General features: G+C 66.7%; 46 protein-coding genes and 1 tRNA gene (1 of these 47 running past the window's edge). 18 read left to right on the top strand and 29 right to left on the bottom strand.

Annotated elements, in window-relative coordinates; genetic code table 11:
• Positions 1-959, top strand: the 3' portion of a protein-coding gene (locus U1703_RS15320; RefSeq protein WP_320450725.1) for a DHA2 family efflux MFS transporter permease subunit. The gene continues 601 nt to the left of window position 1, outside the view; 959 of the gene's 1560 nt are visible here — the last part of the coding sequence; its start codon lies beyond the left edge, outside the window; it ends in the stop codon at positions 957-959.
• A 168-nt stretch (positions 960-1127) separates the two neighbouring features.
• Complete coding sequence (locus tag U1703_RS15315) at positions 1128-1922, top strand: ThuA domain-containing protein (protein WP_332786372.1); 795 nt, start codon at positions 1128-1130, stop codon at positions 1920-1922.
• On the opposite strand, the gene U1703_RS15310 is transcribed toward U1703_RS15315, so the two are convergent.
• From U1703_RS15310 to rpsB, 14 genes are all read right to left on the bottom strand, one after another.
• Positions 1923-3326 (bottom strand): L-serine ammonia-lyase, encoded by a 1404-nt coding sequence (locus tag U1703_RS15310; protein ID WP_443025819.1) that lies wholly within the window; start codon positions 3324-3326, stop codon positions 1923-1925.
• Between the two features lie 85 nt (positions 3327-3411).
• Positions 3412-3723 (bottom strand): PilZ domain-containing protein, encoded by a 312-nt coding sequence (locus tag U1703_RS15305; protein ID WP_320450723.1) that lies wholly within the window; start codon positions 3721-3723, stop codon positions 3412-3414.
• A 137-nt stretch (positions 3724-3860) separates the two neighbouring features.
• A complete protein-coding gene (rpmE, locus tag U1703_RS15300) occupies positions 3861-4091 on the bottom strand; it encodes a 50S ribosomal protein L31 (protein WP_058717894.1) in 231 nt (76 codons plus the stop codon).
• Between the two features lie 101 nt (positions 4092-4192).
• On the bottom strand, positions 4193-4645 hold the full coding sequence (gene fabZ, locus U1703_RS15295) for a 3-hydroxyacyl-ACP dehydratase FabZ (RefSeq protein ID WP_320451253.1): 453 nt from the start codon (positions 4643-4645) through the stop codon (positions 4193-4195).
• A gap of 31 nt (positions 4646-4676) precedes the next feature.
• Positions 4677-5348: an OmpH family outer membrane protein gene (locus tag U1703_RS15290; protein ID WP_320450722.1), complete on the bottom strand. Its 672-nt coding sequence runs from the start codon at positions 5346-5348 to the stop codon at positions 4677-4679.
• Entirely contained in the window at positions 5348-8083 is a 2736-nt protein-coding gene (gene bamA, locus U1703_RS15285; RefSeq protein WP_414711990.1) for an outer membrane protein assembly factor BamA, read from the bottom strand. The genes U1703_RS15290 and bamA overlap by 1 nt, the downstream gene beginning before the upstream one ends.
• Positions 8084-8153: 70 nt before the next feature.
• Positions 8154-9290, bottom strand: a complete 1137-nt coding sequence (rseP, locus tag U1703_RS15280) for an RIP metalloprotease RseP (RefSeq protein WP_332786371.1) — start codon at positions 9288-9290, stop codon at positions 8154-8156.
• On the bottom strand, positions 9287-10444 hold the full coding sequence (gene dxr, locus U1703_RS15275) for a 1-deoxy-D-xylulose-5-phosphate reductoisomerase (RefSeq protein ID WP_332786370.1): 1158 nt from the start codon (positions 10442-10444) through the stop codon (positions 9287-9289). The genes rseP and dxr overlap by 4 nt, the downstream gene beginning before the upstream one ends.
• Positions 10444-11211 (bottom strand): phosphatidate cytidylyltransferase, encoded by a 768-nt coding sequence (locus tag U1703_RS15270; RefSeq protein WP_332786406.1) that lies wholly within the window; start codon positions 11209-11211, stop codon positions 10444-10446. The genes dxr and U1703_RS15270 overlap by 1 nt, the downstream gene beginning before the upstream one ends.
• A 53-nt stretch (positions 11212-11264) precedes the next feature.
• Positions 11265-11981 carry an isoprenyl transferase gene (locus tag U1703_RS15265; protein ID WP_332786405.1) on the bottom strand — a complete coding sequence of 239 codons (717 nt, stop codon included), beginning with the start codon at positions 11979-11981 and terminating at the stop codon, positions 11265-11267.
• Between the two features lie 41 nt (positions 11982-12022).
• A complete protein-coding gene (frr, locus tag U1703_RS15260; protein ID WP_307097991.1) occupies positions 12023-12580 on the bottom strand; it encodes a ribosome recycling factor in 558 nt (185 codons plus the stop codon).
• A 3-nt stretch (positions 12581-12583) separates the two neighbouring features.
• Positions 12584-13309, bottom strand: coding sequence for a UMP kinase (pyrH, locus tag U1703_RS15255; RefSeq protein ID WP_320450719.1), 726 nt, complete (start codon positions 13307-13309; stop codon positions 12584-12586).
• 454 nt (positions 13310-13763) lie between these two features.
• Positions 13764-14699: a translation elongation factor Ts gene (gene tsf, locus U1703_RS15250; RefSeq protein WP_320450718.1), complete on the bottom strand. Its 936-nt coding sequence runs from the start codon at positions 14697-14699 to the stop codon at positions 13764-13766.
• A 160-nt stretch (positions 14700-14859) separates the two neighbouring features.
• A complete protein-coding gene (gene rpsB / locus U1703_RS15245) occupies positions 14860-15669 on the bottom strand; it encodes a 30S ribosomal protein S2 (protein ID WP_320450717.1) in 810 nt (269 codons plus the stop codon).
• 166 nt (positions 15670-15835) lie between these two features.
• On the opposite strand from rpsB, the gene U1703_RS15240 reads away from it, so the two are divergent.
• Positions 15836-16276: a hypothetical protein gene (locus U1703_RS15240; RefSeq protein ID WP_332786369.1), complete on the top strand. Its 441-nt coding sequence runs from the start codon at positions 15836-15838 to the stop codon at positions 16274-16276.
• Here the strand turns inward: U1703_RS15240 and pssA are convergent.
• Both pssA and U1703_RS15230 read right to left on the bottom strand, forming a co-directional pair.
• A complete protein-coding gene (gene pssA / locus U1703_RS15235; RefSeq protein ID WP_332786368.1) occupies positions 16212-17036 on the bottom strand; it encodes a CDP-diacylglycerol--serine O-phosphatidyltransferase in 825 nt (274 codons plus the stop codon). The two genes, U1703_RS15240 and pssA, sit on opposite strands and share 65 nt — an antisense overlap.
• Positions 17037-17047: 11 nt before the next feature.
• Positions 17048-17770 carry a phosphatidylserine decarboxylase gene (locus U1703_RS15230; RefSeq protein ID WP_320450714.1) on the bottom strand — a complete coding sequence of 241 codons (723 nt, stop codon included), beginning with the start codon at positions 17768-17770 and terminating at the stop codon, positions 17048-17050.
• Positions 17771-17923: 153 nt separating this feature from the next.
• Between U1703_RS15230 and U1703_RS15225 the strand changes: the two genes are divergently transcribed.
• Positions 17924-19144: an NADP-dependent isocitrate dehydrogenase gene (locus U1703_RS15225; RefSeq protein ID WP_332786367.1), complete on the top strand. Its 1221-nt coding sequence runs from the start codon at positions 17924-17926 to the stop codon at positions 19142-19144.
• 106 nt (positions 19145-19250) lie between these two features.
• On the opposite strand, the gene U1703_RS15220 is transcribed toward U1703_RS15225, so the two are convergent.
• Positions 19251-19700 (bottom strand): c-type cytochrome, encoded by a 450-nt coding sequence (locus U1703_RS15220; protein WP_332786366.1) that lies wholly within the window; start codon positions 19698-19700, stop codon positions 19251-19253.
• Positions 19701-19813: 113 nt separating this feature from the next.
• On the opposite strand from U1703_RS15220, the gene U1703_RS15215 reads away from it, so the two are divergent.
• Entirely contained in the window at positions 19814-21586 is a 1773-nt protein-coding gene (locus U1703_RS15215; RefSeq protein ID WP_332786365.1) for a cation:proton antiporter domain-containing protein, read from the top strand.
• A gap of 47 nt (positions 21587-21633) precedes the next feature.
• Here the strand turns inward: U1703_RS15215 and U1703_RS15210 are convergent, their stop codons facing one another.
• The 5 genes from U1703_RS15210 to U1703_RS15190 form a co-directional block, all read right to left on the bottom strand.
• Positions 21634-24306 (bottom strand): valine--tRNA ligase, encoded by a 2673-nt coding sequence (locus tag U1703_RS15210; protein WP_332786364.1) that lies wholly within the window; start codon positions 24304-24306, stop codon positions 21634-21636.
• A 42-nt stretch (positions 24307-24348) separates the two neighbouring features.
• Positions 24349-25971 carry a histidine kinase famiy protein gene (locus U1703_RS15205; RefSeq protein WP_332786363.1) on the bottom strand — a complete coding sequence of 541 codons (1623 nt, stop codon included), beginning with the start codon at positions 25969-25971 and terminating at the stop codon, positions 24349-24351.
• Between the two features lie 72 nt (positions 25972-26043).
• Positions 26044-26640: a DUF2497 domain-containing protein gene (locus U1703_RS15200; protein WP_320450708.1), complete on the bottom strand. Its 597-nt coding sequence runs from the start codon at positions 26638-26640 to the stop codon at positions 26044-26046.
• 42 nt (positions 26641-26682) lie between these two features.
• A complete protein-coding gene (locus U1703_RS15195; RefSeq protein WP_320450707.1) occupies positions 26683-28203 on the bottom strand; it encodes a TolC family outer membrane protein in 1521 nt (506 codons plus the stop codon).
• A 6-nt stretch (positions 28204-28209) separates the two neighbouring features.
• The gene (locus U1703_RS15190) at positions 28210-28878 is read right to left on the bottom strand and encodes a protein-L-isoaspartate O-methyltransferase family protein (protein ID WP_332786362.1); all 669 of its coding nucleotides are present in this window, start codon (positions 28876-28878) and stop codon (positions 28210-28212) included.
• A gap of 424 nt (positions 28879-29302) precedes the next feature.
• Here U1703_RS15190 and U1703_RS15185 point away from each other — a divergent pair.
• The 5 genes from U1703_RS15185 (at position 29303) to U1703_RS15165 (ending at position 36001) form a co-directional block, all read left to right on the top strand.
• Positions 29303-29376, top strand: a tRNA-Cys gene (locus U1703_RS15185).
• A 180-nt stretch (positions 29377-29556) separates the two neighbouring features.
• Positions 29557-31470: a M61 family metallopeptidase gene (locus tag U1703_RS15180; protein ID WP_332786361.1), complete on the top strand. Its 1914-nt coding sequence runs from the start codon at positions 29557-29559 to the stop codon at positions 31468-31470.
• A gap of 145 nt (positions 31471-31615) precedes the next feature.
• Positions 31616-32176: a PAS domain-containing protein gene (locus U1703_RS15175; protein WP_332786360.1), complete on the top strand. Its 561-nt coding sequence runs from the start codon at positions 31616-31618 to the stop codon at positions 32174-32176.
• 110 nt (positions 32177-32286) lie between these two features.
• A complete protein-coding gene (locus tag U1703_RS15170) occupies positions 32287-35622 on the top strand; it encodes a CheR family methyltransferase (protein WP_443025820.1) in 3336 nt (1111 codons plus the stop codon).
• The gene (locus tag U1703_RS15165) at positions 35615-36001 is read left to right on the top strand and encodes a response regulator (RefSeq protein WP_320450702.1); all 387 of its coding nucleotides are present in this window, start codon (positions 35615-35617) and stop codon (positions 35999-36001) included. Before U1703_RS15170 ends, U1703_RS15165 begins: the two co-directional genes overlap by 8 nt.
• Positions 36002-36046: 45 nt before the next feature.
• Here U1703_RS15165 and U1703_RS15160 read toward each other — a convergent pair whose 3' ends face one another.
• Genes U1703_RS15160 through U1703_RS15140 form a run of 5 tightly spaced genes read right to left on the bottom strand, consistent with a single transcriptional unit; the run spans position 36047 to position 42477 of the window.
• Positions 36047-37327 (bottom strand): TolC family outer membrane protein, encoded by a 1281-nt coding sequence (locus U1703_RS15160; RefSeq protein WP_332786358.1) that lies wholly within the window; start codon positions 37325-37327, stop codon positions 36047-36049.
• A complete protein-coding gene (locus U1703_RS15155; protein WP_332786357.1) occupies positions 37320-39749 on the bottom strand; it encodes an ABC transporter permease in 2430 nt (809 codons plus the stop codon). Before U1703_RS15155 ends, U1703_RS15160 begins: the two co-directional genes overlap by 8 nt.
• Positions 39750-39773: 24 nt before the next feature.
• On the bottom strand, positions 39774-40541 hold the full coding sequence (locus U1703_RS15150; RefSeq protein WP_332786356.1) for a GIN domain-containing protein: 768 nt from the start codon (positions 40539-40541) through the stop codon (positions 39774-39776).
• Positions 40542-40554: 13 nt separating this feature from the next.
• Positions 40555-41232: an ABC transporter ATP-binding protein gene (locus U1703_RS15145; protein ID WP_332786355.1), complete on the bottom strand. Its 678-nt coding sequence runs from the start codon at positions 41230-41232 to the stop codon at positions 40555-40557.
• Positions 41233-41244: 12 nt separating this feature from the next.
• A complete protein-coding gene (locus tag U1703_RS15140; protein ID WP_332786354.1) occupies positions 41245-42477 on the bottom strand; it encodes an efflux RND transporter periplasmic adaptor subunit in 1233 nt (410 codons plus the stop codon).
• Between the two features lie 102 nt (positions 42478-42579).
• Between U1703_RS15140 and U1703_RS15135 the strand changes: the two genes are divergently transcribed.
• A complete protein-coding gene (locus tag U1703_RS15135) occupies positions 42580-43914 on the top strand; it encodes a sigma-54-dependent transcriptional regulator (RefSeq protein WP_332786353.1) in 1335 nt (444 codons plus the stop codon).
• A complete protein-coding gene (locus U1703_RS15130; protein WP_332786352.1) occupies positions 43904-45058 on the top strand; it encodes a sensor histidine kinase in 1155 nt (384 codons plus the stop codon). The genes U1703_RS15135 and U1703_RS15130 overlap by 11 nt, the downstream gene beginning before the upstream one ends.
• Positions 45059-45132: 74 nt before the next feature.
• Here the strand turns inward: U1703_RS15130 and glpK are convergent, their stop codons facing one another.
• The gene (gene glpK / locus U1703_RS15125; RefSeq protein ID WP_332786351.1) at positions 45133-46635 is read right to left on the bottom strand and encodes a glycerol kinase GlpK; all 1503 of its coding nucleotides are present in this window, start codon (positions 46633-46635) and stop codon (positions 45133-45135) included.
• 121 nt (positions 46636-46756) lie between these two features.
• Between glpK and U1703_RS15120 the strand changes: the two genes are divergently transcribed.
• The 3 genes from U1703_RS15120 (at position 46757) to U1703_RS15110 (ending at position 52021) form a co-directional block, all read left to right on the top strand.
• Positions 46757-48265: a glycerol-3-phosphate dehydrogenase gene (locus U1703_RS15120; RefSeq protein WP_332786350.1), complete on the top strand. Its 1509-nt coding sequence runs from the start codon at positions 46757-46759 to the stop codon at positions 48263-48265.
• Between the two features lie 121 nt (positions 48266-48386).
• Positions 48387-49139: a FadR/GntR family transcriptional regulator gene (locus tag U1703_RS15115; protein ID WP_320451249.1), complete on the top strand. Its 753-nt coding sequence runs from the start codon at positions 48387-48389 to the stop codon at positions 49137-49139.
• Positions 49140-49324: 185 nt separating this feature from the next.
• Entirely contained in the window at positions 49325-52021 is a 2697-nt protein-coding gene (locus tag U1703_RS15110) for a TonB-dependent receptor (RefSeq protein WP_332786349.1), read from the top strand.
• Here U1703_RS15110 and U1703_RS15105 read toward each other — a convergent pair.
• On the bottom strand, positions 51999-52727 hold the full coding sequence (locus U1703_RS15105) for an acid phosphatase (protein WP_332786348.1): 729 nt from the start codon (positions 52725-52727) through the stop codon (positions 51999-52001). The genes U1703_RS15110 and U1703_RS15105 overlap by 23 nt on opposite strands.
• 255 nt (positions 52728-52982) lie before the next feature.
• Between U1703_RS15105 and U1703_RS15100 the strand changes: the two genes are divergently transcribed.
• The 3 genes from U1703_RS15100 (at position 52983) to U1703_RS15090 (ending at position 57367) form a co-directional block, all read left to right on the top strand.
• The gene (locus U1703_RS15100) at positions 52983-55706 is read left to right on the top strand and encodes a TonB-dependent receptor (RefSeq protein WP_332786404.1); all 2724 of its coding nucleotides are present in this window, start codon (positions 52983-52985) and stop codon (positions 55704-55706) included.
• A 145-nt stretch (positions 55707-55851) separates the two neighbouring features.
• Positions 55852-56358 carry a sigma-70 family RNA polymerase sigma factor gene (locus tag U1703_RS15095; RefSeq protein ID WP_332786347.1) on the top strand — a complete coding sequence of 169 codons (507 nt, stop codon included), beginning with the start codon at positions 55852-55854 and terminating at the stop codon, positions 56356-56358.
• Complete coding sequence (locus tag U1703_RS15090) at positions 56351-57367, top strand: FecR family protein (RefSeq protein ID WP_332786346.1); 1017 nt, start codon at positions 56351-56353, stop codon at positions 57365-57367. Before U1703_RS15095 ends, U1703_RS15090 begins: the two co-directional genes overlap by 8 nt.
• Positions 57368-57671 lie beyond the last annotated feature (304 nt).

The raw sequence follows: 57671 nt of genomic DNA, 5'->3' as shown, positions 1-57671 counted from the left end.
GCCGCGAGACACCGACCCGCAACCTGCCGATCGACAAGGTCGGCCTGATCATGCTGGTCGTCTGGGTCGGCGCGCTCCAGATGATGCTGGACCTGGGCAAGAACGACGACTGGTTCCATTCGCCGCGGATCGTGGTGATGACCGTGGTGGCGATCGTCGGCTTCGTCGCCTGGCTGATCTGGGAGCTGACCGACGCCAATCCGGCGGTCGACCTGTCGCTGTTCAAGGGGCGCAATTTCAGCATTGGCACGCTCGCCTTCTGCCTCGGCTATGCAGTGTTCTTCGCCAACACGCTGCTGCTGCCGCTCTGGCTCCAGACCCAGCTGGGCTATACCGCGACCTGGGCGGGGCTCGTCGCGGCGCCCAGTGGCGCGGTGGCGGTCGTGCTCACCCCCATCGTCGCGCGCCTGTCGGGCAAGGTCGATGCCCGGATCATGGCGACCATCGCCTTCGTCGCATTCGGCGTATCCTATTGGATGCGATCGGGGCTCAACACCCAGGCGAGCTTCAGCGACTTCGTCCTGCCCCTGATGGTGCAGGGGATCGCGATGAGCACCTTCTTCCTCGCCATGCTGACCATCGCGCTGGACGGCGTGCCACAGGCGCGTATCCCCTCGGCCACGGGCATCTCCAACTTCGCGCGCATCACGGCAGGCAGTTTCGCCGCTTCGCTGACCACGACCATGTGGGACCGGCGCGAAGCGATGCACCAGGCTCATTTGTCCGAAGCGATCGGCCAGGGCCCGGTGTGGCAGATGGCGAAGACCGGCCTGAACCATCTGGGCCTGACCGACACCCAGGCCGCCGCCGCCGTCACCCGGCAAATGGTGGGTCAGGCCTATCTGCTGGCCTCGACCGACATCTTCTACGTGTCGGCCGGGCTGTGCGTCGTACTGGCCGCTCTGACCTGGTTCACCCGGCGTCCCAAGCCGCATGACGGCCCGATCGCAGCGGATTGATGCAAATTTCCTCCCCTGCAAGGGGGGAGGTGGCAGGGCAAGGCCCTGACGGAGGGGGGCTTCCACGAGGAATGTCCTACGCGGAAAGCCCCCTCCACCACGCTGCGCATGGTCCCCCTCCCCGTACCGGGGAGGATTTGCTACGCTCCCCGAAAAGGGAGAGCGATGATGCTGAAAACGCTGATGATGATGGCGCTCGTCCCGGTGGCGCAGGCGCCGTCCGATCCGCATCTGCCGGCCAAGGTGGTCGATACCGTCGCCCCCACCCTGCCCGCTGGCCTGAGGCACGGCGTCCTGATCGTCTCGAAGACCAATGGCTGGCGGCATTTCGAACATATCCCGCATTCCAACGCGGTGCTGGCCGACATCGCCACGGGTCTTAAGCGTCCCAGCTTCACGACGGAGAATGCCGCCGTCTTCAACGACGACCAGCTTTCGCATTTCTCGGTCGTCGTACTGAATAGCGCCAGCGGCGAGTTCATGACCCCGGATCAGCAGGCCGCGCTGGCCCGCTTCGTCGCGCGCGGCGGCGGCATCGTCGCGCTGCATGCGGCGGGCGATAACAGCCACACCGCGCCCTGGTATGTCGACACCATCATCGGCACGACCTTTACCGGCCACCCCAATGGTGCCGACCATATCCAGCCCGCCCGCGTCGAGATCGTCCAGCCGCGCCATCCCATCATGGCGGGCGTTAAAACACCCTGGACACCGCGCGACGAGTGGTACAGCTTCGATGGCAACCCGGCCGCCAAGGGGATGACCGTCCTCGCCCAGTTGGACGAGGCGAGCTATCGTCCCGGCGACAGCCTACGCATGGGCACCCACCCGATCATGTGGATCAACCCGCGCGCCAAGGGCCATGTCTTCTATTCGGCACTGGGGCACGAGCCGCAGCTTTATGACGATCCCGATTATCGCCGCATCCTGACCAACGCGATCCGCTGGGCCGCGGCGCGGTGATCAGCACTCGACGACGTTGACCGCTAGGCCGCCGAGGCTGGTTTCCTTATATTGGGATTTCATGTCCTCGCCGGTCTGGCGCATCGTCTCGATCACCTGGTCCAGGCTGACGATGTGCTTGCCGTCGCCGTGCAGCGCCAGATAGGCGGCGTTGATCGCCTTGATCGCGCCCATCGTGTTGCGTTCGATACACGGGATCTGGACCAGCCCGCCGATCGGGTCGCAGGTCAGGCCCAGATTATGCTCCATGCCGATCTCGGCCGCATTCTCGACCTGGGCCGCGCTGCCGCCCAAGGCCGCCGCCAGCCCCGCCGCCGCCATCGAACAGGCGACGCCGACCTCGCCTTGGCAGCCCATTTCGGCCGCCGAGATCGACGCGCGCTTTTTGTAGAGCATCCCCACCGCCGCGGCGGTCAGCAGCAGCGTGCGGACCCCGTCGCGCGTCGCGCCGTGGACGAAGGCTTCGTAATAACGCAGCACCGCCGGGATGACGCCCGCCGCCCCGTTGGTCGGCGCGGTGACGACCCGCCCACCGGCCGCATTCTCTTCATTGACCGCCAGCGCCCACAGGCTGACCCATTCGAAGACCAGGCTGGGGTCGGTGCGCGGGCCTCGGTCGAGCAGCTTCTGCTTGATCGCCTGCGCCCGCCGCTGAACCTTCAGCCCGCCCGGAAGGATGCCCGAGGCCGCACAGCCGCGTTCGATCGCCGCGCACATGGCATCGCGCACCCGGTCGAGGAAACCATCGGTTTCGCTGTCTTCGCGCCACGCCGCCTCGTTGGCGCGGACGATCTGGGCGATCGACAGTCCGGTTTCCTCGGTCCGCTCGAGCAGTTCGGCACCGGAGGCGAAGGGATGCGCCAGCCGCCTGTTGGTCCGCGTCGGCTCGGCCCCCTCCATCCGGATCGCGCCGCCGCCGATCGAATAGAAACGGCGGATGACCGCGCTGCCGTCCGCCAGGAAAGCCGTGAAGACCATGCCGTTGGGGTGCGCGGGCAGGAAACCCGGCCGGAACAGCAAATCCGCCTCATGATCGAAGGGGATGGCGTGGCGTCCGTCCAGCGTGATCCGCCCGGTGCCGGTGATATCGGCCAGAAGCGCCTCGATCGTATCGGGGTCGACCGTCTCGGGTGTCTCCCCCGCCAGGCCGAGCAGGACCGCGCGGTCGCTATGATGCCCGCGCCCGGTCAGCGACAGCGAGCCGAACAATTCGGCCTGCACCCGCACCGGCATCAGCCCGGTGTCGAGCATTTCGGTCGCAAAGGCCTTGGCCGCGCGCATCGGGCCGACGGTGTGCGAGCTGGACGGGCCGATGCCGATCGTGAACAGCTCGGTGACGCTGACGGCGGCGACACTGTCCTCGCCACGGGGCAGCGTGATCGCGGGAGTGACTGGCAGGGTCAAGATAGTTCCGATTGTTACGACTTTGCCACTGCGTAGCGCAACGATCGGGAACTGACCAGCCCGGCCTTGTGCCGGGGCCGGCGAATCAGGTCAGCGGTGCCAGGATCTCGAACGCCTCGGGCGCCAGCGGCGTCTGGAACTGGCAGCCCGCCGCGAAGTCCGTTGCCCAGACGACGTCGGCGGCGACCTCCCCCACCTGCGGCAGGCGCAACAGGATCCGCGATCCCCGGCTGAGCGACGTATAGGTCTGGAGCCTCGCCCCCTGAACCGAAATGTCCAGCACCCGGCATAGCGCGCGGGCAAGCCCGCCACGGTCCAGGTCGGCATCCAGGACCGTTGTCGCACGCGGCGAGCGGCGGGTATCCGGATGGGCGGGTTCAAATTCAGCGGCGAACATGCGGCAATGCTACGCGTCGCTGGTTAATAGAGCGCAAACCGCGTTCCGAAAATTTTCGCCACCCCCGAACGCAAGAGGTCCGGCACTCCCCGAGGGAAGCACCGGACCCATGTCAACGCGCCGATAGGGCGAATCGATTACTTGCGGAGCGTCAGACCACCGCCGAAACGCTTGTTGAAGCGCGCGACCTGACCGCCGGTGTCCAGCAGCGAGCCACGGCCGCCGGTCCAGGCCGGGTGCGCCAGCGGATCGATGTCCAGCTGCATCGTGTCGCCTTCCTTGCCCCAGGTGGAGCGGGTTTCGAACACGGTGCCGTCGGTCATCTGGACCTTAATCATGTGATAGTCGGGGTGCGTATCGGTCTTCATGATAGTGCTCCGGAACATGGCTGGTTCCGACCAGCCTGGAAACAGGAAGCGCGGCCCATAGCGGACCGCGCCCCCTTAGTCAAAATCGCGGCTCGGCCGGATCAGGCGGCCTTGGGCGGATCGGCGATCATCGCGGTGAAGTTCGCCTCGGCGACGGTCACCCCGTCGATCTTGGCGACACCGGCGAACTTACAGACGCTCGAGCGCTTCTGCACGAACGTCACCTCCAGGTGGAGGAGAACACCGGGTTCCACGGGCTTGCGGAACTTGGCCCCGTCGATCGCCATGAAATAGACGAGCTTGCCCGACCCCGCGAGGCCCAGGCTTTCCACCGCCAGGACACCGGCGGCCTGCGCCAGCGCCTCGACGATCAGCACGCCCGGCATGATCGGACGGCCCGGGAAATGGCCCTGGAAGAAGCCCTCGTTGATCGTCACCGCCTTTACCGCGCGGATCGACGTGTCGAGGACGATCTCCTCGACACGATCGACCAGCAGCATCGGGTAACGGTGCGGCAGGGCCGCCATGACCCGCCCGATATCGAGCGGGCCCATGGTGGTCTTTTCCGACTCGCTCACGGACGAATTACCGGCCGCTGCTCTGGCGACGCGCCGGGGCGGTCGCGGCGGGGGCGGCGGCAGGCGCGGCACCTGCGGCGGCACCCTGCTGGCCCTGCTGGCCGGGCTGCCAGTTGGCGGGCGGCGTGATGCTGACGGTCGGGACCAGCTTGTCGAGCTCGGCCGTCACGGCCGAGGTGATGTCGGCGGTCGGCTGCATGAACAGCACCGCCTGCGGGCTGACCAGCAGGCTGACATTCTTGGCGCGAACGGCGTTCTGCACCGCTTCGCCCAGACGGGCCTGGATCTGCTCGATGGCGTAACCCTGCGCGCGCGCAGCGGGCTGGGTCAGGCGGGCGAGTTCCTGCTCACCGGCCTGCTGACGGGTCTGGATCGACTGGGCCTGGGTACGCAGCGCCGCTTCGTTGGCATTGGGGGCCGAACGGGCGGTCTGGAACGCCTGGACCAGCGGCTCCAGCTCGCGGCCGATCGCGGCGCGGCGGGCTTCGGCCTGATCGAGCTGGGCCTTGTAGGTCGTCTCGATCTGCTGGCGGGCGGCGGTCCAGGCGCGCGAACCGGCGATCGCACCCTGCGGGTCGGCGACGGCCACGCCGTTCACCTGCGCGCTGGCGCTGGTCGCGACGGTCGCGGCGGGCGCGACGAGGGCCGCCGCGAGGAGGAGCTTGGAAATCGTCTTCATCAGAACTGCGTCCCTACGTTGAAAGTGATGAGCTTGGGGTCGTCGCCCGGCTGCGTGACCAATGCCTTGGCAAGGTCGATGCGCAGCGGTCCGAACGGTGAATTCCAGTTCACACCGACACCGATCGAAACACGCGGCCGCCACGTGCCGCCATAGAATTGCTCGACCGCATAGCTGGTATTCTGGGCCACCGTGTTCGCGCTGGTGCCCGAACAGGCGCCGCCCGACGTCGCCGAGAAGCCGACGGCGCAGGTCGTGAACTGACCCGCATTGTCCGCCCCGGTCGGCACGACATACAGCTGGCGACCCTGGCCATCCACGGCCAGCGCAGGCGCCAGCGTCGGCGAGCCGTCCTTGTTGAACAGCAGGTTGCCGCTGGCATCGCGCGCCTGCGGGAAGTTGAGCGACGGCAGCGGACGGGTGATACCCCACAGGCTGCCCGCCTGGACGTAGATGCTGGGGCGCAGGCCCATTTCACGCGCGCCCGAACCCAATGGCAGTTCCAGCTCGGCGCGGGCGAGATAGTAAGCGCGGCCACCCAGCGCGTCGTCGACGATCTGGTCGCGATCGGTCTGGCGCGACTGGCTGCCGTCCGCACCGATGACGTAAGGGATACGCAGCACGCGCGGGCCGACGCCGCGAATGTCGAAGCCGCGGAACTGCGGCTCGCCCAGATAGAAGCGGTCGACGATGCGGACCGGATCGATGCCCGGACCACGGCTGCTCTCCAACGAGTGAATATAGCCGCCCTCGCCCTGCAGCGAGAACACGAAGCCCTTACCGAGCCCCTTGAACTTGGCCGCCTGTGCACGGGTGCGGATATATTTCACGTCACCGCCCAGACCCGCAAAGTCCTGGCTGAACGAGAATTGCTGGCCCGCCGTCGGACGCAGGCGGCTGTTGAGGCTGTCGAAGATCAGCGAGTAGCCGACCGACGAGGTCCAGCGATTGCCGATCGAGTCGCACAGATAGCGGCCCGCCTGCTGGAAGTTGCAGGTGCCGTCCGCGTTGAAGAAGGACGACGCCAGGCCGACCTCGTCATAGGTCAGGCCATAGCGGCCCGACAGCGACCAATATTCGGTCAGCGGCACGCCCGCGCGAACCTGGAAGCCGGTCGACACCTGGCTGTAGGTCGTCTGGCGGGTGGTGCCCAGATAGTTGAACGAGTTGAAGTCGCGGCGGAACACGTCGACGCCCAGCGCGATATTCTTGTCAAACACGTAAGGCTCGGTAAAGCCGAGTTCGATCGACTTCGAATAGGCCGAATAGTTCACGCCGGCGCGCAGTTCCTGGCCCTTGCCGCGGAAGTTGCGCTGGGTGATATTCGCCTGAATGATAAAGCGTTCCAGCGACGAGTAACCCGCCGACAGCTGCAGCGAGCCGGTCGATTGTTCCTCGACATTGGTTTCCAGCACGATGCGGTCGGGCGTCGAACCGGGGTTCTGCTTGATCTCCAGCTTTTCCTGAAAATAGCCGAGCGAGTTGATGCGATCCTGGCTGCGGCGGACCTGGAAGCTGTTGAAGGCATCGCCTTCGGCCACGCGGATTTCGCGGCGGACGACCTTGTCCTGCGTCTGCGTATTGCCGTTGATGTCGATCCGCTCGACATAGGTGCGCTTGGCTTCGGCGATGTTGAACGTGATCGACATCGTCAGCGCTTCCTTGTCGCGCTGGAAATCGGGTTCGACGTTCGTGAAGGCATAGCCGAACAGGCCCGCCGTCTGGCTGAGGCTGTCGATCGAGTCCTCGACCTGCTTGGCGTTGTACCAGTCGCCCTTCTTCATGGGCAGCGACTGGGCCAGCTTGGCATTGTCGAAGTCGCGGATCTGGCTGTCGACCTTGACGTCACCGAACTTGTAGCGGGGGCCTTCCTCCACCACGTAGGTGATGATGAAGTCCTTCTTGTCCGGCGTCAGCTCGGCGACCGCGCTGGTCACGCGGAAATCGGCATAGCCGTTCGTCAGGTAGAACAGACGCAGCTTCTGCTGATCGGCGGCCAGGCGATCCTGGTCGTAGCTGGTGGCCGACGACAGGAAGCGGAACCAGCGCGACTGCTTGGTGTACATCGCACCGCGCAATTCGTCGTCGGAGAATTTCTCGTTGCCCAGGATGTTGATCTGGCGAACCTTGGACTTCGGGCCCTCGCTGATCTCGAACACCACGTCGACGCGGTTTTGGTCGAGATTGACCATCTTGGGTTCGACAACCGCGCCGAAACGGCCCTGCCGGCGATACAGCTCGACGATGCGCGCGACGTCCTGGCGAACCGCGGTCCGGGTGAAGATCTGCCGCGGCGCGAGCTTGATCTCCTTCTTGATCTTGTCTTCCTTCAGGCGCTTGTTGCCCTCAAGGATGACCCGGTTGATGATCGGGTTCTCGCGCACGCGCAGCACGATGTCGCCGCTCTCGACGCCGGTGATCGAGAAGTCCGCGAACAGCTCCGACGCCTGAAGATCCTTCAGCGCCTGGTCCAGCGTTTCCGGCGTGTAGGGAATGCCGACCCGCAGCTTGGTATAGGAGAGCACCGTCTCGGGCTCGATACGCTGGGCGCCCTCGACGCGCAGCGTCTTGATCGTGCGGACCGGCGCAGGCGCCACCGCCTGGACCGGCGCGGCGCCTGCCGCGGGTGCGCCCGGCCCCGTACCCGGCGCAGTCTGCGCCATGACGGGAACACCCGACAGCATCGTGCCCGCCAGCAACATGGCGCCTGCGCGCACCGTCTTCATACCCGTCATCGCTGTCACAAAACCCACCCCAGAAAAGTCGAACCGACCCCTGTCGTCCTCGCGCCCTGCCCCATCGGCGTCACCCGATCAAGCCAGCGATATTTTTCCATAGCCCGAAATTGCCGAGATCGTTGAACGTTACGAACAGCATCAGGGCCAGGATCGCGACCAGACCGCCACGAAACGCCCACTCCTGAGCCGCCGGCTCCAGGGGGCGTCGTCGCACCGCTTCGATCGCATAGAAGAAAAGATGACCGCCATCCAGCATCGGCACTGGCAACAGGTTGATGAACCCCAGATTGATGGACACCAGCGCGATGAAGAAAACAAAGGCGTCGAGGCCCAGCGAGATCTGCTCGCCCGACACCTTGGCGATCGAAAGCGGCCCGCCCAGTTCCTTGGCGGAGCGTCGCCCGGTGATGACCTGGCCCAGCGTCTCGACCATCATGCGGACGATCTCGCCGGTTCGTTGCACCGCCACGACGGGCGCGCGGAGCAGGCTGACCGGCCGCATGTCGACCGTGCCCGCACCGCGCAGGCCCAGGCGGCCGACCCGGTATTCGTTGCCGAACCGGTCGCGCTGCACATCGGTGCCGATGGTGGCATCGGTCGTGAACGCCCGACCGTCGCGTGTCGCTTCGATCGTCACCCGCTCGCCAGCGCGGATCTGCACATAGCGGGCGATGTCGGCGAAATCGGTGACGGCGCGTCCGTCGATCGCTGTCACCCGGTCACCGGCGCGCAGGCTCGACGCGGCGGCCGCGCTGCCCGGCGCCACCTGTCCGACGACCGGCGGCACCACCATCTCGCCATAAGCATAGGCGAAGCCCGCCAGGATCAGGATGGCGGCGACAAAATTGATCGCCGGGCCCGCCGCGACGATGATCGCGCGCTGCCACACGGGCTTGGCCTGGAACGTCCGCGCGCGCTCCTCGGGCGGCAGCGAGAGCCAGGCGGCATCCGCCTGGCTGGCCGGGTTCATGTCGCCCGCGAACTTCACATAGCCGCCCAGCGGCAGCCAGCCGATCTTCCACCGAGTATCGCGCTTGTCGGTAAAGCCGAAAATCTCGCGTCCGAACCCGATCGCGAAAGTATCGGCTTTCACGCCGAACAGCCGCCCGGCGAGGTAATGCCCCATCTCGTGCACGAACACGAGCGGGCCGATGGCAAGAACAAAGGCCAGGATGGTCAACAACAGGCCGGGGGCTTGGCTCAAACGATGCAATCCTCAACACGCTCGGCCGCCAGTTCCCGCGTGCGCGCATCGACGGCGATCACCGCGTCGAGCGTTTCCGGCGGGGCCGGGTCGTAGCGATGGAGAATATCCTCGACGATTGCGGCAATTTCGAGGAAGCCGATACGCCGCGCCAGAAACGCCGCGACGGCGACTTCATTTGCGGCGTTCAGGATGGCCGGAGCCGCACCGCCTGCCTCCAGCGCCGCACGCGCCAGCCGCAGTGCGGGAAAGCGCACCGGGTCGGGCGCGGCAAAGTCCATCCGCCCCAGCGCGACCAGGTCCAGCGGCGCCATCGGCGTCGGCATCCGGTCGGGCCAGGCCAGGCAATGCGCGATTGGCACCCGCATATCGGACGGCCCCAGCTGGGCCAGCATCGACCCGTCGATATAATCGACGGCCGAATGGATCACCGATTGCGGATGAAGCACGATCTCGATCCGGTCGGCGGGCACGGGGAACAGCCGCGCCGCCTCGATCAGTTCGAGGCCCTTGTTCATCATCGTGGCGGAGTCGACCGAGATTTTCGCGCCCATCGACCAGTTGGGGTGCGCCACCGCCTGTTCGGGGGTGACGCGGCGCATGTCCTCTGTCGTCCACTCGCGGAACGGGCCGCCGCTGGCGGTCAGGACGATCCGGCGCACCCGCTCGGGCCGCTGGAAATCGAAACACTGATAGATGGCGTTGTGCTCGCTATCGGCAGGAAGCAGCGTCGCCCCCGCCTTCGCCGCTGCCGCCAGCACCACCTCGCCCGCCGAGACGAGCGGCTCCTTATTGGCCAGCACCACCGTGCCGCCATTGGCGATCGCGGCCATGGCGGGCTCCAGCCCGGCGCAACCCACGATCGCGCCCATCGTCCAGTCGGCGGGCATGGCCGCCGCCTCGATGATCGCGGCACGGCCGCCCGCCACCTGGGTGTCGGTCCCGGCCAGCGCCTTGCGCAGTGCGGGCAGGCAGCTTTCGTCGGCCACCACTGCCCATTCGGCGCGAGTCCGCCGGGCCGCCGCCGCCAGCTTGCCGACGTCGCAATTCGCGGTCAGCGCACGGATACGGTAGCGCTCGGGCTCCCGCTCGATCAGGTCCAGCGTCGAGGTGCCGACCGAACCGGTCGCACCGAGAATCGTCACGCTACGCATCAGAACAGGTCCGGCAACAGGATCAGAAGGGCGGCGATGGGCGCGACCGGCACGATGCCGTCCAGCCGGTCCATCACGCCGCCATGGCCGGGCAGGACGTTACCGCTGTCCTTGACGCCCGCGCGCCGCTTCAGCGCGCTCTCGAACAGGTCACCGCCTTGCGCCAGCACCGCCAGGAACGGCGTGGCGACCACAAGATGCAGCGGCAGGCCATGCGCCCAGCGCATGATGAGCGCGAGCAGCGTCGCCGCCCCCACCCCGCCGATCAGGCCCGACCACGTCTTGGCCGGGCTGATCGAAGGCGCGAGCTTGGGGCCGCCGAACTGGCGCCCGACGAAGAACGCGCCGCTGTCACAGGCCCAGACCAGCGCCATCGCCCAGAGCGACAGGGCCAGGCCATCGTCATGCAGGCGAATCGCCAGCAGCGAAAAGACCGGCAGGCCGACATAAAGCGCACCGACGCCGAATTCCGGGCGGCGCGACACGATGGTCAGGAAGAAGAATGTGGCCGCGATCAGGCCCAGCGCAAAAAAGCCGGGTCCGGCGGCAAGACCGGGCGCCATGATCGCCAGCGGCACCGAGAGCGCGAACTGCGCCAGCCGCTTGCGCGAACGGTCGACCTTCAACAGGTCCGACCATTCGGCCATCATGAACAGCCCGACGACGACCGCGAGCAACCAGAATGCCAGGCCACCCAGCGCCAGACACAGGCTGGCGACCGCGATCATGACGATGCTGGCCAGCACCCGCTTGGTCAGGTTGGACATGCTCTTGACCGGGGCCGCATCGGGCGTCCCGGTCGGCGGGATTTCAGGATCGGTCACAGGCCGCCGAAACGCCGGTGTCGTCGGCCGAACTCGGCCACCGCATCGGCAAGCGCGGCTTCGTCGAAATCGGGCCAAAGCGTATCGACGAATAGCAATTCGGCATAGGCCGCCTGCCACAACAGGAAATTCGACAGGCGCTGTTCACCCGACGTGCGGATGACCAGGTCGAGCGGCGGCAGGCCGTTCGTCTGCAATTCGCCCTCGATCGCCTCGGGCGTGATCGCATGCGCATCGATTTCGCCGCCCGCGACCTTCAGTGCCAACCGCTTGGCGGCCTCGACCAACTCGGCCTGTGCGCCGTAATTCAGCGCGATTGCCAGGATCGGGCCGGTATTGGCCGACGTCCGCGCGACCGCGTCGTCGATCATCGCGACCAGATCGGTCGGAAAACGATGATAGTCACCGATTACCCGCAGCCGGACATTGTCCGACACCAGTTCGGCCAGGTCCTTGCGCAGGAAGATGCGCAACAGACCCATCAGGTCGCTGATCTCTGTTTCGGGCCGCCGCCAGTTTTCCGAGGAAAAGGCGTAGAGCGTCAGCGCCTCGATCCCCTGCGCCCGTGCCGCGCGCGCGATACGGCGCACGGCATCCACCCCGGCCTTGTGACCGGCGAAGCGGGGCAGCAGACGGCGTTTGGCCCAGCGGCCATTGCCGTCCATGATGATCGCGACGTGACGCGGGACCGCACCCGTATCGGGCACGGCCACCAGCGACCCCAGAGCCGTCTGGGCCGAGGCGGCCGGAGGACTCACTTGCCCAGGATTTCCTTTTCCTTGGCCGCCGCTGCCGCATCCAGCTCGGCGACGGTGGCGTCGGTCAGCTTCTGGACCTCGGTCTCGTGACGCTTGCGCTCGTCCTCGCCGAACACGCCCTTCTTCTCGTCGGTCTTCAGGCTGTCCATGCCGTCGCGACGCACGTTGCGCACCGCGATGCGCGCGCCCTCGGCATATTTGTTGGCCAGCTTGGCGAGTTCCTTGCGGCGCTCCTCGGTCAAGTCGGGGATCGGCAGGCGCAGCGTCTGGCCGTCATTGATCGGGTTCAGGCCCAGACCCGCCGAGCGGATCGCCTTTTCCACCGACGAGACGTTCGACTTGTCCCACACCTGGACCGACAACATACGCGGCTCCGGCGCCGAGACGGTGGCGACCTGGTTCAGCGGCATGTGGCTGCCATAGACCTCGACCGTCACCGGATCGAGCAGCGCGGTCGACGCGCGACCGGTGCGCAGGCCGTTCAGGTCGTGCTTCAGCGATTCGACCGCGCCCTGCATGCGGCGCTCGAGGTCGGACTTGTCATAGGCTGGCATGATTTAAGCTCCTGTATTCTGGACGATCGTCGACACACCCTGGCCCGACAGCACGGCACCGAAATTGCCATGTTCGCGGATGTTGAAGACGACGATCGGGATGTTGTTGTCGCGGCACAGCGCGATGGCCGAGGCGTCCATGACCTTCAGGTCGTCGGACAGGACCGTGGAATAGCTGACCGTGTCGTAGCGGGTGGCGGTCGCGACCTTCTTGGGGTCGGCATCGTACACGCCGTCGACGCTCGTGCCCTTGAACAGCGCGTCGCACTTCATCTCGGCGGCGCGCAGCGCGGCACCGCTGTCGGTGGTGAAGAAGGGCGAGCCGACACCGGCGGCGAAGATCACCACGCGGCCCTTTTCCAGATGCCGCATCGCGCGGCGTCGGACAAAGGGCTCGCACACGCTCGACATCGGGATCGCCGACTGGACGCGGGTGTCGACGCCGATCTGCTCCAGGGCATTCTGGACGGCCAGCGCGTTCATGACGGTCGCCAGCATGCCCATATAATCGGCGGTCGCCCGCTCGATCCCCTTGGCCGCCGCCGACAGTCCGCGGAAGATATTGCCGCCGCCGACGACGATGCACAGCTCATAGCCCTGGGCACGGACATCGGCGATCTCCTGCGCCACGCGCGCGGTGATGTCGGGCGAGATGGCCAGGCCACCCTCCCCCATAAGGACCTCACCCGACAGTTTCAGAAGGATACGTTTGAAAGGCGGGGTGGTCATCGTTTCTCGTGTCTTGGCCATGAAAGTGGCGCGGACCTTAGGCGGCGACCGGGCGGCGGGCAACCATGGAGCGGTGGGTCGCGGGGATTTTCGTGGGACGGTTCCCAGTCCACGCGGCCCGGGCGGTCCGATCGCTGCTCAGGACAAGCGGCGCAATCAAACGCCGTTCTTTCCTGCGCTTGCTCGGAAAGAGGGACCGTCGCGCGTGCCATGACGGAGGGGCCAGGCGGGCCCCCTCGACCATGTCCTGCGGCCGCGCGCGCCTCCCCAAGCCCAGCTTGGGGAGGATCGGACAGGCCACTTTACGCCCGTTCACCCTTCCGCATCGCTCGGGGCGGACGAAGGTGAGAAATCAGGTCACACCCCGGAGGCACCGGAAACAAAAAAGGAGCGGCCACCCTGCGGCAGCCGCTCCCCTTTCACCTGACCGTCCCATCACGGGACGATGCCGGAATTACGCCTTTTGCGGAACGCCCGAAGCGGCAGCGACTTCGGCGGCGAAGTCCGACGCTTCCTTCTCGATGCCCTCGCCCAGCTGGAAGCGGACATAGTCCACCAGCTTGATCTCGGCACCGGCGTCCTTGGCGGCCTTGGCCACCACGTCGCTGATCTTGGTCTTGCCGTCCATCACGAACAGTTGGCTGACCAGCGCGTGCTCCTTGCGGTACTTGGCGATGCCGCCTTCGACCATCTTGGCGATGATGTCGGCGGGCTTGCCCGATTCGGCGGCCTTTTCGGTCGCAATCGCGCGCTCACGCTCGATCTCGGCCTCGTCCAGATCGGCCTCGTTCAGCGCCTTCGGGAAGGCGGCGGCGACGTGCATGGCCAGGTCGCGACCCAGCTTCTGCAGAACCTCGTCCGAGGCATCCGATTCCAGCGCGACGAGCACGCCGATCTTGCCCAGGCCCGGCGCCTGCTGGTTGTGGACGTAGGACACGACCGCGCCCTTCGACACTTCGAGGCGCTTGGCGCGACGCAGCGACTGGTTCTCACCGATCGTGGCGACGTTGTTGGTCAGCACTTCGGCGACGGTGCCGCCCTGCGGCATCGCTTCGGCCTTCAGCGCTTCCACGTCGTCGCTGGTCTTCAGCGCGATCGCGGTCACGTCCTTCACGAACGCCTGGAACTGGTCGTTCTTGGCGACGAAGTCGGTTTCCGAATTCACTTCGACGGCAGCGCCGACGGTGCCGTTGGTGGCGACGCCGACCAGGCCTTCGGCTGCGGTACGGCTCGACTTCTTCTGCGCGGCCGCCAGGCCCTTCGTGCGCAGCCAATCCAGCGCGGCGTCCATGTCGCCAGCGGCTTCGTTGAGCGCCTTCTTGCAGTCCATCATGCCCGCGCCGCTCTTTTCGCGCAGGTCCTTGACCATCGCTGCGGTGATATCGGCCATTGTCTCAATCCTCTGTCTGAAAAGGGGGATGCGGGTAGGGCCGCCCCATCGGAGGCGGCCCTTAGCACGGCTTGCATGTCAAGCCGATGTCATCGGCCGGAGGCAGTGCCCGCCCGGCCGATGATCGCCCCGCCCGCATCGCGGGGCATGTTCCACGCGATTACGCGTCGATCTGGCGCTCGGCCTCGACGGCCTGCTCACCGGCCTCGGTCGGGGCGACGGTCAGCGCTTCCTCGACGGGCGGCTCGGCCATCGCACCGAAGTCGGTGCCGCTGCGGCGCTGCTGCTCGTTGTTGCCACGGGTCGCGGCGATCGCCACGGCTTCGCAGTACAGACGGATCGCGCGGCTGGCGTCGTCATTCGCCGGAACCGGGAAGGCGATGCCGTCGGGCGAGACGTTCGAGTCGAGGATGGCGACGACGGGGATGCCCAGCGTGTTGGCTTCCTTGATCGCCAGCTCTTCCTTGTTGGCGTCGATCACGAACATGACGTCCGGGATGCCGCCCATGTCGCGGATGCCGCCCAGCGACAGCTCGAGCTTGTCGCGCTCGCGGGTCAGGTTCAGCACTTCCTTCTTGGTCAGGCCGTGCGTGTCGCCCGACAGCTGCTCCTCGAGGGTCTTGAGGCGCTTGATCGAGTTCGAGATCGTCTTCCAGTTGGTGAGCATGCCGCCCAGCCAGCGATGGTTGACGAAGTGCTGGCCGGCACGACGCGCGGCGTCGGCGACGGGCTCCTGCGCCTGACGCTTGGTGCCGACGAACAGGACCTTGCCACCGCCAGCGACGGTCGAGCTGATGAATTCCAGAGCGCGCGCGAACAACGGCACGGTCTGCGACAGGTCGAGGATGTGGACGCCGTTGCGGTCGCCAAAGATGTAGGGCTTCATCTTCGGGTTCCAGCGGTGGGTCTGGTGACCGAAGTGCGCGCCGGTTTCGACCAGCTGCTGCATGGTGACGACAGGTGCCGCCATAATGTAATTCCTTCCGGTTAGTCCTCTGGGAAGCGGATGACGCGGCGGGCAAAGCCCATGCGCACCAGAATATGATGCTTCCCATGCGGTGTTGAGGGGCGCGCCCTTAGCCCAGCCGGCGACCCAGTGCAAGCAGGCATTGATGTTCACATCTGTTCCAACGCCCTTGACGACGGAACATGATTGGAACATAGAGGGATCACAACAAGGAACGCCGGTTGATCGTCGCATAACGGCATCGCAACATCCTGAAATTGGCACGACTGGTCGTGCTGTCGCGATGGCGATGACGGAACTGGATGGAAAATCGGATGGTTACGGTCGGGTTAATATGCCCGGCCAGATGGTTAGGCAGGAGGCGGAGATCATGATGATCGTGGTCAGTGTTCTGGTTTTCACGGGTGCCCTGGTCGCGGCGATCGCGACCATTGTGATGATGATCGCGCCGCAATGGCGTCGAATTCTGCATCTGGCCACCGGCCATGTCGAACCGGCCTTCACGCCGCTGGCGACCTTGGTCGTCGCCGAACGGCGTATCGCGGTCAGGCGCTGGGCGGCGGGCTTGCCAGCCCTTTCGCCGCTGTCGCGGCGCCGCGTGGCCGCTTGAGCCTGGCATAGGCGAGCATCGTGAACGGGATGCTCGCCAGATAGACGAGGCATAGCGCGGTCAGCGCATGCCAGGGCGCGGAGATCAGGGCGACGCCGACGACAACGATGATCGCCAGTGCTTCGAACCGCACATGCCGGCGCAGCCGGAACGAGGTCCAGGACAGGGTCGCAACGCTCGACACCATCAGCAGCGCGACGAAGGCGACCCAGGGTGCGACTAGATAGGGCGATGCGAAAAGCGGCTCACCCGTCCAGAACCAGAGATATAGCGGCAGCATGGCAAGTCCCGCTCCGGCAGGAGCCGGAACGCCGGTAAAGAACCCCGCGGTCTTGCGCGGCTGATCGGTGACATCGAGTTGCGAATTGAACCGTGCCAGCCGCATCGCGCAGAAGACCGCTTGCAGCACCGCGCAGATCCACCCGATGCGCGGCAGGTTTTCCAGCGACCAGAGATAGAGGATCAATGCGGGCGCAACACCGAACGAAATGGCGTCCGAAAGCGAATCGAGTTCCGCCCCGAACCGGCTTTCGCCACGCAGCAGCCGCGCAATGCGCCCGTCCAGACCGTCGAGCACCGCAGCGACCATGATCATGATGACGGCGGCTTCCCAGGACCCGGCAATGGCGAACTTTACCCCCGTCAGCCCGGAGACGAGCGCCAATGCGGTGACCGCATTGGGCGCGATCGCGCGCAGGGGAAGACCGCGGGGCGGCTCGCCATCGGCACGACGCCGCGCGAAACGGGGGGACAGGGCCATGGGATCGCGGCTTATTGCGCGATGCCGGTCATCGGCTTGCCGCCGACACGACCCAGCACCGTCTCGCCCGCGACCGAACGCTGGCCAAGGCAGACCTGCGGCATGACATCATCGGGCAGATACACGTCGACGCGGCTGCCGAAGCGGATCAGGCCGACCCGCTGCCCGGCGGCGACCATGTCCCCGGGCTTCACGAAACCGACGATGCGACGCGCGACGAGTCCTGCGATCTGGGTGAAGCCGATCTTGCGGCCATCGCGTCCCTCGACCACGAAATGCTGGCGCTCATTCTCGTCCGACGCCTTGTCGAGGTCGGCATTCAGGAACTTGCCCGAGATATAGACGACCTGGCGGATGACGCCTGCCACCGGCGTACGATTGATGTGAACGTCGAACACCGACATGAAGATCGACACGCGGACGAGCGGCGCATCGCCCAGTTCTCCGACCAGCTCGCGCGGGATCGGAACGCGCTGGATCATGGTGACCAGGCCGTCGGCGGGCGCGACGATCAGGTCGTCACCCTGCGGCGTGGTGCGGATGGGATCGCGGAAGAAGGCGGCGATCCAGATGCACAGGCCGACGAACGGCCAGAACAGCACCTTGGTGATAAGCGTCGCGAGCAGGGTCAGGCCCGCCCCGATCAGCACATATTTGCGCCCTTCAGGATGGACGGCGGGAAAGCGCCACTTGACGGTGGTGGTCGCGACGGGGGGCTTTTCGAGCGAAGGCATCGGACCTGTCTACCTGTCCACCGGCCATCGCACAATCTTTTCGGTTCGTCCCGGCCCTTTCGCGATCATCAGGCATGGCCCAAGCGGTGGTTGATCCGCCGCGCCCCCTCCCCTAGACGCAGGCCAAACCTGCCTAATCTGAAGGATGCGCATATGGCGAAGATCAAGGTGAACACCCCCGTCGTGGAGATCGACGGCGACGAAATGACCCGGATCATCTGGGAATGGATTCGCGAGCGCCTGATCAAGCCGTATCTCGACATCGAGCTGGCCTATTACGACCTGTCGGTCGAAAATCGCGACGCGACCAGCGATCAGGTGACGATCGACAGCGCCCACGCCACCCAGAAGTATGGCGTCGCGATCAAGTGCGCGACCATCACCCCCGACGAGCAGCGCGTCGAGGAATTCGGCCTGAAGAAGATGTGGAAGTCGCCCAACGGCACGATCCGCAACATCCTGGGCGGCGTCGTATTCCGCGAGCCGATCGTGATCAAGAACGTGCCCCGCCTCGTCCCCGGCTGGACCCACCCGATCGTCGTCGGCCGCCATGCATTCGGCGACCAGTACAAGGCGACCGACTTCAAGGTGCCGGGCAAGGGCAAGCTGACCCTGAAGTGGGAAGGCGAGAATGGCGAGTCGATCGAGGAGGAGGTGTTCAACTTCCCCGCGGCGGGCGTCGCCATGGGCATGTACAATCTTGACGATTCGATCCGCGACTTCGCGCGCGCTTCGATGAACTATGGCCTGAACCGTGGCTGGCCGGTCTATCTGTCGACCAAGAACACCATCCTGAAGGCCTATGACGGTCGCTTCAAGGACATCTTCCAGGAAGTGTTCGACGCCGAATTCGCCGACCAGTTCAAGGCCGCGGGCATCGAATATCAGCACCGCCTGATCGACGACATGGTCGCCTCGGCGCTGAAGTGGCATGGCGAGTTCGTCTGGGCCTGCAAGAACTATGACGGCGACGTGCAGTCGGACACCGTGGCGCAGGGCTTCGGCTCGCTGGGCCTGATGACCTCGGTCCTGATGACCCCGGACGGCAAGACGATCGAGGCGGAAGCGGCGCACGGCACCGTAACCCGCCACTATCGCCAGCACCAGCAGGGCAAGGCGACCTCGACCAACCCGATCGCGTCGATCTTCGCCTGGACCGGCGGCCTGAAGTATCGCGGCAAGTTCGACAACACGCCCGACGTCGTGCGCTTTGCCGAGACGCTGGAAAAGGTCTGCATCCAGACCGTCGAGAACGGCCAGATGACCAAGGATCTCGCGATCCTGATCGGCCCGGACCAGCCCTGGATGACCACCGAGCAGTTCTTCGAGGCGATCCGCGTCAACCTCGAAACCGCAATGGGCAACTGGCAGTAATTTCTACAGCCTGATGCGAGGAAAGGGTCCGGAGGCATTGCTTCCGGGCCCTTTTTCTTTGTCTAGCTGAAACGCAGGCCCCGTCCTCACCGATTGGCGGAGAAGGCTATTCCCGCCCTTCCCGCTCCAGATAGGCGATCACGTCCGCCCGTGCGAGCGGGTCGGCCAGTCCGGGAAACGTCATCTTCGTGCCCGGTGCGAAGCGTTGCGGCGAGGTCAGCCAGTGGTCCATCGTCGCCCGGTCCCACCGCCCGCCGACGCGTTCCAGCGCCGCGGTATAGCCATAGCGAGCACTGCCGCCCGCGACCGGCTTCCCCATGATGCCGTGCAGGTTGGGGCCCGCCCGGTCGAGTTCCCCCTTGCCGATGGTGTGGCATGCCAGGCACTGGCCGAAGGTGTTTGCACCCGCATCCGCGTCGGCCACCCGCATCAGCGCATCGAGCGAGGGATTGGGGCCCGCCGCCTTCAACCGTTCGGCCCGGTCACCGTCTCCACAGGCGGTGAGCACGACACATAACGAGAGCGCAAGCGCGGTGCTGAGACGAGACAATTTCATCGCATCGCCCTAACGCCGCCGCCGCGCCCCACCCCATTGGACGAATCGCCCCATGTCCGTTTCGTCCGATTAACGACCTGACAAGCGCGCCAAAGCCGGGCTAGTCTGTCGCCATGGCACTTCGGTTAGACAATCAGGGCTTTTCCGACGCCCTTGTGATCCTCGGGTCGGCGGGGATCGTCATTCCGGCCTTTGCGCGCTTCCGCGTCAGCCCGGTGATCGGGTTCATCCTGGTCGGCCTTCTGGTCGGGCCTGCGGGGCTGGGATCGCTCGTGCCCCATGCGCCCTGGCTCTATTACCTGACCATCTCCAACCCGGAATCGATCGAACCCTTTGCAGAGTTCGGTATCATATTATTGCTGTTTTCCATCGGCTTGGAGCTATCTTTTCGCAGGCTTTGGGCGATGCGCAGGCTGGTCTTCGGCACCGGCGCGGCGGAATTGATCGGCTCGGCGGTATTGATCGGCACCGCGCTTCACCTGTTGGGGCAAGGCTGGGCAGGCGCGATCGGACTGGGCCTTGCATTGACCCTGTCCTCGACCGCGCTGGTGCTGCCGCTCGTCGGCACGACCAGTCCGGTCGGACGCGGGGCGTTCGCGATGCTGTTGTTCGAGGACCTCGCGCTGGTCCCGATCATCTTCGCACTGGGCGCCATGGCACCGACCGCCAGCGACGAGGGCTGGGTCGGCATAGCGGGCGTGGCCCTGCGCGGCGGCCTGACCGTGGTCGTCATGTATCTGGGCGGCAAGTTCGTCCTGCCCCGCCTGTTCGCCCAGGCCGCCCGCACCAAGAGCCCCGAGCTGTTCCTTGCCGCCTCGCTGCTGGTGGTCATCGTCGCCAGCGTCGCGACCACCGCCGCCGGGCTGTCGCCGATCGTCGGCGCGCTGCTGGCCGGGCTGCTGATCGCTGAAACCGAATATCATTCGGAAGTCGAGGTGATGACCGCACCCTTCAAGGGCCTCGCGCTCGGCGTGTTCCTGATCACCGTGGGCATGAGCCTGGACCTGCGGCTGATCGCCAAGAACTGGGACATGCTGCTGCTGGCGGTGGTCGGCGTGGTCGCGGTGAAGGCGATCGTCACCTATCTGCTGCTGCGCGTCGCCCATGCCCGCCGCGGGGTAGCGGCGGAAACCGGACTGTTGATGGGCAGTCCGTCTGAAACGACGCTGATCGTCCTCGGAACGGCGGCGCAGGCGCAACTGATCCTGCCCTCGACCGCCAGCTTCTGGCAGACGGTGACGGCGATCGGCCTGACCATCACGCCGCTGCTCGCCAAGGCTGGCCGGGTCATGTCGCGCCGGATCGAGGCGAAGTCCGGCGACCTGCCGCCCGAGCCCGAGACGGATGGCGACACCGGGCGCACCGTGGTGATCGGCTTTGGCCGCGTCGGCAAAATGATCGCCGACATGCTGACCATCCATGGCCAGCGCTATGTCGCGGTGGAGGCCGATATCGATTCGGTCAGCGAGGCGCGGCGGGCGGGCTATCCGGTCCTGTTCGGTGACGTCTCGCGGGCTGAACTGGTCGACCGGCTGAACCTGCCCGCAGCACGCGCGCTGATCCTGACGATGGATGATCCAGTGCTGACCGTAAGACTGGCGCGCCGCATCCGCGACGCAGCGCCGGACCTGCCGATCATCGCGCGTGCCCGCGACATGGCCCATGCGACGGAACTGTACCGGGCTGGCGTCAGCGAGGCGGTGCCCGAGACGCTGGAGAGTTCGCTACAGCTGTCGGAGGCGGTGCTGGTCGATCTGGGCGTCGCGATGGGGCCGGTGATCGCGTCGATCCACGAGAAGCGCGATGAACTGCGCCAAGTCATTCGGCGCGAGGCAAAATTGCAGCGCGAGCCCAGGATACGACGGCTCAAGCGGTTGGGGGAATAGGGGTAGCCTCTTTTCCTCCCCATCTTGCGATGGGGAGGAACTGGGGGTCAGCCCAAGCGACCGAATGCGGCGTGAAGGCGCGCCGCTTCGGCCATCTTGTCGGCATGGTCGGCGCGGGCCTTTTCCACCGCTTCCGGCTTGGCGCGTTCGACGAAGCTGGCATTGCCCAGCCGCCCGCCCAGCGCGTCGCGCTCCTTCTCGACCGCCGCAATCGCCTTGGTCAGGCGCTGACGTTCGGCGTCGAGGTCGATCACGCCTTCCAGCGGCAGGACGAAGGTCGCTTCGTCTACCACCACCTGCGCGGCACCGCCCGAGGCTTCACCGACGGCGGCCTCTACCCGAGCGAGACGCGCCAGTGCCGAGGCCTGACGCACCAGCCGTTCCTGGGTGTCGGCATGGGCTTCGCGCACGTGCATCGGCAGTCGCGCGCCCGGCGGCACGTTGAGCTCGGTGCGCGCGGCGCGGATTTCGCTGACCAGACGGATCAGCCAGTCGATCTCGCGCTCCGCCTCCGGGTCGAGCGCACGGGCGTCGGCCATCGGCCAGTGCGCCACGATCAGGTCATGATCGCGCGCACCCATCGCGTGCCACAGTTCCTCGGTGATGAAGGGCATGAACGGGTGGAGCAGGACCAGGATCTGGTCGAGCACCCAGCCCGCGACCGCGCGCGTCTCTTCGCCACCCGCTTCGCCGCCCTGGAGGACCGGCTTGATCAGTTCGAGATACCAGTCGCAGAAACGGCTCCAGACGAACTGGTAGATCGCGTTCGCCGCGCCATCGAAACGGTAATCGGCCAGCGCCAGGTCGACCGCCTGCACCGTCTTCACCGTCTCGGCGATGATCCACTTGTTGACCGCGAGGGTTGCGTTCGGGGCTTCCAGCGTCGCGGATGCGCCGATGCCGTTCGCCTGGGCGAAGCGCGCTGCGTTCCAGAGCTTGGTCGCGAAATTGCGATAGCCCTCGACACGGCGTTCATCCATCTTGATGTCGCGGCCTTGGCTCTCCATCGCGGCCATGAAGAAGCGCAGCGCGTCGGCGCCATACTGGTCGATCAGACCCAGCGGATCGACCGTATTGCCCTTCGACTTCGACATTTTCGAGCCATCGGCGGCGCGGACAAGACCGTGGAGATACAATGTCTTGAAGGGCACATCTTCCATGAAATGCATGCCCTGCATCATCATCCGCGCATCCCAGAAGAACAGGATGTCGAAGCCGGAAATGAGCACGTCATTGGGGTAGCGCCCGGCCAGCGTCTTGTCGCCATTGTCGGGCCAGCCGAGCGTCGCGAACGGCCAGAGTGCGGAGGAGAACCAAGTGTCGAGCACGTCCGGGTCGCGGGTCAGGGTGACGCCCTCGCCCGCTTGCGCCTGTGCTTCCTCCTCGCTTTCGGCGACGAACACGCGACCATCCTCGGCGAACCACGCCGGGATCTGGTGGCCCCACCAGAGCTGGCGGCTGACGCACCAGGGCTGGATGTTTTCCATCCAGTTGAAGAAGGTCTTCTCCCATGCCTGCGGCACGATCTTGATGTCGCCCGAGCGCACTGCCTGAATCGCAGGCTGGGCCAGCGTCTTGGCGTCGACATACCATTGGTCGGTCAGCCAGGGCTCGATCACCACGCCGGAGCGATCGCCGAACGGCGTCTGGATCGTGCGCGGCTCGGCGTCGTGTTCTTCGCCGTCCTTGTCGACGTGCGGGATCAGCACGCCATCGTCCTTCAGCCGCGCGACCACCGCCTTGCGCGCGTCGGCGCTCGACAGGCCCAGGAAGGCGTCGGGGATCAGCCCGTCGGCGGTCTGAACGATGCACGCCTTGGCATCGAGCATGTTGAGCATGTCACGCGCTTCGATCCCGGCGCGGCGGCCGACCTCGAAATCGTTGAAGTCGTGGCCGGGCGTGATCTTGACCGCGCCCGAACCCAGTTCAGGGTCGGCATGTTCGTCGGCGACGATCGGGATCAGGCGGCCGGTAATGGGCAGCCGCACCTGCTTGCCGATCAGCGCGGTATAGCGCGCGTCGTCCGGATGGACCGCAACCGCCATGTCGGCGAGCATCGTCTCGGGCCGGGTCGTCGCGACCTCGATAAAGCCCGATCCGTCTGCCAGCGGATAGCGCAGGCGCCAGAAGCTGCCCTTCACTTCACGCGTCTCGACCTCGAGGTCGCTGATCGCGGTGCCCAGCCCGGCATCCCAGTTGACCAGGCGCTTGTCGCGGTAGAGCAGGCCTTGGGCGTACAGGTCGACAAAGACCTTCAGCACCGCCTTGCTGAAACCCTCGTCCATGGTGAACCGCTCGTTCGCCCAGTCCATCGAGCAGCCCAGGCGGCGCAGCTGGCCGGTGATCTGGCCGCCGCTTTCCGCCTTCCACGTCCAGACCTTTTCCAGGAACTGGTCGCGGGTGAAGTCGGTGCGCTTCTGCCCCTTCGCGTTCATCTGGCGCTCGACGACCATCTGGGTCGCGATGCCTGCATGGTCGGTGCCGACGACCCACAGCGCATCCTTGCCCTTCAGGCGGGCATGGCGGACCAGGATGTCCTGCAACGTGTTGTCCAGCGCATGGCCGATATGCAGGTTGCCGGTGACGTTGGGCGGCGGGTTGACGATCGTCCAGGGTTCGGCATTCGGGCGGTCGGGGCGGAACAGGCCCTTTCCCTCCCAATGGCCATACCAGCGGGCTTCGATTGCGGCGGGGTCGAACGTCTTGGGCAGCTCAGTCATGCCGCTGCCTTAATCACCCGCGTCGCCGGACGCCAGATGCTATCAGGTGCGGGCCCCGGGCCGATCGAGCACCGCGCGAATACGTTCGTTCAGATCGGCGCGGCGATAGGGCTTGCGGATCAACTCGTACGAGCGTGCGCCCTCGTCGATCGCCTCGTCGGCAAAGCCGGTGGTCAGCAACACCGACAGATTCGGATAGTCGCGCCGCACGACCTGCGCCAGGGCGACGCCGTTCATGCCGCCGGGCATCAGGATATCGGTGAAGAGCAGCGCGAAATCGCTGTCCTTGGCCAGACGGTCGAGCGCCTCGCGCGCGCTGCGCGTCAGGACGACATCATAGCCCAGATCCTCGAGCATCGATTTGCCCAGATCGCCGACATCTTCCTGATCCTCGACCATCAGTACCCGCTCGACCCCGCCGCTGCGTGCAGGGAGAACCGGGGCACTGCGGCGCTCGGTAACGCCTGCGGCGCGGGGGAAGTACAACGCGATGGCCGCGCCGTCGACGTCCTGCTCGACCGCCGCCAAGCCGCCCGACTGGCGCATGAAGCCATAGACCATGGCGAGGCCCAAGCCCGCCCCCTTCCCCATTTCCTTCGTCGTGAAAAAGGGGTCGAAGACCTTGTCGGCAATTTGCGGATGGATGCCGGGGCCGTTGTCAGCCACGCGCACGACGACATATTCACCGGGCTCCAGACTGGCGGGCCCCTCGGCACTGTCGGCGTTGTGGATTATGTTGCGGGTGGACAATGTGATCTCACCCTGCCGCCCGTCTCGCGCCAGCGCCTCGCGCGCATTGGTGACGATGTTGAGCAATGCCATCTCGGCCTGGACTGGGTCGATCCGGCAGTTCCAGAGATTTTCCTCCAGCCGCTGGCGAAGCGCGATACCGTCGCCCGCCGTACGGTTCAGGATCGGGCGGAAATCCTCGATCAGCTGGTTGAAGTTGAGCAACCGGTCGCGCAGTTCCTGCTTGCGCGCAAAGGCGAGCAACTGCTGGGTCAGCGTGGCACCGCGGGCCGCCGCCGCGCCGATCGCCTCGACCGCGCGGCGTCCGCTTCGGTCGGCCTGGTCGACCCGCGCCTCCAGGATATCAGCATAGCCGATGATGACCTGGAGCAGATTGTTGAAATCATGGGCGATGCCGCCGGTCAGCTTGCCGACCGCCTCCATCTTCTGCGCCTCGTGCAGCGCATCCTCGGCCTCGCGGCGGCGCGAAATGTCGAGCTGGCTGCTGAAGAAATAGACGAGCTCGCCCACATCGTCATAGACCGGCGAGACGAACAGGGCGTTCCAGAAGGTCGAGCCGTTCTTGCGATAGTTGAGCAGTTCGACCGCGATCTCGTCGCGCCGCGCGATCGCCGCCCGCACCTGCGCCACCACGTCGCGATCGGTTTCGGGGCCCTGGAGAAAACGGCAATTGGTGCCGAGGATCTCCTCCTCGGAATAGCCGGTCATGAAGCTGAAGGCTTCGTTGCAGAAGACGATCGGGTTGTCGGGCTGCCGGGGATCGGTCACGATCATCGGCATCCGCGTCGTCTTTACGGCCGCGAAAAATATGTCCGACTGACCCGAATGCGGCTGGCGCGCATCGGCGATCGGGGGCGACGACACGTGCGAACGCGTCGATTTCGGCAGATCGGGCGTCTCGGGTGTCGGGTTCATGGTCAACGAACCCGGACGCGTGCCGCCGGTTCCGCTCGCATCGCGATGCGGGTGGAAAAGCCGGCGGACAGATTAGCGACCTTCGCGGGTGATCCGGGCGATCTCACGCGCGACCATCGCCTCGACCATCTCGGGCAGATGGGTGTCGAGCCAGTCGCGCAGCATGGGGCGGAGCATGTCGCGCACCAGCCCTTCGAGAGTGCCGTCGCTGGTGGGTTCGGGCTTGACCATCATACGGCTGAGCGCCTCCAGGGAACCACGGCTGGCCTCGGCCGCACGCGGGGACACGATCGCCTCCTCGGCCTCGTCGTCATCGCCCATGGCGGCATGGTCGAACGACGGAGCGGGCGGCGCGGCGGGGGCCGGTGCGGGAGTGGGCGCGGGCCGGGCGACATGCGCCACCGGCTCGGGTGCCGGCGCAGGCACGGGATCGACCACGGCGCGCATCGCCGATTCGGCGGCACGCGCGGCAGCAGCCTCGACCTTCATGCGCAGCGGCATCGGATCGCTGAGTTCCAGCACCTCGGCCGAATCGTCGTCCATCACGGGCGACGGCACCGGACGCGGCTGGCGACGCTGCCGCGCGGGCACCTCGCCCTCTTCGGCAATGATCCTTTTGATCGAGGAGAGAATCTCCTCCATCGACGGCTCGGCGCTGATTTCACCCATGACCGCAATCCCCATTGAAGCCCCCCAAGGCCCCCGTCGGCCTTATTGCCGACTTGGTGCCGTTGCACCTGTGGTTAATGCGGGGCTCCTGTCAACAGGAGCGTTCACATCGGCGTCGAGCGGACGGGTGATCGCCGCCGTCTGCGCCGGGGTTCCGGCGGTGGTGCTGGCGACCGGCGCGGGCTCTCCGTCGCCGCCCCAATCGCTGATCCTGTTGCGAACGCGCTTGTAGTTGGCGACCGGATCATAGAGCGAACCGCCGTCCAGGCCCAGGTCGCGCGCCTCGGCATTGCCCATCGCCGCGATCAGCGCGAAACCCGCGACATATGCGTCGCGCCTCGCGGTCACCAGCGTCACCTGGCTGTTCAGCAATTCCTGCTCGGCGTTCAGGATGTCGAGCACGGTGCGGGTGCCGACGCTGTTCTCGGCCCGCACGCCCTCCAGCGACAGCGAGTTGGCGCGCACCGCCGATTCGGCCGACAGGATCACCTCCTGCGAGGATTGCCACACCGCATAGGCGGAGCGGACCTGCGCCACCACCTGTCGCTCGGTCGCGGTGGCGTTCTCGAGCGCCTGGCCACGCAAGGCCTCCGCCTGACGCACCTGCGCCGCCGGACGACCGCCCTGGAACAGCGGCATCGACACCTGCACGCCGACCGTCGCGTTGACACCCGATGCGGGCACGTTGGGGACGTTCAGCGACCCCAGATAATTGAAATAGTTGCCGCTCGACACCGCCGCCAGGCGGGGCAGCCGGTTGGCGCGCGCGACGTTGATGTCATAGCGGGTCGCGTCCGCCGAGCGGCGCGCGGCGATCAGCTGCGGATTCTGGTCCAGCGCGACGCCGACCGCCGCATTGGGCGAGGCGGGCAGCGTCGGCAGCGCGGGCGGCTGCTCCAGGCCCACAGGCGCAATGCCGACGATGTTGATGTAGTTCTCGCGGCTGGAGATCAGATTGGCCTGCGCCGACTGAAGCTGCGCGCGCGCCTGGGCCAGACGCGCCTCGGACTGGGCGACGTCGGTCCGGGTCAGGTCGCCGACCTGGAACCGATCGCGCGAGGCGCGCAGGTTCGTGTCCAGCACGTTGACGTTGCGCGTGTTGAGATTGACGATCGCCTCGTCACGGATGACGTTCATATAGGCGGCGACGACGTTGGTGAAGAGATTGGCCTCCACCCCGCGAAGCTGCGCGCGGCCCGCATCGACCCGCGTCTCGGCGGCGCGCACCGCATTCTTGACTGCCCCGCCCTGATAGAGCGGCACCGACAACTGCACCTGGCCCGTGCCGACGCGTTCCGGGTTGAGGAAGTTGTTGTTCGCCACGACGATATTGTCGATGATCTGGCCGGTGGACTGCAACGACGGCAGCCCGTTGGAACGCGCGATCGGGACATTCTCGTCGGTCGCGCGCTGGGCGGCGCGCTGACCGGTGATCGTCGGGTTGGACTGGTACGCCCGCACCATGGCTTCTCGCAGCGTCTCGGCCGAAGCCGTGCCGGCGAGCAGAAGGGCCGCGCCGATCGCGACGCCGGAAGTCAGGCCAGAAGTCAGGTGCAGGCGCATGGTCCCTCAGAATTGAAAGGCGCGAGGACGGGCAAAGCCCGGCAGGATGGCGCATTCAGCATCGGCAAAGGCGCGCACGCCGTGGCCGCCCTCGGTCCGGCGACCGCTCGCCAGACGGGTGACGCCGTTCTCGACCAGACCAGTCACGATGCGGCCACCGACCTTGACCTGCTCGACCAGGGCGGCGGGCAGTTCCTCGACCGCGCCGTCGATGATCAGCACGTCATAGGGCGCACCGGCGGGATGCCCCGCGTTCAGCGGTGCCTCGACCACTTCGATCTTGCCCTCGCCCGACAGCGCGGTGCGGGCGGCGGCGGCGAATTCGGCCTGCTCCTCGACCGCGACGACGTTGGCGACGATGTCGACCAGCAGCGCGGCGGTGTAGCCGGTGGCCGCACCGATCAGCAGGACACGGTCACCCGCCTCCAGATAGGCCTCGGTTAGCAGGCGGCCGGTCGCCATCGGCAGGTTGATCGCACGGCCATGGCCCAGGTCCAGCGTGCCGTCCCGGTACGCCACGGCGCGCAGTGCCTCGGGCGTGAAGACTTCGCGCGGCACCCGCGCCATCGCGGCGACGACGCGCTGGTCGTTGACCGCAGTCGTACGCAGCTGGCTGACCACCATGGCGTGGCGCATTGCGTCGAAATTCGAGGAGTCATTGCTGGTCGTCATCATGGCCCATCCCTGTCGCACAACCGTTTTAGTTGCGCAATACACTAAATTGGTTCCCGCCGCTTCTATCGCGGCCAGCCCCCAACGCCAAGCGGAGTGGACGACAGGTAACGCCAACGAGCACTGGACCACCAAGTGAGCGCGGTTATCCTGCGGAGCACGCACGAAGGGGCACCGATGGGAACATGATCAGACCATCAGCCATGCCGGCCGCATCGATGCGACTTATGCCGGGACGGAGGCGCAATATGTCGAGCGTCGATAGGAGTATATCGTCAGCCGCCGATTGCTTTTGCCGAACGTCATCCGCCGAAATGCTGGGCGGCAAGCCTGACGCAAAAATTCCGGGTACTTTTTCAAACCGACTGCGCACTCCCTGTTGACACCACGATGAAAACCGCAGAAATGCCCGCCTCCCACACATCGAGGCGCGATGGCGGAGTGGTGACGCAGAGGACTGCAAATCCTTGCACCCGGGTTCGATTCCCGGTCGCGCCTCCAGATTTTCTGGATATATTAGGGCCATAGGCCACCTCACGCCAGCCGGGACCGGCTGCTGCAATGTGCCAGCTCGTGATTCGCGTGCCCCTCCCCGTCGTCAGCGACCGACACGAAAAGCGGTGGACCATGCCGTTGCTCCATGCCTAAGTCCGCCTATCCATGGGCGTGAAGGGATCGGGAATGCGGGTTCTGGCGATGATGACGGCGTTGGCGATGGCTGGCACGGCGATGCAGCCCGTGCTGGCGCAAGGCACCTTGTCCGCGCCCCGCACGACGGCACGCGCGCCCCGCGACGCGACACCCTCGGCGGTCGAATACGACATCGCTTTCCCCCGCGCAGAGCATCACGAGGCACAGGTCAGCGTGACCTATCGCGACCTGCCCGCCGGTCCGGTCCGTTTCCAGATGGCACGCTCGTCGCCCGGCCGTTATGCGCTGCACGAGTTCGCCAAGAACGTTTATTCGGTCTCCGCCGTTGACGGTGCCGGCCGTCCGCTGGCGGTCCAGCGCACCGACCCCTATGGCTGGACGGTGCCCGCGCATCAGGGCATCGTGACCGTCCGCTACACCTTGTTCGGCGATCGGGGTGACGGCACCTATGCGCAGATCGACCCCACCCATGCGCGGCTGAACATCCCGGCGACCTTCCTCTGGGCCGTGGGCCAGGATGCCCGGCCGGTGCGGGTGCGGTTCCACCCCGCGCCGGGCTGGAAGATCGCGACCCAGCTTGCGCCGACCGCGGAGGCGGACGTCTTCACCGCGCGCGACCTGCAATATTTCATGGACAGCCCGGTCGAGCTGTCCGCCTGGGACGCGCGCAGCTGGACGGTGACCAGCGGGCCGAAGTCCTACGGCATCCGTCTGACCGTCCATCATGACGGCAGCGCCGCCGATCTCGATCGCTTCGCCGCGATGGCGCAGAAGGTGGTGGCGCAGCAGATCGCCATCTTCGGCGAGACGCCCGCCTATGACCACGGCACCTACACCTTCCTGGCCGATTACATGCCGCAGATCAGCGGCGACGGCATGGAGCATCGCAACTCCACCGTCATCAGTCAGGCACGCTCGTTGGCCGCTGCGAATTTCTCGCAGATCCAGACGCTGAGCCACGAATTCTTCCACAGCTGGAATGTCGAGCGCATCCGGCCTGCCGAGCTGGAGCCGTTCGACTTCACCCGCGCCAACGCTACGCCCTCGCTCTGGCTGGCGGAGGGGTTCACCCAATATTATGGGCCGCTGGCGGTCGTTCGTGCGGGCGAGATGCCGCTCGACGACTATGTCGCGCAGCTGTCGGGGACGCTGAACGGCCTGATCAACACCCCGGCCCGCCATTATGGCGGACCGCAGGAGATGAGCCTGCGCGCGCCCTTCGTCGATGCGGCGCAGTCGATCGACCCGACCAACCCCAACATCTTCACTTCCTATTACCCGTACGGCGCGGTCATCGCACTCGCGCTCGACCTGGAATTGCGCCAGCGCTTCCCGCAGCTTTCGCTCGACGATTATATGCGCCAGCTGTGGCGCAATCATGGGCGGGCCGAGCGGCCCTATCGCCCCGACGACCTGCGCACCGCCCTGGCACAGGTGACCAAGGACCAGGGATTTGCCGACCGGTTCTTCGCACGCAGCGTCACCGCCAGCGGCCTGCCCGACTTCGCACCGCTGCTCGCGCAGGCCGGGCTGACCCTGCGCGCTGCCCACCCCGGTGCCGCGTGGGCGGGGGCCGCACCGGTCGCGGGCGATACCGGCCTGACGCTGGCCCGGCCGACGACGCCGGGATCGCCGCTTTATGAGGCGGGGCTCGACAAGGGGGACCAGATCGTCAGCGTCGACGGGCGCAGCCCGACCACGCCCGAGGCCTGGGCCGCGCTGCTTGCAAGCCATGCACCGGGCGACCGCCTGCCCATCGTCTATCGACAGCGCGGGGGCGAGCGCCGGGCTGTACTGACCCTCATCCCCGATCCGACGATGGAAATCGTGACGAACGAGCGTCTGGGCCAGCCACTGACCCCCGATCAGACCCGGTTTCGCCAAGCATGGCTGGGCGCCAAGCCGGTGCCCGCCCCCTCGCCCATCGTCACCGGCCTGCGGTGACGATGGCGACCGAAAGGTGCGCAATGGGAACATTGCGTCATACTGATCGGTTTGCCACCTTCATGATCTCGGGGGACATCATGGATCGTGGCTCTTGCAGCGGCGATGACGCCATGCGAATGCGCGTCGAGGAGCCAGCTTTTTCGTGAACCACAATGAAATTCCGGGCCATCTGGCCACCTATCTGGACCAGTCCCCGATCGCATTGGCACTGGCCGATGCACGGGGTGACAATCCCCTGATCTTCATCAATCATGGTTTCCGTCAGCTTACCGGTTACACTAGAGAAGATATGGTCGGGCATAACTGTCGGATGCTGCAACGCGACGCCGACAATGTCGAAGCGCGCGATCGCATTCGGGAATTCCTGGCCAACGACCGGCAGCTCAACGTGCGCACCATGCTCATCAACTTCCGGAAGGACGGCTCGCCCTTCGTCAACCTGCTGTACATGTCGAAACTGCGTATGCTGGGCGGCGACATGCCCTATATCTTCGCATCACAGTTCGACGTCAGCCGGTCGCAGCCCGAGCGGTTGACCGCGTATGACGCCGAGCTCGGCCGCACGCTGGGCAAGCTGACCCCGATCCTGGCCGAAAGCGGCATGGTGCTCGAGGGATCGCTGACCGCCATCGCCAACACCGCCGCCACCATCGCCCAGGCCAAGCTGACCCTGTCGGACCTCGACAGAGCGGCCTTTCCGTGAGCGCCGAAACGAACCTGCCCCAGGCCGATACGATAGTGGATGGCGACGGCGCATCGGTGCCCGTCGTCGGCATCGGCGCATCGGCCGGTGGGCTGGAAGCGTTGCGCGAAATGCTGACGCCCGCGCGCGCGCCGACCGGCATGGCCTTCGTGGTGGTCCAGCATCTGGACCCCAATCACGAATCGATGCTCGCCCAGTTGCTCGACCGCCATACCAATTTGGAGGTCCGCCAGTGCGAGGGGTCGGAGCGGATCGAGGCCGACCGCGTCTATATCATTCCTCCCGGCCGGGGCCTGGCCATTCGCGGCGGCGTGCTGGAGCTGACCGACTTTATCCAGCCGCGCGGCCTGCGCCGTCCGATCGACGATTTCTTCCTGTCGCTGGCCAGCGACCAGCAGGCGAACGCCGCCTGCGTCATCCTGTCGGGCACTGGGGCGGACGGCACGACGGGCCTGCGCGCGATCAAGGAAAATGGCGGCGTCGGCGTCGTCCAGAAGCCCGAGACGGCGCGCTATGACGGCATGCCGTTGTCGGCGGTCGGCACGGGCCTTGTCGATTTCGTCAAGCCGCCCAGCGAGATTCTCGACTGTCTCCACACCTTCTTCTCGCGCCGCGCGGGTGATCCGAAGGAGCAGGAGGCGGAGGTCGTCGCCGATCATATCGACGACCTTTGCCGTGTCCTGCGCAACGCGGTCGGCCATGACTTTTCGGGCTATAAGCGCACCACGCTGGTCCGCCGGGTCGAACGGCGGATGCATGTGCTGGGCATCGACACCGGCGCAGCCTATCTGGCCCGGATCAAGAGCGACGCCGACGAATGCGAGGCGCTGTTCCGCGACCTGCTGATCAACGTCACGCGCTTCTTCCGCGACACCGAACTGTTCGAGACGCTTCGGACCAAGGCGATCCTGCCACTGACCCGTGCCCGCGACCCGGACGAGGATATCCGTATCTGGATCCCCGGCTGCTCCAGCGGCGAGGAAGCGTACAGCATCGCCATGCTGTTTGCGGAGGCGGCGCGCGAAAGCGGCCAGCCGCTGGCGGTGCAGATCTTCGCGACCGATATCGACGAACAGATGCTGCAAATCGCGCGCGACGGCAGCTATCCGGCCTCGGCACTGGCCGACATTCCGCCGGCGCTGCGCGAACGCTATACGATACCACATGCCGAGCGGTTCACCATCTCGGCCCAGATCCGCGACATGATCCGCTTTTCCAACCACAGCCTGGTCAAGGATCCGCCCTTTTCGCGGATCGACCTGGTGTCGTGCCGCAACCTGCTGATCTATTTTGACGACCGGTTGCAGCAGTCGGTCCTGCCGCTGCTCCACTATGCGCTGCGCCCCGGCGGCTATCTGTTCCTGGGCCCGTCGGAAAGCGTCGGGCGGTTCGATCATCTCTTTCCCGCGATCGACGGCCATGCCCGCCTGTTCGAGCGGACGCCGGGATCGCCCTCCTACCCCATCGACCTGCCCGGTCGCGCGAGCCCGACGCTGCGCCGACGCGGTGAGCGGGGCGAGCGTGACGGCGCGGTCCCCGCCGGCGACGAGGGTCCGGCGATGCGCCGGATCGTCGATCGCTATGCCCCGCCCAGCATGGTGGTGGACCAGGACGGCGGCATCCTGGCCGCGTTCGGCAAGCTGAGCCGGTACTTCAACTTCCCCGTGACCCGTGCCGGCGGGTCGAGCGCGGTCACGCTGGCCCGGCCCGGCCTGCGCGAGGTGTTTGGCCCGATGCTTCGCCAGGCCCGCGACGCGCGCAAGAGGATCGCGGCGCGCGACGTATCGGTGACCACCGAATTCGGCATCCAGAAGGTCGAGGTCGTGTGCGACCCGATGGCCGATGGCTCGCTGCTGTTCCTGTTCCGCGACAGTGCGCCGTTCAGCCCGGTCGAGGCGAGCGACCTGGCCGACCTGGAGCCGGGCGAAGATCATATCGAGGCGCTGGAGGACGAACTCCGCCTGACCCGCCACCGGCTGCGCTCGACCGTCGAGGAGCTGGAGACGGCGAACGAGGAGCTGAAAAGCTCCAACGAAGAAATGATGTCGATGAACGAGGAGCTTCAATCGACGAACGAGGAACTGTCGACGGTCAACGACGAGCTGAAGACCAAGGTCGACCAGCTGACCATCGCCAATGCGGACCTGCGCAATTTCTTCGAATCGACCGATCTTGCCGTCGTCGTGCTCGACCGCAATCTGCGCATCCGCAGCTATACCGAGGCGGCACGGTCGATCTTCCCGCTGCAGCCCAGCGACAGGGGGCGATTGCTGGCCGACGTGTCGACCCGGCTGTCCAATACCGATTATCTGGGCGGTGCGGCCGATGTCGCGGCGGGCGGCCCCGCCACGCAGCAGCGGGTGATGACGCGCGACGGCGAACGCACCTTGTCGCTGCGCATCCTGCCCTATCGCACCCAGGGTGACGGCATCGACGGCGCGACGCTGGTCCTGACCGATATCACCGATGCGCTCAGCCTGGAGCGCGAACTGGCCGCCGAACGCGAACGCCTGGACCTGGCGATCAAGGCAGGCGGCATCGGCGTCTGGGAATATCGCGCGGGCACCGGCGAGATCATCCTCGACGAAACCGGTCGCCAGCTGTTCGGCTTTGCCGATCAGGAGGATGCGGGGCGCGTTGCCCAGGTGTTCGACCGCATCGTGCCGGAGGATCGGCCGGGCGTCGAACTGGCGCTGGCCGAGGCCATGGCGGGCCGGGGCGATTTCGAGATGACCTTCCGCCTGGACCTGGGCGGCAAGGAACGCTGGATCAAGGGATCCGGCCGGGTCGTCACCACGACCGCGCCGCATCGCATGGTCGGCGTGTCGATCGACGTCACCGCAGAATATGCCATCGCCGAGACGCGCGAACTGATGCTGCGCGAGATGAACCACCGGGTGAAGAACCTGTTCGCGATCATCTCCGGCATCGTCTCGGCAGCCGCGCGTTCGCATGACGACGTGACCGTGATGGCCGACGACGTGCGCGAGCGGATCGCGACGCTGGGCCGCGCGCACTCGCTGGCCTCGCCCGCGGGCGAGCAGCAGGCGATCGAGCTGGGCTCGCTCGTCCAGGCCACGATCGCCCCGTATCAGGGACAGTCGGCGATCGCGATGGACGGTCCCTCGCTGCTGGTCGACCGACGGTGCCTGTCGCCGCTTGCGCTGATCCTGCACGAATGGGCGACGAACTCGGTCAAATATGGCGCGCTGGCGCAGCCGTCCGGTACGCTGTCGGTGAACTGGACGCTGGCCGGGGGCAAGGTGCGGCTCGACTGGGTCGAAAGCGGCGGGACTTTACCGGATACGGATGCGGGCCAGGGCTTCGGCACGCTGCTCGTCCAGACATCATCACGCCAACTGGGTGCGGAACTGGAGCGGAAATGCGTCGAAGGGCGTTTCCTGCTCAGCCTATCTTTGCCGGAGAGCATTTTGTCCCATGACTAAGACGATTCTGCTGGTCGAGGACGAATTCTTCGTCGCATTGGATTTGCAGTCGATCATCGAGGATGGCGGCTATCAGGTCGATGGCCCCTATGTCAGCGTCGAGGAGGTGCTGGCGCATCTCGACAGCGCCAAGCCCGAACTGGCCTGCGCGATCCTGGACGTGCGCCTGCGCGACGGAGAGGTGTTCCCCGCAGCGGAGCGTCTGCGCGAGGCGGGCGTCCCGCTGATCTTCCATTCGGGCCATGCCGACGAACAGGCGCTGCAATCGCGCTATCCGGGGGCCGCGGTATGCGGCAAGCCGTGCTCGCCCTCGCTGCTTCGCCGTACCTTGTCGATGGCGGTTTCGGGTCCGGCGGAAGGGGACCGGGCGGCAGGGTAAGTAGGGCGGTCGGGTCGGGTTCGGTCAGACACCCGGCCCTTCCCCTCAATCAAACGCCCCCGGCCCCATCCGTCCCGTCGCGCGCAACAGTGCGGCCTGGGCGATCAGCACATCGACCTGCGCCCGCGCCACCGCCAGCTGCGCCGCGCGATAGCTTTGGTCGGCGACCAATATGTCGATCGTCGAGCGCAGGCCGAAGCCATATTCCGCCCGCACGCCCTTCAGCGCCAGGTCGGCGGCGCGCAGCCCCTCCGAGCTCGCCTTGAACCGGCCTTGGGCGGCGATAAGCGAGGCCCAGGCGGTATCGGCCGCCCGCACCACACCGCGCGCCGCCGCATCCACCGTGAACCGCTCGGCCCGTGCATTCGCCTCGGCCTGCCGCACGCGCGATGCAACCAGCCCGCCGGTGAGCAGCGGCACGCGCAGCGACAGGCCGGCATTGGCCGCGCTGTCGAAACCGTTCACGCCACCACCTGCCCATTGCACGCCGCGTCCATAGCCGCCTGCCAGATCGATGGCGGGCGCCCGCTCGGCCCGCGCCTGGTCGATCCGCGCGACGGCCGCTTCGACCCGCCGCCGCTGGGCCAGCAGCAGCGGATGGCCCGCCTCCGCCGCCTCACGCGCATCGGCGAGCGTGCGCGGCAAGGTGGTGGGGGCGGCGATCGTCGGCTCCAGCGCGCCCGCCTCGCGCCCGACGATCGCCCGGTAAGCGGCCGCCGCCGCCGCGACGGCACCTTCGGCATCGACCAGGTTGGAGACGACGCTGGCCCGCTGCGCCTCCAGCTGGGCCACGTCGGTCTTCGTCGCCTGGCCCAGGCCGTAACGCGACTTGGCCTCCGCCACCTGGCTGTCGAGCCGCGCGATGCCGACCCGCGCGACCTCGACCGCCTGCTGCGTATAGAGCAAATCGGCATAGGCACCGACCACGCGCTCCAGCACATCGGCCTCGACATCGCGTAAGGCCTCGCCCCCGGCGGCGACATCGCCCCCCGTCGCGCGCACCGCCGACGCGACGCGTCCGCCGGTCCAGATCGGCAATGTCGCCGTCACCCCGCCCAGCGCCGAACTCGCCCCCGTGCGCACGCCTGTATTGTCGGAACCCAACCGGTCATAACCCGCCGTGCCCGTCGCCCCGGCCGTCAGCCGCCCGGCGGCGCGCGCCTGGTTAGGCGTCTCGGCCAGTGCATCCTGCCGGGCACGGGCGGCGGCGAGTTCGGGATTGTCCTCCCACGCCGCAGCGATCGCCTGCCGCAGCGTCTCGGCGGAAGCCGGGGCGGCCACGACAAGCGCCGCCCCCAGGAGCAACCACCCCGCCCGCTTAATCATGACGCAGCGCCCAAGCGGGGGCGGCCCGGCTGGCCTTGAGCGACTGGCCCAGCACGGTCAGCACCGCGATGGTCAGTGCCAACGCCGTCGCCGCCGCGAAATAGAGCGGCGACAGGGTGATCCGATCCTCGAACCCCGCCAGCCACGTCCGCATCGCCACGAAGGCGAGCGGCCAGGCGACCAGATTGGCGATCAGCACCGGCCGCAGGAACTGCCCCACGAGCAGCTTGACGATATCGGTGGCCGAGGCTCCCAGCGTCTTGCGAATGCCGATTTCCTTCACCCGCCGCTGCGTGTTGAACGAGGCAAGCCCCCAGAGCCCGACGCAGCCGATCAGAACGGCAAGGCCAGCACCAATGGTGAACAGACGCGCCGCCCGGTCGTCGGTCCGATAATATTGCTCGTCCATCGTGTTCTCGGCCGTTTCGGCACGTAGCGGCACCTGCGGTGCGATCCGACGCCAGGTGGCGGCCAGTTGCTCCTTCATCTTGCGGGGATCGCCGGTGAAACGGATCGACAGGACCGGGGCGTCGGGCACCTCGTCACGATAGAAGACATAATAGGTCGGATCGATTGGGAGGCGCGGCGTGAAAAAGCGCAGTTCGTCGATCACCCCAATGATGGTCCGGGGGTTCCGCCCGCCAACGGTCTTGCCCACCGCTTCCTCGGGAGAGTGGAAGCCGAGCTTGGCTACTCCCAGCCGATTGATGACGATCGGCATGCCATCGACGTTCATATGGCCCGCCGCCGAGATGTCGTCGGTCCGGTGGTCGAGATCGAAAATGCGTCCGGCCAGAATGCGCGGCGGAAAGACGGAGAAAAACCCCTTGTTCACCGCAATCCGACGGAAGGACGGGCCATCACCCTTCTGTCCCGGTATCGGTATATTGTCGGCATTGTTGTTGCCCGATCCGCCTGGCGAGGTGTCCGCCTCCCCCAGCGCCTTCACATTTGGCAGCGCCGCCAGCGCCTGCAACATCGCTGAACTCTGCGCCTTGTCGAGACCGCTGTCGAGGAAGGACGGCACGATCATCAGCCCCTGACGCTGGAAGCCGAGATCGACGGTGCGAATATGCCGGGTCTGGGTAACCATCACGAGCGTCCCGATGACGAAGGCGATGGCAAGACCGAACTGCACCATCACCAGCGTCTCGCGGGTTCGCGTTCCCGCCCTTCCGCCACCCGGTGCCCTGGCCGAGGCGAGGGCCGACGCCGCCGGATAGCGGGACAGCAGGATCGCCGGATAGAAGCCCGCCGCCGCTCCGACGATCAGCACGAGCATGGCAAGCGCCGGAATGGCGACGGCATAGGGAATGGTAAGCGATAGTCCGCCAGCCGCATTGACCAGCGGCAGGCCCAGTTCCGCCAGGATCAGTCCACCCAAGGCGGCGATTGCAACGGTCAGGATCGCCTCGCCCAAGAACTGGCGGACCAAGGCATGACGGTCCGCGCCCAACACCTTGCGCATCGCGACTTCACGCGCTCGCAGCCCCGCCCGCGCCGTGGCCAGGTTCACATAGTTGAGGATGGCGATCAGCAGCGTCAGGACGCCGACCAGCCCCAATGTGACGACCATCAGCTTACGGCTCGCGCTTTCCTTGCCCTGCGGTGCCAGATGCATGTCGGCGATCGGCAGCAGACCGATCCCCAAATTCACCGACGCATTCTTACCCATGTCCTTCAAGGCCCGGCGGTCGATGAAGGCGGGCATTTTTTCGACAAAAGCCCGTGCGGCAGAGGCTTCGGGAAAGCGTAGATAAGTATACAGGCTGGTACTGCCCCAGTGATACCAGTAGCCCGGATTCTCACCCGCCGGGATACGCATCAGGATCGAGAATTTGAACTCGCTGTTGGCGGGCAGATCTTTGAACACCCCCGCCACCCGGTAGGGCTGCGGCTTGCTCCAGGAAGCGGTCAGTGTGCGGCCCACGGGGTTCGCGTCGCCGAAATATTTGCGGGCCAGTGACTGGCTGATCACGATGTTGCCGGGATTGTCGAGCGCACCGGCTCCCTGCCCCGCAACGATGGGCAGATCGAACACCTTGAAGAATTCGGGATCGACCCGGGCCATATCCTCCTGAACGGCGACGCCGTTGCGGATGATGCTGCCGCTATCCTCGCCGCCCTCATACCGGGTGCCGACGATGCCGGGGAAATCCTCCTTCATCTGGGTCAGCAGGCCGCCCATGGTATTGTGATAGGTCCCGACAAAGGGGCTATCCATGCCCTTCCAGATGGTCTGAACAAGATAGATGCCGCCATGCCGAGGCAGCCACTTCTCATAGCTGGTCTCGAACCGGACATAGAGGCCGAGCACCAAGAAGACGGCGATGCCGACCGCCAGCCCCCCGATGTTGAGCGCGGCATAGAGCTTGTGGCGCACAAGCGAGCGATAGAGCGACAGTAGCGCGAAGCGGTTCATGGTTGCTTCCCCCCGATCACGCGGTCATCGACCGCAGGCGATGCGGGCGAGCCCGCTCTTGGACACGGTGCAGTGCGGATTGCCCTCGACCGTGACGTTGGCCATGCCGCTTGCGCTGACCTGCGCCGTTTGCGCGCTGCCCGCGTGGACCTTGGCGGTGCCGCTGGCCCCGATCGTCACGGCGGGCGCGGACAGGTTGCGCGCATCCACCTCGCCGACGCCACTGGCGTCGATGGTCAATTCCCGTGCCGTACCCTCGACACGTACATTGCTGGCCCCCGAAGAGCCGATGCTCACCCGGTCGGCCTGCAGATTGCCGATGGTCGCCCGGCTGGCGCCGGACAGGTCGAAGCTGGCCGCTGCGCTACGCAGACCCGCAAGCCGAAGCACGCTTGCCCCGCTGGCGTCGATTGCAAAGGCGCGGGCATCGAGTGCGGGCAGGTTCATCCCCACCGCGCCGCTGACGTCCACCGCCTTGAGCGACGGCAGGGTCACGGCGATCGCCACCCGCCGGTCATCGCCGTTGCAGCTGTCGTTCCGGCGGCGGATGCGCAAGGTGGAGCCGGTCATATCGATCCGCAGATTGTCGATATTCGCCGCCCGCCCCTGCGCCGTCACGGCATAGCCGGACCCGATCGCGACGGTGACGATGTCGCAGCCGCTCAGTTCGATCCGGTCGAAGCCATGCATGGCGAAACCACGCGAGGTCGGGGCATTGCCCAGTGCGGCATCCTGCGCGGGTGCCGCGACGGCGATCGACAGAAGCGCGATGGTGGAGATCATCTTCATCATGGAAATGTCCTTTTCAGATCGCGCGCATGGCGCTGGCGACGATACGGCCGTCGAGCATGTCGATGCGGCGCTTGGCGAGGTCGGCATGGCTGGGCGAGTGGGTGACCATGATGATCGTGGCGCCCGCGTCGTTCAGCCCGGTCAGGATGTTCATCACCTGCTCGCCATTGGCGGTGTCGAGGTTGCCGGTCGGCTCGTCCGCCAGGATCAGCTTGGGATCGCCGACGATGGCGCGGGCGATGGCGGCGCGCTGTTGCTGGCCGCCCGACAGCTGGTGGGGAAAGTGGCGCGCGCGGTGAGCGATGCCGACCCGGTCCATCGCCGCCGCCACCCGGCCGCGCCGGTCCCCCGCATCGCTGCGATAGGCGAGGCCCAGCGCGACATTCTCCTCGATGGTCAGCTCGTCGATCAGGTTGAAGCTCTGGAACACGAAGCCCAGTGTGTCGGCGCGGAACCGGGCCAGCGCCTTTTCGTCGAGCGCCGCCAGGTCGCGGTCGCCGAACAGATAGCGTCCCCCCGTCGGCCGATCGACCGTGCCCAGCGTGTTGAGCAAAGTCGACTTGCCGCAGCCCGATGGGCCCATGATGGCCAGGAACTCGCCCGCCGCGACATGTAGGTCGATGTCGTGCAGCGCGGTCGTCTCGACCTCGTCGGAGACGTAGCGGCGTTGAATATTTTCCAGTCGGATCATGGATGCTCCCCCTTATCGGATGTTCAGGATATCGCCCTTCACGGACGATGTGTTGCTGATGACGATGCGTTCGCCGGGATTGAGGCCGGACAGGATCTCGACCTGTTCGGGATTGCGGCGGCCGATGCGGACCGGGCGGCGGCGGGCATGGGCGCCATCGGGGTCGAGGACGAAGGCCGAACTACCGCCCGCCTCCAGCCAGCCGCCGACCGGCGCCACCACCGCGCGGCTCGCGGCGCCCAGGGTGATGCGGATGTCGATCGTCTGCCCGCGATTGAGCCCGGCGGGCGCATGGGCAAAGGTCAGCTCGACCTGGAAGCGGCCATCCTTCACCGCGGGCAGGACCTTCGACACGGTCAGCTTGGCGCGGTCCGTGGTGGTCGCGGTCTGCCCCGGCGCCACGCGGCCGAGATAATATTCGTCGACCTGCGCCACGAGCTTCCACGAACCCTCGCTGTCCACCTGCCCCGCCGGATCGCCGGGCTTCAGCGTCTGGCCAGGCTGGATGACGAAGTTGGTCAGACGCCCGCCCGACGGCGCGCGGATGGTCAGGCCCTCCAGGCCTGCGCGCACTGCCGCCATGTTGCCCGCCAGCCGCGTCTGCGTATCGGCCAGCCGCGCCGCCTGGGTCGCGGTGATCCGCACCTCGGTGGCGCGCCCGGACTTCAGCTGGGCCAGGCGCTTTTCCTGATAGGCGGCCTCTTCCTCGAAACTGCGGACGCCCGCATCCGACAGGAAGCCCTGGTCGTGCAGCTGGCGACGGATGCCCAGGTCGCGGCGCGCCTTGATCAGGTCATACTCCGCCTGCGCCACCTGGCCTGCGCGGTCGAGCGAGTTGCGCTCGATCCCCAGCCCTTCGCTGGCGACGCCACCGAGCTGGCTGGCGATCTGCGCCTCGCGGGTCAGCACGTCGAGCTTCAGTTGCGGATTGGCAAGCGTGGCGAGCGGCTGTCCCTCGGCGACCATCTCGCCGTCCTGGACCAGCAGCCGCTCGACCTGTCCGCCCGACAACACGCCGACCAGCGTGGTGACACGCGGCGTGACGGTGGCGCGGACGGGCAGATAATCGTCGAACGCCGCGCGCGTGACCTCGCCCGTCTCGACATTGGCGGCCGCGATGTCGGTCGATCCTGCGGCGGGCAGGATACGCCAGATCACGACGGCGGCGATCGCCAGCAAGGCGGCGATCACGACCGGGCGACGGCGCCACCACGGCGTCGACTTGCGCGCGATCCTGCGGTCCATTCCTGCCCCGGGGCCTGCCCCCGGCGAAGCGCTTGCGTGTACGGGTTGTTCGGTCATCATGGGTGGAGTGTCACCCAAGACGGCGGGAAAACCTAAACCCCCATGAATACGCCCTTTTCCAGCAACACGGCCCAATCCGACCGTTCACGTCCGGACGCACCGTCCGGAAATGGACGGTCGGACGACCGGTCAAGCCCGCTGGCGATCCTGCTGATCGACGACAATCCGCGCATCGCCGAATCGCTCGTCCTGGCCATCGACCTGGCCGGGCACAGGCTGGACGTGGCGCAGGGGCCGGAGGACGGCTTTTCCATGATGGCGTCCCGGCGATACGACGCGATCCTGCTCGACCTGAACTATACCGCCGGGCGCACCGACGGGGCGGAGGGACTGGTCGTGCTCGACCGGTTGCTGGCCGACGATCCGGGTGCGTGCATCGTCGTCATCACCGCGCATAGCGGTATCCGGCTGGCGGTCACCGCGATGCAGGCGGGCGCGCGCGACTTCGTGATGAAGCCGTGGCGCAATGCCGAGCTGATCGCCAAGATCGAACTGGCCGCCCGCCGCCGCCCGGCCAAGCCCGATATCTTCGCGGCCCCGGTCATGGGGGAAAGCATGACGGAGCCCGCCCGACTGCTCGGCGACAGCGACGCGATCGAGCAGGTGCGCGTGGTGGTCCGCCGGATCGGTCCCACCATGGCGGGCGTCGTCGTGACGGGTCCTTCGGGTGCCGGGCGCAGCCTGATCGCCGCCGCCGTCCATGCGGCTTCGGCGGGGGCGGGGGCGGGGGCGGAGACGCCGATGGTGCGGATCGATCTGCGCGACCCGCAAGCCTGGGACCGACTGGATCAGGGCGACGCGGGCACCACCTGGCTGTTGCGCCATCCCGACCGACTGGACGAGATGACCCAGGCGCGGTTGCTCGACCGGTTGCGCCCGGGCCGCTTCATCGCCATCGCCGACGATGCACGCGCGATCGCCCCGGCGCTGGCCCGGCGGATCGCCACGGTCGAGATCGCCGCCCCGCCGCTGGCCGCCCGCCGCCGGGACGTGCCGCTGCTCGCGAGGCATTTTGCCCGGCTCGCGGCCCAGCGGCATGGCCGCCCCCTGCCCCGCTTCACGCCCGCCGCCGAGGCGCTGTTCGCCGATGCGATCTGGCCCGACGAGATACGCGGGCTGGCCGCCGCGATCGAACGCGCGCTGCTGCTGGGCGAGGACGGTGTGATCGACGCCGCGTTGCTCGCCCCAGCCGTGCCGGCCGCCGCCATCCTGCAAAATGTGGCACCGGGCCGCGCCAGCTTCGACCTGGACCAGAGCGAGCGCAGCATGATCGAAGCCGCGCTGGCAGAGCACCACCACAACGTCACCCAGGCCGCACAGGCACTGGGGCTCAGCCGTGGTGCGCTGTATCGGCGGATGGCGCGCCATGGCCTTTGACCCCGCCAGCCGCCGGGTCGCCGCCGCCGCCGTTTCCGGGACCGCGCTGACCGGGATCGGCGCGCTGCTGGTGCTGGCCTGGCAAGGGGGCATGTTGGCAAGTATCGCCGGACTCGTGCTGTGTGCCGTCTGGCTGGTGGTTGCGGGCTGCTGGGCAACCCTGCGCGGCCTGACGGCCGGACAACGACGGGAAGAAGCGGCGCGGCCCGTCGAAGGGCCGCCGCTTTCCGCGCTGTTCGACCAGATACCCCTGCCGCTGTTGCGGATGGACGGTGCCGCCGCACGGGCGCTCAACCGGGCAGGACGGACATTGTTTGCCACCGACGACCGGCTGAGCCCGACGCCGCCCGCACTGGTCGACCCGCGCGAGACCCGGCTGCGGCATGAGGGGAGAAGCTGGCGGATCGAGCGGGTCGCGAGCGGCGGCCAGGCGCTGGTCATGCTGGTCGATGTCGAGGCGGAACGCCGCGCCGCCGAGGTTCATGCTGATAACGAGATGATCGACATTCTGGGCCACGAACTGCTCAACGGCCTCTCGCCGATCGTGTCGCTGGCCGACAGCGCACAGGTGGCGGCGGAACGCGGCGATGCCCGCCTGCCCGCGATCCTCGCCACGCTGGCCCGGCGGATCGAGGGGTTGGAGCGTTTCACCCGCGCCTATCGGATGCTCGCCCGGCTGCCCGACCCGGTGCGAACGGTCGTGGATATGGGCGAGATGGTCGACGACCTGTCGCGCCTGTTCGCCGAACGTTTCAACGACCGGGTGACGCTGTCGATCGAAATGCCCGAAGGGACTGCTGGCTGGTGCGACCGGGATCAGATAACGCAGGCTCTCTGGGCGCTGCTCCACAATGCGGCCGAGGCGGCGCTGGTCGGGACGGTCGCGCCAGCGGTGACGCTCGCCGTGACGGCGGAGGCGGACCGACTGGTCGTGCGGGTATCGGACAGCGGACAGGGTGTCGCCGCGCCCGAACGAGCCCGGATCTTCCGCCCCTTCCACACCACCAAGCCGGAAGGTTCGGGCATCGGCCTGACCCTGGCCCGCCGGATCGCCCAGGCGCATGGCGGCGAGCTGACGCTGTTGCCCGTCGCGGTTACGACGTTCGAGCTGGTCCTTTCCTCTACTATCAGGGGAGGAGTTTGACGGTCGCAAAAAGCAGTTCCCTGCACGGACAGCGCCGATGCCGCGCGTCACCGCCAAGTCCGGCATCGCCCCTGTTACGGCTGGGCCGCACCCGGCTTGGCGAGCGTCCGCGCCACCGCGTCCCGCCACCCGGCGACCAACGGGGCACGCGCTTCATCGGTCATCGACGGCTCGAAACATTCCTCACGCGACCAGAGCCGTTCCAGCGCGTCGAGGCCCGACCACACGCCCGTTGCCAGCCCGGCATGGAACGCCGCGCCGCGCGCCGTCGTCTCCAGGTCGGCAGGCCGCTCGACCGGCGTCTGGATCATGTTGGCAAGGAAGCGGCACAGCCAGTCATTGGCCGCCATGCCGCCATCAACGCGCAGGATCGCGGGCCCCTCGCCCGCATCGGCCTTCATCGCCTGGGCCAGGTCCATCGTCTGATAGGCGACTGCCTCCAGCGCCGCACGCGCCAGATGCGCCGCGCTCGCCCCCAGCGTCAGGCCATGAATAGCACCTCTGGCATCCGGCTCCCAATAGGGCGCGCCCATGCCGACGAATGCGGGAACCATATAGACGCCGTGGCTATCGGGCACCTGCGTCGCCAAGTCGTCGGTCTGGCTGGCATGGGTGATGACGCCCAGCCCGTCGCGCAGCCACTTCACCGCCGCGCCTGCGACGAAGATCGATCCCTCCAGCGCATAGGTCGTCTTGCCGTTCAGACGATATGCGGGCGTGGTCAGCAACCGATGCTTCGATACGACCGCCGTCTCGCCGGTGTTGAGCAGCATGAAGCAGCCGGTGCCATAGGTCGACTTGGCCATGCCGTGTCGGAAACAGGCCTGGCCGAACAACGCCGCCTGCTGGTCGCCCGCCATCCCCGCGATCGGGATCGCCGCCCCCAGCAGATCGGGCGCGGTCGTGCCGAAGACATGGGCATTGTCGTGCACCTCCGGCAGCATCGCCATCGGCACGCGCAGCAACCGGCACAGTTCCTCGTCCCAAATGCCGCGATGGATATCGAACAGCATGGTGCGGCTGGCATTGGTGATGTCGGTGGCATGCACCGCGCCGCCGGTCAGTCGCCAGAGCAGGAAGCTGTCGATCGTCCCGAACGCCAGTTCGCCCCGCTCGGCGCGCCCGCGCGCACCCTCGACATGGTCGAGCAGCCAGGCGAGCTTGGTCGCGGAGAAATAAGGGTCGATCAACAGGCCGGTCCGCTCCCGCACCAGATCCTCGGCACCATCGGCCTTCAGCGTCTGGCACAGCCTGGTGCCGCGTCGGTCCTGCCACACGATCGCGCGGTGGATCGGCTCGCCGGTGGCGCGGTCCCAGACGACGACCGTCTCGCGCTGGTTGGTGATGCCGATCGCGGCGATCTCGGCCGGAGTGACGCCGCTTTCGCCGATCGCCTTGCGTGCGGTGCCCAGCGCGTCGCGCCAGATATCCTCCGGGTCATGTTCGACCCAGCCGAGCGCGGGATAGTGCTGCGCGAATTCAGCCTGGGCGATGGCGACGCGGCGGGCCTGCCCGTCGAAGACGATGCTGCGTGTCGAGGTGGTCCCCTGATCGATCACCAGAATGTGCGACGCCATCCTTCTCGCCTCTCTCAGCTTTCGTTCTGCGACGTCACACGGTTTCCGATGAACGTCGGTCATGTCGCTTTGTCGGCAATCGGTATATCAGGGACCGTGTTCGAAACCAGGGCGAGGCCGCATGACGGACCATGGCACGGATAGGGTCGACCTGCTGATCGTCGGCGGCGGCATCAACGGCGCAGGGATCGCGCGCGATGCCGCCGGGCGCGGCCTGTCCGTGCTGCTGGTCGAGCAGGACGATCTGGCCAGCCATACCTCGTCGGAGTCGACCAAGCTGATCCATGGCGGCCTGCGCTATCTGGAATATGGCGAGTTCCGGCTGGTGCGAGAGGCGTTGATCGAGCGTGAGCGGCTGTTGAACATGGCGCCGCACATCATCTGGCCGCTGTCCTTCGTCCTGCCGCAGACCCGGTCGCCGCGTCCCGCCTGGATGGTGCGGCTGGGCCTGTTCCTGTACGATCATCTGGGTGGGCGAGAGAAATTGCCCGGCACCCGCACCGTTGCGCTGGAGCGTTCGCCGCTGGGCGCGGGGCTTTCGCCGCGAGAGGGCAAGGCTTTCGTCTATTCGGATTGCTGGGTCGAGGATAGTCGCCTGGTCGCGCTGAACGCGCTCGACGCGCAGGAGCGGGGCGCGCGGATCGAGACGCGAACGCGGCTGATCGACGCCCGCCGCGAGGGAGCGGGCTGGACCGCGACGGTGGCTGCGGAGGGTGGCACGCCGCGCAAGGTCCAGGCCCGCGCGCTGGTCAACGCCGCCGGACCCTGGGTCGCCGACGTCATCGGCCGGACGCACGGCACCCGGCGCGATCGCGGCGTGCGGCTGGTCAAGGGCAGCCATATCGTCCTGCCCCGGCTTTACGAGGGCGACCATGCCTTCATGCTCCAGAATGACGACCGGCGCATCGTCTTCGCCATCCCCTATGAGGGCCGCTTCACCCTGGTCGGCACCACCGACGAGCCCTGGACCGGCGCTCCGGCCAAGGCGTCGATCAGCCAGGCCGAAACCACCTATCTGCTCGACACCGCGAACCGGTATTTCATGCGCAAGGTCGATCCGTCGGACGTCGTCTGGAGCTATGCCGGTATCCGGCCACTCTACGACGATCATGCCGCCAATGCCTCGGCAGTGACGCGCGACTATGTCCTCGACCTCGACACCGGGACGGAGGGTGAGGCGCAGGCGCCGATGCTCAACATCTTCGGCGGCAAGATCACGACCTATCGCAAGCTGGCCGAACACGCGATGCGCGAACTGGCCGCTTTCTTCCCTGCGGCGGGACCGGCCTGGACGGCGGGTGCGACGCTGCCCGGCGGGGACTTTGCCGACGCCGATTTCGACCGCTTCCTGGCCGATCTGACCGTACGCCATCGGCAGGTGCCGCCCTTGCTCCTGCGGCGCCTGGCCCGCGCCTATGGCACGCGCGTCGACAGGATCCTGGCGTCGAGCGATCTGGGCGAGGATCTGGGCGGCGGCCTGCACACCGCCGAAGTGGATTATCTGGTAAAAGCCGAATGGGCGCGGACGGCGGAGGACATTCTCTATCGCCGCAGCAAGCTGGGCCTGCATGTGCCCCCGCAAACGCCCGAGCGGCTGGCCCGCTATCTGGCGGAGCAAGGCGTCGCGTGATTTGAACGTCGTCGAGGCGCGTGACGAACACACGCCCTGATAAAGCCGATCGAAAACCCGCCCGACCAATCCGATGCAAGTGCTTGACCAGCGCGCGGTTGCGCCCCCTATAAGGGCGGTGATGGACAACAATACGACCCAGGACCGGCTCTACCGGGAACTCGCCCGTACGCTGATCGCCGAGCTTCAGGACGGCCGCTATCCGGTCGGCACGCGCATGCCCGCCGAGCGCGAACTGGCGACCCGGTTCGAGGTCAGCCGTCCCGTCATTCGCGAAGCGCTGATCGCGTTGGAGGTCCAGGGGTTTATCGAGGTTCGCATCGGATCGGGCGCGCATGTCGTCGCACTGCCGGGCCAGGGCGAAACCCCCGATTTCGGCGTGTCGGCGATGGAAGTGGCCGAGGCGCGGCTGCTGTTCGAACCCGAAGCGGCGGCGCTGGCCGCGACCCAGATCACCGACGCGGAACTGGACGAACTGGCGACGCTGGTCGACGCGATCGAGGAAGAGAACAACACCGTCGGCGGTGCCTTTCGAGCGGACCGGGCCTTTCACACGCTGATCGCCCGGTCGACGCGCAACAGCGCGATCCTGGAGACGATCGACCGACTGTGGGAGCAGCGACTACGCTCGGCAGAGAGCGCACTGCTCGACGCCAAGGTGTTCGAAATCGACGTACGACCGATCGTCGAGCATCACGCTGCGATCCTGGAAGCGTTGCGCACCCGTGACGCCGTCGCCTCGCGGGTCGCGATGCAGCGCCACTTGACCGCCGCACTCGAAGGGCTGCTGATCGCGAGCGAAGCCCGCGCGGTCGCCGAGGTCCGCCAGGCCCTTGCCGCCAAGCGCGACCGGACCGCGCATCTGAAGATCTGACGGTCGGGCCACATTGATTTTCTTCCTGCCGCTTACAGGGGAGGAATAGCCTGCCCTGCGACCCCCTGCGCCACTGACATGCGCCCTACATAATTGCCGCGTATCGGCCCGCCTACAGGCGGTCGCGGTGGTTGCGACGGGGATGGCAGGGGGCGAATGATTTCGGGTCCACCAGGGGGGTGGTCATGACGGCGCTGCTCGCGCTGGTGCTGGCGGGCGCGCAAGCCGATCCCCTGCTCTCCGTCGATCTTGCCGCCGGTCCCGTGGCCCCGGGGCTCGACCGCCTGGCGCGACAGGCGGGCCAGGCGGTGGTCGCGCGGCCGGGCGATCTGGCGGGTCGCGATGCGGCGGCGCTGCGCGGGCAGATGCGTTTGTCGCAGGCGCTTGCCCGCTGGTGTCGGCCCGCCGGATTGTCCTGCCGCCGGATCGCGGGCGGTATCGTGGTGCGTGCCGAAACACCGCAGCCCCGCCCCATCCCGGCGGTCAGGGTGCGCCCGGCTGCCCCTCCCCCACCAGCCCCGGTGATCGGGCCCGACGTCATCGTTACCGGCCGTCGCGGCACCACCATCCAGGGCGAGCTGGAGCGCAGCTATTCCGCCTCGCACCTCGACGCGATCACGCTGGCCCGGCGCCCGCCGCAGAGCCTGGCCGAGCTGTTGTCGGGGTTGCCCGGCCTGTGGGTCGACACATCCGCCGGTACCGCCGCCAACACGATCCGGGTGCGCGGCATTCCACTCGACGGATATCAGGGGATCGCGGTTCAGGTGGACGGCCTGCCGGTCCAGCACGACACCTTGCCCTGGACCGATATCGACCAGTTCGTCCGCCCCGACCTGATGATCGAGACCGCCGATTATGTCCGCGGCGGCCCGTCGGCGATCTTTGCCAGCAATGCGCCGGGCGGGGTCCTCAACCTGCGTACGCGGGCACCGGGTGACCGGCCGGGCGGCGCGGTGCGGGTGACGACCACCGACTACGGACTGGCGCGGTGGGAGGGCTATGCCACCGCGCCCGTCGCACCGGGCTGGCGCATGATCGCGGGCGGCACGATCGCCAGCGATCCGACGGTGCGGCGGATCGCCGCGACGCTGGGCGGCGGGCAGATGCGGGCCCGGCTCGACCACGACCTGGGCGGTGGCGGTACGCTGAGCCTGGCGATCCATGCCCTCGCCGACGATACGCTCAACATCTCGTCCTTTCCGATGCGGATCGTGCAGGGACAGATCCGTCCCCTGCCCGGCTTCGATCCCCGACGCGGCAGCTTTTTCGGGCCCGAGCTGTCCGATCTGCGTTTCGCGACCCTGGGTGACCGTCCGTTCGGGCACAATAATCGCAACCGCATGATCGTGCCGTCGCTGTCGCTGACCCAGCCGGTCGCGGACGGCATCCTCAGCGTGCGCGCCCATGTCCGGGCATCGCGAACCGAGCGTTATGCGCTGTCCTCCTCCGGCAATGCGATCCCCGCCGCGCAGGCCCTGGCCGAGGCCGCCCCGCGCCTGGTCGCCGCCTTTCCCGGCACGGCCCGCGTCACCCTGACCCATGCGAGCGACGGGACGGCCTTTACTCCGCTGCCCGACAACGACCTGGTCGTCGCGCTCAACCCGGTCGCGGCGGATACCCGACTGGCCGAAGGGCTGGCCGATATTTCCTATGCCCGGCGGCTGGAGGCGGCGGGCCGTCATGACCTGACCCTGGGGCTCTATGCCGTGGGCTATCGCTGGGACTTTCGGCGGGCGGTGGCGCGGGCCCTGCTCGAAGCGCGCGAACAGGGGCGGCGGCTGGACCTGACCGCCCTGGATGGTGATGGCCGAGCGCTCGGGCGGCTGACCGACGATGGCTTGCTGAACACCGGATCGACCTATGAAGCGATGACTGGCCGCCAGCACATGATCGCACTCTATGCCGCCGACGAATGGCAGATTGCCGAGCGTTGGCGGATCGACTGGGGCCTTCGCCACGAGCGGGCCCGGCTGTCGGCTGTCGTCGAGCGCGCGACGACACGCGATGGCGGCGATCCCGCCACGCTGGCCGACGATCGCATCGCCATCGGATCGGGCCAATGGGACGACCGCCGCGAACGCATCGCGCGCACCGCCGCCACGGTCGCGCTCCACTGGCGGGCGAGTTCGACAACCGGGGTGTTCGCCCGCATGACGCGCGCGATGCGATTGCCCGATCCGGGCGTGTTCCGCGTCGGCGGCGGCGATCCGGCTCGAGCGATGACCATCGAACAGGGGGAACTCGGACTGATCTGGAGGCAGGAAAGGCTCGGCTTCGACGCGACGCTGTTCGCCAGCCGTTTTCCGGATATCGCTCTGCCCGATCTGTCGCTCGATCCCGTGACGGGGGCGGTTCGAGTCGGCGCGAATGCCGCGGCCGCCCGGACGATCGGGCTGGAACTCGGTGCCCGCGCCGCCCCGGTACCGGGCGTGACGCTACGCGGTACGGTGACGATCCAGGATCCCCGGCTGCAATCCTATCGGCTGACCAGCCTGGCCGACGGCATCCCCGTCGTCACCGATCTGAGCGGACGCATTCCCCGCCGCGTACCGCGCATGATGGCCAGTCTGTCGGCCAGCGCCACCCTGCCCGGCACCGGCATCACGCTCGACGGTGATGTCTCGGCCATGGGGCGGCGGTTCGCCGATGACGCCAACAGCCTGGCGCTGCCCGGTTTCGCGATCCTGGGCCTCGGCGCACGCTGGACGGCAAGCCCCGCGCTCACGATGCAGCTTCGCGCCACCAACCTGCTCGACCGGATCGCGGTGATGCAGGGCGATGCGCTGGGCGGCGAGATCCGGGCGGGTGGCACGGACGGCATCGTCACCGTCCGTGCGCAGCAGGGGCGCGTCGTCAGCCTCAGTGCGGAGTGGCGGCGCTAGTCCGGTAGCGTGCCAGCTCTTCTGCCGCCGCCGCCATGTCGCGGCGAAAGGCCGCATTGCCATGTTCGCGCGCGACGATCGCGCTGGCCGCCATATACCCGCCCTCGACCGCGCTCTGGCTATGCGAGCCACAGATCCAGCGGCTGTCGCCATAATCGTGCCCGCGCGCCAGAAGCGCGCTCGCCCGGTCGGGGAGCAGTTCGGCCATGATCAGCGCAAAGCTCCAGCCATTGGCGGTATGGCCTGAGGGATAATCACCATTGGCGATCAGGCCCGGCGTACGCGGCTCGCAAATGGTCAGGTCGCTGCCGATAAAGGGTCGCGGCGATTGCCAATGCGCCTTGGCCGCGCGGATCGCCGTCGAGCGGTCCGCGTCGAACCGGGCCAGCATCGCGCGGGTCAGCGGCAATTTGCTCCAGTCCGGACGAAAGCCCAGTGCGTCGGCGAAGCGCGCGCCCAGGTCGCTCGACACGTCCGCCGTCGCCTGCTGCCACCGCGCCATGCCGCGCAGCGCCCGGCTGTCGCGAAAGGCGCGTGCATCGGCCAGTGCGCGCGGCGATCCGGGCGTGGGTGGCCCTGGCAGGATGATCGCCAGATTGACCCCCTCACCCGCCGCCAGATAGCCCGCGACATCCTTCGCACTGGCCTCGCCGGGCGACAGCATCGCCAGTCCGGCGACGACCGCCAGCCCCCATCCCCGCATCATCCCGCCCATCATTCAGACCCCGCCCAAGAAACGATCGAAACCCTCGAAGACACCGCCTGCCCAATTTCGGGGACAATGTCTTGCAATATTTGGCTGCGCTATCATCACATTGGTTACGATGTAATAAAAACGCCATAAATGTCTTAAAACTTTTACAAATTTCCTTGTCCCCGTTTGTCCCTCGCCGCCGTCTTCCCCGCATTCGCCCGTATGGCTCGGGCGAGCGAACGTGATTTCGTGGGGGAATTTTTCGTGATGGGTATCAAGCGGACGCTGTTGCTGGCGTCGAGCGCGCTGTGTGTCGCGCAACCGGTTTGGGCACAAGATCAGGCGGCAGGCGCAAGCGACGCCGCAGCCAACACCACCGGCGGCGAAGTCGTCGTCACCGGCTATCGCACCAGCCTGGCCCAGGCGCGCAATTCGAAGCGTGATGCGACGATCATCAAGGACTCGATCTCGGCCTCCGACATCGCGGCCTTTCCCGACCTGAACCTGGCCGAGGCGCTCCAGCGCCTGCCCGGCGTCGCGATCAACCGCGAGGCGGGCGAAGGTCGCCGGATCTCCCTGCGCGGCCTGGGCCCCGACTTCACCCGCGTCCAGCTGAACGGCATGGAAGTGCTGGGCAATGTCGACTCGCCGCAGGACAGTCGTGGCCAGACGACGCGCGACCGCGCCTTCGACTTCAACCTGTTCGCCGCCGAACTGTTCAACCATGTCGACGTCGAGAAGTCGTATCAGGCGCAGCAGACCGAGGGCGGTCTGGCGGGCACGGTCGGCCTCTTCACTGCGCGCCCCTTCGATTACAAGGGCACCAAGGTCGCACTGTCGGCGCAAGGCGGCACCAATTCGCTGACCCGCGATTTCCAGCCGCGCCTGACCGGCCTCATCTCCAAGAACTGGGGTAATTTCGGCATTCTGGTGTCGGGTGCCTATAGCCGCCGCAACACCCGCGAAGAGGGTTTCGACACCTATCGCTGGCGCCGCAACAAGGCGAATGGCAGCAACATCAGCGGCCTGACCGCCGCCGAGCAGGCCAAGATCAACTCGGGCGACCTGCTGTTCGCGCGCGGCAACCGCCTGTCGGTGTGGGACAGCAAGCAGGAGCGGATCGGCCTGACCAGCTCGGTCCAGTGGGCACCGACCGACAAGGTCCATATTACGCTCGACGGCCTGTACGGCCAGTTCAAGGGCGACCGGTTCGAAACACACCTCGCCTCGCGCGGCGGCGGCAGCTCGACCTGGCTCGGCGGCGGCGAGACGTTTGCGGGCACGGTCTATCCGAACTCGCGGGTCAACGCGATCCAGTGGAACGACCGTAACGAGGTGACCTATCTCGACGTGTCGGGCGGCAAGGCGTCGACCGAAACCCGCGTCCAGAACACCAAGAACGTCTTCAAGCAGCTTGTCCTCAGTGGCGATGCCGAGCTGGTCGACGGCCTGACCTTCCGCTGGCTGGGCGGCGTCGAGCGTTCGCGCTACGACATGCCGGTCAACGACAAGTTCACGCTGGAGGGCTTTGGCGACGTCATCTCCGACTATCGCGGCGGCACCTATTCGCTGGTCAACACCTACAAGTTCAACACGACCGACCCCAATTTCTGGCACGCCAAGCGTCTGTATGCGAACCAGACGTTCCAGGATTCGGGCTTCGACAACGTCAAGGGCAGCTTCGAGTACAAGGCATCGCCCGACGACAAGATCAGCGTCGGCGGCGAATGGCGGCGCTTCTCGAACAGCGGCTATTATGCCGAGCAGGACAATATCCTGACCAGCGCCTTCGTTTCGGGCAAGGTCAACGCCAATCCCAGCGCCTATGCCCAGACCTATACCGGCTATAGCGGCCAGGACTGGACGATCGTCAACTTCCCCAAGATGCTCCAGACGCTGGGCATCGACCGGTCGCAATATCTGACCAAGCCGCTGGGCGTGTTCGCGGTCGAGGAACGGACCGGCGCCGCCTTCGTGCAATATGACTGGAACCACATTCTGGGCGGCGTGCCGTTCCGCGGCAATATCGGTGCGCGCTATTACCACACGACCGTGACCTCGGACGGCACCGCCAATGTCGGCCCGATCACCGTGCGCGGCGAATATGAGGGCGTGCTTCCCGCCGCCAACTTCATCTTCGAACTGGACCCCGGCCTGATGGTCCGCTTCGCCGCGTCGAAGAACATCAACCGCCCGGCACTCGGCGCGCTGGCGGTCAACGGGTCGGTGACGAACGACAATGGCAATGTGACCGTGTCGATCGGCAATCCGAACCTGCGCCCCTACAAGTCGACCGATTTCGACATCTCGACCGAATATTATTTCGGCTCGGTCGGCTATGTCGCGGGTGCGCTGTTCTACAAGACGCTCGACGGCTATATCTCGAACCAGACGGTCAACAATGTGCCCTATTCGCAGACCGGCCTGCCCGACAATCTCTATCCGGGCGTGACCGGATCGACGATCGTCGACAGCTATTCGCGGCCGGTCAATCTGGCGAAGACCAACCTGTTCGGCATCGAACTGTCCGGCCAGACCGACTTCAAGTTCCTGCCTGCTCCCTTCGACCGGCTGGGGACGGCAGTGAACTTCACCTATGTCGACTCGCGGCTCGACTATTCGAAAATCTATGCGGGCAGCATCCCGACCACGCTGGAGGGGCTGAGCAAGTATAACGCCAACGCCACCCTCTACTATCAGGACAAGGCGTTCGACGCCCGCGTCTCAGCCAATTACCGCAGCGGCTATATCTTCAGTGCCTCGCCGGTGCTGACGGCGCTTGGGCCGGACCAGGACGTGACCGGGTTCGAGGGCACCGTCTATATGGACATGTCGGCACATTATGCGGTCACGAAGAACGTCCAGCTGACGCTGAACGGCATCAACCTGACCAACCAGCGCGAGCGGCAATATTCGAACAGCACCAAGCGGCTTTATGTCGTGACCCGCTCGGGCACGACCTTGCTGGGCGGTATCCGGGTCACCTTCTGATCCGGCTTCCATGAACGCTCTTGATACCCCGCGCTATCGGGGTATCCGTGGCACCGCGCCGTACCCTTATGGGTGCGGCGCGGATCTTTTTCGATGAGGCCTGTCCCCGGATGCCATGCAACCGGCTCTTCCTGAACGACACCGAATGAGCGATCCGATCGCCTGGGCGGTCGAGGGGCGCGAACGGCTGCTGACCTATGTCCGCAGGCGTATCCGCGAATCCGAACAGGCGGAGGATATCGTGCAGGAGGCGATCATGCGGGTGATCGAGCAAGAGCGCAAACAGGTGATCGAACAGCCGCTCGCCTATGCCTTTCGCGTCGCGGACTCGGTCATCCACAACCGCGGCCGCCGGAATGCCGAGGATGGCGGCCCGGTCGATCCCGACATCGCCTGCGCCATGCCGATGTCGGACGAGATCCTCGATTATCGCCAACGCTTCGACCGGTTCCAGGCCGCGCTCGCCCGATTGCCCGCCCAGCGCCGCGCGGTCTTCATCGAACGGCATCTGGAGGGCAAGTCCCGCCAGCAGATCGCCGACGAGATGGGGCTCAGCGTCGAGGCGGTGAAGAAACATCTCGTCCGCGCCATGGTCGACCTCGACGGCTGCATCGACGACCTGCCCGTTCGTGGAGGGCGTCGTCATGACTGACGCCACGCTGCTCCTGGAGGAGGCTGCCGACTGGGCCGATCGACTGGATGCACTGTCGCCGGACGCACGCGTCGAACTCCGCGCCTGGCTCGATCGGTCCGGCGCGCACCGCGAGGCGCTGTCGCGCATGGTTCGGCTGCTTGGCGATCCGGCCTTGTTCGCCGCCATCGAGCAGATCGAAACGGTCCCAACATCTCCTCCACCCCGGCCGCGTATCCGCGCCTGGAGCCAAGTGGCGTCCTCCCCGATACCGCGACGCGTGATGGTCGGCATGGCGGCGGCGCTTGCGGTAACGGTCGCGACTCCATTGGTCTGGCGAATGGCCGGGCCGAGCGCGTCGCCCATCACGCACGTCTACGCCACGGCAACCGCCGAGCAGCGCGAGGTTGCGCTGCCCGATGGCTCGGACATGACGCTCGACGCGGCCTCCCGTATCGCCATCGCCTTTTCGGATAGTGCCCGCGACCTGACGCTGCAACAGGGCGCCGCCCGGTTCGAAGTGCGCCATGACGCCGCCCGCCCCTTCGCCGTCTCGACACCCGAGGGGCAGATGGTCGCGCTCGGCACCAATTTCAGCGTCGATCGGGGAGCAGGAACCAGTGAGTTGCGCGTCTATCGCGGCCGCGTGCGCCTGACCGTACCGGGCCAGCCGGCCATGGTCGTCACTGCCGGGCACTGGGCGGAAGCCGGCGCGGGGCGGATCACCCTCCACGACTTCGATGTCGAGCGCTATCAGGGGTGGCAGGAGCGCTGGCTCAGCGGCGATAGCATCCGTCTCGGCGATGCCATCACGCGGCTCAGGCGATACAGCACGCGGCCGATCGAGCTGCGGAACCCGGGCCTAGCCGACGAACGCTTCAACGGCCGTTTCCGCCTGGACCACCCGGCCGAGAGCCTGACGCTGATCGCAGCACTGTTCGATCAGCCGGTTTCCATCGACGGTCCCGTCATCGAATTCGGACGACCAAGCGCCTCATCCAATCGAACGCGATCCCGATCGCTAGAATAGTGCAGGCGACACGTATTTGAGGCGCTGGGGCATTAGCACGCTACGGTCGAGCCGCTTATGATCTGACATTATGAATCCCACCGAGAGCGCGGGCCATGGCCTCTGGAACGCTGTCGGGGGCATCCTCGACCTATGCTGACCAGCTGATCGGTGACCTGCACATTGCGGTGGAAGACCTTGCGGTAGGTGACCTGCTCCCCGGAAATCATGCCATTGGTAAGTTAGCTCGTCAGATGGAGACGAGCGATGCGGCGAGGCCGTTTTACCGAGGATCAGATCATAGGCGTGCTGCGTGAGCACGAGG

This window comes from Sphingomonas flavida (assembly GCF_036663655.1).
Lineage (GTDB): Bacteria > Pseudomonadota > Alphaproteobacteria > Sphingomonadales > Sphingomonadaceae > Sphingomonas.
The sequence above is the reverse complement of the archived record's forward strand: the minus strand, read 5'-3'. Positions and strand labels throughout refer to the sequence as shown.

What these genes read in the sequence shown, in the direction of transcription:
- U1703_RS15315 (WP_332786372.1), top strand. Translation starts at nt 1,128, where the DNA reads ATGCTGAAAACGCTGATGATGATGGCGCTCGTCCCGGTGGCGCAGGCG.
- U1703_RS15305 (WP_320450723.1), bottom strand. Translation starts at nt 3,723, where the DNA reads ATGTTCGCCGCTGAATTTGAACCCGCCCATCCGGATACCCGCCGCTCG.
- rpmE (WP_058717894.1), bottom strand. Translation starts at nt 4,091, where the DNA reads ATGAAGACCGATACGCACCCCGACTATCACATGATTAAGGTCCAGATG.
- fabZ (WP_320451253.1), bottom strand. Translation starts at nt 4,645, where the DNA reads ATGGGCCCGCTCGATATCGGGCGGGTCATGGCGGCCCTGCCGCACCGT.
- U1703_RS15290 (WP_320450722.1), bottom strand. Translation starts at nt 5,348, where the DNA reads ATGAAGACGATTTCCAAGCTCCTCCTCGCGGCGGCCCTCGTCGCGCCC.
- bamA (WP_414711990.1), bottom strand. Translation starts at nt 8,083, where the DNA reads ATGACGGGTATGAAGACGGTGCGCGCAGGCGCCATGTTGCTGGCGGGC.
- dxr (WP_332786370.1), bottom strand. Translation starts at nt 10,444, where the DNA reads ATGCGTAGCGTGACGATTCTCGGTGCGACCGGTTCGGTCGGCACCTCG.
- U1703_RS15270 (WP_332786406.1), bottom strand. Translation starts at nt 11,211, where the DNA reads ATGTCCAACCTGACCAAGCGGGTGCTGGCCAGCATCGTCATGATCGCG.
- frr (WP_307097991.1), bottom strand. Translation starts at nt 12,580, where the DNA reads ATGCCAGCCTATGACAAGTCCGACCTCGAGCGCCGCATGCAGGGCGCG.
- pyrH (WP_320450719.1), bottom strand. Translation starts at nt 13,309, where the DNA reads ATGACCACCCCGCCTTTCAAACGTATCCTTCTGAAACTGTCGGGTGAG.
- tsf (WP_320450718.1), bottom strand. Translation starts at nt 14,699, where the DNA reads ATGGCCGATATCACCGCAGCGATGGTCAAGGACCTGCGCGAAAAGAGC.
- rpsB (WP_320450717.1), bottom strand. Translation starts at nt 15,669, where the DNA reads ATGGCGGCACCTGTCGTCACCATGCAGCAGCTGGTCGAAACCGGCGCG.
- pssA (WP_332786368.1), bottom strand. Translation starts at nt 17,036, where the DNA reads ATGGCCCTGTCCCCCCGTTTCGCGCGGCGTCGTGCCGATGGCGAGCCG.
- U1703_RS15230 (WP_320450714.1), bottom strand. Translation starts at nt 17,770, where the DNA reads ATGCCTTCGCTCGAAAAGCCCCCCGTCGCGACCACCACCGTCAAGTGG.
- U1703_RS15225 (WP_332786367.1), top strand. Translation starts at nt 17,924, where the DNA reads ATGGCGAAGATCAAGGTGAACACCCCCGTCGTGGAGATCGACGGCGAC.
- U1703_RS15220 (WP_332786366.1), bottom strand. Translation starts at nt 19,700, where the DNA reads ATGAAATTGTCTCGTCTCAGCACCGCGCTTGCGCTCTCGTTATGTGTC.
- U1703_RS15215 (WP_332786365.1), top strand. Translation starts at nt 19,814, where the DNA reads ATGGCACTTCGGTTAGACAATCAGGGCTTTTCCGACGCCCTTGTGATC.
- U1703_RS15210 (WP_332786364.1), bottom strand. Translation starts at nt 24,306, where the DNA reads ATGACTGAGCTGCCCAAGACGTTCGACCCCGCCGCAATCGAAGCCCGC.
- U1703_RS15205 (WP_332786363.1), bottom strand. Translation starts at nt 25,971, where the DNA reads ATGAACCCGACACCCGAGACGCCCGATCTGCCGAAATCGACGCGTTCG.
- U1703_RS15200 (WP_320450708.1), bottom strand. Translation starts at nt 26,640, where the DNA reads ATGGGTGAAATCAGCGCCGAGCCGTCGATGGAGGAGATTCTCTCCTCG.
- U1703_RS15195 (WP_320450707.1), bottom strand. Translation starts at nt 28,203, where the DNA reads ATGCGCCTGCACCTGACTTCTGGCCTGACTTCCGGCGTCGCGATCGGC.
- U1703_RS15190 (WP_332786362.1), bottom strand. Translation starts at nt 28,878, where the DNA reads ATGATGACGACCAGCAATGACTCCTCGAATTTCGACGCAATGCGCCAC.
- U1703_RS15180 (WP_332786361.1), top strand. Translation starts at nt 29,557, where the DNA reads ATGCGGGTTCTGGCGATGATGACGGCGTTGGCGATGGCTGGCACGGCG.
- U1703_RS15170 (WP_443025820.1), top strand. Translation starts at nt 32,287, where the DNA reads ATGCTGACGCCCGCGCGCGCGCCGACCGGCATGGCCTTCGTGGTGGTC.
- U1703_RS15165 (WP_320450702.1), top strand. Translation starts at nt 35,615, where the DNA reads ATGACTAAGACGATTCTGCTGGTCGAGGACGAATTCTTCGTCGCATTG.
- U1703_RS15160 (WP_332786358.1), bottom strand. Translation starts at nt 37,327, where the DNA reads ATGATTAAGCGGGCGGGGTGGTTGCTCCTGGGGGCGGCGCTTGTCGTG.
- U1703_RS15155 (WP_332786357.1), bottom strand. Translation starts at nt 39,749, where the DNA reads ATGAACCGCTTCGCGCTACTGTCGCTCTATCGCTCGCTTGTGCGCCAC.
- U1703_RS15150 (WP_332786356.1), bottom strand. Translation starts at nt 40,541, where the DNA reads ATGATGAAGATGATCTCCACCATCGCGCTTCTGTCGATCGCCGTCGCG.
- U1703_RS15145 (WP_332786355.1), bottom strand. Translation starts at nt 41,232, where the DNA reads ATGATCCGACTGGAAAATATTCAACGCCGCTACGTCTCCGACGAGGTC.
- U1703_RS15140 (WP_332786354.1), bottom strand. Translation starts at nt 42,477, where the DNA reads ATGGACCGCAGGATCGCGCGCAAGTCGACGCCGTGGTGGCGCCGTCGC.
- U1703_RS15135 (WP_332786353.1), top strand. Translation starts at nt 42,580, where the DNA reads ATGAATACGCCCTTTTCCAGCAACACGGCCCAATCCGACCGTTCACGT.
- U1703_RS15130 (WP_332786352.1), top strand. Translation starts at nt 43,904, where the DNA reads ATGGCCTTTGACCCCGCCAGCCGCCGGGTCGCCGCCGCCGCCGTTTCC.
- glpK (WP_332786351.1), bottom strand. Translation starts at nt 46,635, where the DNA reads ATGGCGTCGCACATTCTGGTGATCGATCAGGGGACCACCTCGACACGC.
- U1703_RS15120 (WP_332786350.1), top strand. Translation starts at nt 46,757, where the DNA reads ATGACGGACCATGGCACGGATAGGGTCGACCTGCTGATCGTCGGCGGC.
- U1703_RS15115 (WP_320451249.1), top strand. Translation starts at nt 48,387, where the DNA reads ATGGACAACAATACGACCCAGGACCGGCTCTACCGGGAACTCGCCCGT.
- U1703_RS15110 (WP_332786349.1), top strand. Translation starts at nt 49,325, where the DNA reads ATGACGGCGCTGCTCGCGCTGGTGCTGGCGGGCGCGCAAGCCGATCCC.
- U1703_RS15105 (WP_332786348.1), bottom strand. Translation starts at nt 52,727, where the DNA reads ATGATGCGGGGATGGGGGCTGGCGGTCGTCGCCGGACTGGCGATGCTG.
- U1703_RS15100 (WP_332786404.1), top strand. Translation starts at nt 52,983, where the DNA reads ATGGGTATCAAGCGGACGCTGTTGCTGGCGTCGAGCGCGCTGTGTGTC.
- U1703_RS15095 (WP_332786347.1), top strand. Translation starts at nt 55,852, where the DNA reads ATGAGCGATCCGATCGCCTGGGCGGTCGAGGGGCGCGAACGGCTGCTG.
- U1703_RS15090 (WP_332786346.1), top strand. Translation starts at nt 56,351, where the DNA reads ATGACTGACGCCACGCTGCTCCTGGAGGAGGCTGCCGACTGGGCCGAT.